This window comes from Actinoallomurus vinaceus (genome assembly GCF_039542055.1).
Lineage (GTDB): Bacteria > Actinomycetota > Actinomycetes > Streptosporangiales > Streptosporangiaceae > Actinoallomurus > Actinoallomurus vinaceus.
In genome coordinates, this window is sequence record NZ_BAABHK010000021.1 from 1 (window position 1) to 56,812 (window position 56,812).

Annotated in this window: 55 protein-coding genes and 1 tRNA gene (1 of these 56 cut by a window edge); 13 read left to right on the forward strand and 43 right to left on the reverse strand. The window is 68.4% G+C overall.

What is annotated here, in order from left to right; translation table 11 throughout:
• Positions 1 to 68: 68 nt before the first annotated feature.
• From ABEA24_RS46005 to ABEA24_RS46090, 20 genes are all read right to left on the reverse strand, one after another.
• A complete protein-coding gene (locus ABEA24_RS46005) occupies positions 69 to 416 on the reverse strand; it encodes a hypothetical protein (RefSeq protein WP_345441045.1) in 348 nt (115 codons plus the stop codon).
• Between the two features lie 489 nt (positions 417 to 905).
• Complete coding sequence (locus ABEA24_RS46010) at positions 906 to 2,204, reverse strand: hypothetical protein (RefSeq protein WP_345441048.1); 1,299 nt, start codon at positions 2,202 to 2,204, stop codon at positions 906 to 908.
• An 18-nt stretch (positions 2,205 to 2,222) separates the two neighbouring features.
• Positions 2,223 to 2,495, reverse strand: a complete 273-nt coding sequence (locus tag ABEA24_RS46015) for a hypothetical protein (RefSeq protein WP_345441051.1) — start codon at positions 2,493 to 2,495, stop codon at positions 2,223 to 2,225.
• 29 nt (positions 2,496 to 2,524) lie between these two features.
• Entirely contained in the window at positions 2,525 to 3,145 is a 621-nt protein-coding gene (locus ABEA24_RS46020; protein WP_345441054.1) for a hypothetical protein, read from the reverse strand.
• Between the two features lie 10 nt (positions 3,146 to 3,155).
• Positions 3,156 to 3,485, reverse strand: a complete 330-nt coding sequence (locus ABEA24_RS46025) for a hypothetical protein (protein ID WP_345441057.1) — start codon at positions 3,483 to 3,485, stop codon at positions 3,156 to 3,158.
• Positions 3,486 to 3,791: 306 nt separating this feature from the next.
• A complete protein-coding gene (locus ABEA24_RS53890) occupies positions 3,792 to 4,235 on the reverse strand; it encodes a WD40 repeat domain-containing protein (RefSeq protein ID WP_425551318.1) in 444 nt (147 codons plus the stop codon).
• A 1,076-nt stretch (positions 4,236 to 5,311) separates the two neighbouring features.
• Positions 5,312 to 6,175, reverse strand: coding sequence for a hypothetical protein (locus tag ABEA24_RS46030; protein ID WP_345441060.1), 864 nt, complete (start codon positions 6,173 to 6,175; stop codon positions 5,312 to 5,314).
• 14 nt (positions 6,176 to 6,189) lie between these two features.
• Positions 6,190 to 6,492 (reverse strand): DUF6317 family protein, encoded by a 303-nt coding sequence (locus ABEA24_RS46035; RefSeq protein WP_345441063.1) that lies wholly within the window; start codon positions 6,490 to 6,492, stop codon positions 6,190 to 6,192.
• The gene (locus ABEA24_RS53895) at positions 6,489 to 6,905 is read right to left on the reverse strand and encodes an SseB family protein (RefSeq protein WP_425551319.1); all 417 of its coding nucleotides are present in this window, start codon (positions 6,903 to 6,905) and stop codon (positions 6,489 to 6,491) included. The genes ABEA24_RS46035 and ABEA24_RS53895 overlap by 4 nt, the downstream gene beginning before the upstream one ends.
• A 9-nt stretch (positions 6,906 to 6,914) precedes the next feature.
• A complete protein-coding gene (locus ABEA24_RS46040; RefSeq protein WP_345441066.1) occupies positions 6,915 to 8,186 on the reverse strand; it encodes a S8 family serine peptidase in 1,272 nt (423 codons plus the stop codon).
• Positions 8,183 to 8,719 (reverse strand): bZIP transcription factor, encoded by a 537-nt coding sequence (locus tag ABEA24_RS46045; RefSeq protein WP_345441069.1) that lies wholly within the window; start codon positions 8,717 to 8,719, stop codon positions 8,183 to 8,185. Before ABEA24_RS46045 ends, ABEA24_RS46040 begins: the two co-directional genes overlap by 4 nt.
• 799 nt (positions 8,720 to 9,518) lie before the next feature.
• Positions 9,519 to 9,989, reverse strand: a complete 471-nt coding sequence (locus tag ABEA24_RS46050) for a hypothetical protein (protein WP_345441072.1) — start codon at positions 9,987 to 9,989, stop codon at positions 9,519 to 9,521.
• A gap of 251 nt (positions 9,990 to 10,240) precedes the next feature.
• Positions 10,241 to 11,128, reverse strand: a complete 888-nt coding sequence (locus tag ABEA24_RS46055) for a 4-(cytidine 5'-diphospho)-2-C-methyl-D-erythritol kinase (protein WP_345441542.1) — start codon at positions 11,126 to 11,128, stop codon at positions 10,241 to 10,243.
• 11 nt (positions 11,129 to 11,139) lie between these two features.
• Positions 11,140 to 12,003 carry a 16S rRNA (adenine(1518)-N(6)/adenine(1519)-N(6))-dimethyltransferase RsmA gene (gene rsmA, locus ABEA24_RS46060; RefSeq protein WP_345441075.1) on the reverse strand — a complete coding sequence of 288 codons (864 nt, stop codon included), beginning with the start codon at positions 12,001 to 12,003 and terminating at the stop codon, positions 11,140 to 11,142.
• A 74-nt stretch (positions 12,004 to 12,077) separates the two neighbouring features.
• Positions 12,078 to 12,911, reverse strand: a complete 834-nt coding sequence (locus ABEA24_RS46065; protein WP_345441078.1) for a TatD family hydrolase — start codon at positions 12,909 to 12,911, stop codon at positions 12,078 to 12,080.
• A gap of 35 nt (positions 12,912 to 12,946) precedes the next feature.
• On the reverse strand, positions 12,947 to 14,737 hold the full coding sequence (metG, locus tag ABEA24_RS46070) for a methionine--tRNA ligase (RefSeq protein ID WP_345441081.1): 1,791 nt from the start codon (positions 14,735 to 14,737) through the stop codon (positions 12,947 to 12,949).
• A gap of 117 nt (positions 14,738 to 14,854) precedes the next feature.
• The gene (locus tag ABEA24_RS46075; RefSeq protein WP_345441084.1) at positions 14,855 to 16,027 is read right to left on the reverse strand and encodes a CU044_5270 family protein; all 1,173 of its coding nucleotides are present in this window, start codon (positions 16,025 to 16,027) and stop codon (positions 14,855 to 14,857) included.
• Positions 16,024 to 16,578 (reverse strand): RNA polymerase sigma factor, encoded by a 555-nt coding sequence (locus tag ABEA24_RS46080; protein WP_345441087.1) that lies wholly within the window; start codon positions 16,576 to 16,578, stop codon positions 16,024 to 16,026. The genes ABEA24_RS46075 and ABEA24_RS46080 overlap by 4 nt, the downstream gene beginning before the upstream one ends.
• A gap of 82 nt (positions 16,579 to 16,660) precedes the next feature.
• Positions 16,661 to 18,079: a hypothetical protein gene (locus tag ABEA24_RS46085; RefSeq protein ID WP_345441090.1), complete on the reverse strand. Its 1,419-nt coding sequence runs from the start codon at positions 18,077 to 18,079 to the stop codon at positions 16,661 to 16,663.
• 148 nt (positions 18,080 to 18,227) lie between these two features.
• Entirely contained in the window at positions 18,228 to 19,607 is a 1,380-nt protein-coding gene (locus ABEA24_RS46090; RefSeq protein WP_345441093.1) for a glycosyltransferase family 2 protein, read from the reverse strand.
• 304 nt (positions 19,608 to 19,911) lie between these two features.
• Here ABEA24_RS46090 and ABEA24_RS46095 point away from each other — a divergent pair, with 304 nt between their 5' ends.
• A complete protein-coding gene (locus tag ABEA24_RS46095) occupies positions 19,912 to 21,420 on the forward strand; it encodes a hypothetical protein (RefSeq protein ID WP_345441096.1) in 1,509 nt (502 codons plus the stop codon).
• Positions 21,421 to 21,492: 72 nt separating this feature from the next.
• On the opposite strand, the gene ABEA24_RS46100 is transcribed toward ABEA24_RS46095, so the two are convergent.
• Positions 21,493 to 21,792 carry a hypothetical protein gene (locus ABEA24_RS46100; protein WP_345441098.1) on the reverse strand — a complete coding sequence of 100 codons (300 nt, stop codon included), beginning with the start codon at positions 21,790 to 21,792 and terminating at the stop codon, positions 21,493 to 21,495.
• Positions 21,793 to 21,908: 116 nt separating this feature from the next.
• Positions 21,909 to 22,757: a 16S rRNA (cytidine(1402)-2'-O)-methyltransferase gene (gene rsmI / locus ABEA24_RS46105; RefSeq protein ID WP_345441101.1), complete on the reverse strand. Its 849-nt coding sequence runs from the start codon at positions 22,755 to 22,757 to the stop codon at positions 21,909 to 21,911.
• A gap of 118 nt (positions 22,758 to 22,875) precedes the next feature.
• Here rsmI and ABEA24_RS46110 point away from each other — a divergent pair, with 118 nt between their 5' ends.
• Together ABEA24_RS46110 and ABEA24_RS46115 are read left to right on the forward strand one after the other, a co-directional pair.
• Positions 22,876 to 24,435, forward strand: coding sequence for a dolichyl-phosphate-mannose--protein mannosyltransferase (locus ABEA24_RS46110; protein ID WP_345441104.1), 1,560 nt, complete (start codon positions 22,876 to 22,878; stop codon positions 24,433 to 24,435).
• Positions 24,426 to 25,406 carry a magnesium transporter CorA family protein gene (locus ABEA24_RS46115; RefSeq protein WP_345441106.1) on the forward strand — a complete coding sequence of 327 codons (981 nt, stop codon included), beginning with the start codon at positions 24,426 to 24,428 and terminating at the stop codon, positions 25,404 to 25,406. Before ABEA24_RS46110 ends, ABEA24_RS46115 begins: the two co-directional genes overlap by 10 nt.
• Before the next feature lie 43 nt (positions 25,407 to 25,449).
• Here the strand turns inward: ABEA24_RS46115 and ABEA24_RS46120 are convergent, their stop codons facing one another.
• On the reverse strand, positions 25,450 to 25,908 hold the full coding sequence (locus tag ABEA24_RS46120) for a DUF6069 family protein (RefSeq protein ID WP_345441109.1): 459 nt from the start codon (positions 25,906 to 25,908) through the stop codon (positions 25,450 to 25,452).
• 210 nt (positions 25,909 to 26,118) lie between these two features.
• Here ABEA24_RS46120 and ABEA24_RS46125 point away from each other — a divergent pair, with 210 nt between their 5' ends.
• On the forward strand, positions 26,119 to 26,481 hold the full coding sequence (locus tag ABEA24_RS46125; RefSeq protein ID WP_345441112.1) for a YciI family protein: 363 nt from the start codon (positions 26,119 to 26,121) through the stop codon (positions 26,479 to 26,481).
• A 16-nt stretch (positions 26,482 to 26,497) separates the two neighbouring features.
• Positions 26,498 to 27,790, forward strand: a complete 1,293-nt coding sequence (locus ABEA24_RS46130; RefSeq protein WP_345441115.1) for an RNA polymerase sigma factor — start codon at positions 26,498 to 26,500, stop codon at positions 27,788 to 27,790.
• A gap of 215 nt (positions 27,791 to 28,005) precedes the next feature.
• On the opposite strand, the gene ABEA24_RS46135 is transcribed toward ABEA24_RS46130, so the two are convergent.
• Positions 28,006 to 28,611: a Uma2 family endonuclease gene (locus ABEA24_RS46135; RefSeq protein ID WP_345441118.1), complete on the reverse strand. Its 606-nt coding sequence runs from the start codon at positions 28,609 to 28,611 to the stop codon at positions 28,006 to 28,008.
• A 60-nt stretch (positions 28,612 to 28,671) separates the two neighbouring features.
• Entirely contained in the window at positions 28,672 to 29,613 is a 942-nt protein-coding gene (locus ABEA24_RS46140; RefSeq protein ID WP_345441121.1) for a threonine/serine dehydratase, read from the reverse strand.
• 213 nt (positions 29,614 to 29,826) lie between these two features.
• Here ABEA24_RS46140 and ABEA24_RS46145 point away from each other — a divergent pair, with 213 nt between their 5' ends.
• Positions 29,827 to 30,363 carry a luciferase domain-containing protein gene (locus ABEA24_RS46145; protein WP_345441124.1) on the forward strand — a complete coding sequence of 179 codons (537 nt, stop codon included), beginning with the start codon at positions 29,827 to 29,829 and terminating at the stop codon, positions 30,361 to 30,363.
• Here the strand turns inward: ABEA24_RS46145 and ABEA24_RS46150 are convergent.
• Positions 30,354 to 31,490 (reverse strand): glycosyltransferase, encoded by a 1,137-nt coding sequence (locus ABEA24_RS46150; RefSeq protein WP_345441127.1) that lies wholly within the window; start codon positions 31,488 to 31,490, stop codon positions 30,354 to 30,356. The genes ABEA24_RS46145 and ABEA24_RS46150 overlap by 10 nt on opposite strands.
• Positions 31,483 to 34,299, reverse strand: a complete 2,817-nt coding sequence (locus ABEA24_RS46155) for a bifunctional glycosyltransferase/CDP-glycerol:glycerophosphate glycerophosphotransferase (RefSeq protein ID WP_345441130.1) — start codon at positions 34,297 to 34,299, stop codon at positions 31,483 to 31,485. Before ABEA24_RS46155 ends, ABEA24_RS46150 begins: the two co-directional genes overlap by 8 nt.
• A 91-nt stretch (positions 34,300 to 34,390) precedes the next feature.
• Here ABEA24_RS46155 and ABEA24_RS46160 point away from each other — a divergent pair, with 91 nt between their 5' ends.
• Complete coding sequence (locus tag ABEA24_RS46160) at positions 34,391 to 35,080, forward strand: response regulator transcription factor (RefSeq protein WP_345441132.1); 690 nt, start codon at positions 34,391 to 34,393, stop codon at positions 35,078 to 35,080.
• Positions 35,081 to 35,097: 17 nt separating this feature from the next.
• Here ABEA24_RS46160 and ABEA24_RS46165 read toward each other — a convergent pair whose 3' ends face one another.
• The 8 genes from ABEA24_RS46165 to ABEA24_RS46200 form a co-directional block, all read right to left on the reverse strand.
• Positions 35,098 to 36,369 carry a sensor histidine kinase gene (locus ABEA24_RS46165; RefSeq protein ID WP_345441135.1) on the reverse strand — a complete coding sequence of 424 codons (1,272 nt, stop codon included), beginning with the start codon at positions 36,367 to 36,369 and terminating at the stop codon, positions 35,098 to 35,100.
• Between the two features lie 100 nt (positions 36,370 to 36,469).
• Positions 36,470 to 37,966: an LCP family glycopolymer transferase gene (locus ABEA24_RS46170; RefSeq protein ID WP_345441138.1), complete on the reverse strand. Its 1,497-nt coding sequence runs from the start codon at positions 37,964 to 37,966 to the stop codon at positions 36,470 to 36,472.
• Positions 37,967 to 38,079: 113 nt separating this feature from the next.
• A complete protein-coding gene (locus tag ABEA24_RS46175) occupies positions 38,080 to 39,573 on the reverse strand; it encodes an LCP family protein (protein WP_345441141.1) in 1,494 nt (497 codons plus the stop codon).
• A gap of 254 nt (positions 39,574 to 39,827) precedes the next feature.
• Entirely contained in the window at positions 39,828 to 42,137 is a 2,310-nt protein-coding gene (locus tag ABEA24_RS46180) for an LCP family glycopolymer transferase (protein WP_345441144.1), read from the reverse strand.
• A 535-nt stretch (positions 42,138 to 42,672) separates the two neighbouring features.
• Positions 42,673 to 43,032: a hypothetical protein gene (locus ABEA24_RS46185; RefSeq protein WP_345441147.1), complete on the reverse strand. Its 360-nt coding sequence runs from the start codon at positions 43,030 to 43,032 to the stop codon at positions 42,673 to 42,675.
• Positions 43,033 to 43,197: 165 nt separating this feature from the next.
• Positions 43,198 to 43,404, reverse strand: coding sequence for an EF-hand domain-containing protein (locus ABEA24_RS46190; RefSeq protein WP_345441150.1), 207 nt, complete (start codon positions 43,402 to 43,404; stop codon positions 43,198 to 43,200).
• Between the two features lie 107 nt (positions 43,405 to 43,511).
• Positions 43,512 to 43,784: a DUF1905 domain-containing protein gene (locus ABEA24_RS46195; protein WP_345441153.1), complete on the reverse strand. Its 273-nt coding sequence runs from the start codon at positions 43,782 to 43,784 to the stop codon at positions 43,512 to 43,514.
• Positions 43,785 to 43,813: 29 nt separating this feature from the next.
• Positions 43,814 to 44,185, reverse strand: a complete 372-nt coding sequence (locus ABEA24_RS46200) for a VOC family protein (protein WP_345441156.1) — start codon at positions 44,183 to 44,185, stop codon at positions 43,814 to 43,816.
• A 195-nt stretch (positions 44,186 to 44,380) separates the two neighbouring features.
• Between ABEA24_RS46200 and ABEA24_RS46205 the strand changes: the two genes are divergently transcribed.
• Positions 44,381 to 46,465: an ATP-binding protein gene (locus ABEA24_RS46205; protein ID WP_345441159.1), complete on the forward strand. Its 2,085-nt coding sequence runs from the start codon at positions 44,381 to 44,383 to the stop codon at positions 46,463 to 46,465.
• Between the two features lie 225 nt (positions 46,466 to 46,690).
• Positions 46,691 to 47,221 carry a hypothetical protein gene (locus ABEA24_RS46210; protein WP_345441162.1) on the forward strand — a complete coding sequence of 177 codons (531 nt, stop codon included), beginning with the start codon at positions 46,691 to 46,693 and terminating at the stop codon, positions 47,219 to 47,221.
• Positions 47,222 to 47,263: 42 nt separating this feature from the next.
• On the opposite strand, the gene ABEA24_RS46215 is transcribed toward ABEA24_RS46210, so the two are convergent.
• Complete coding sequence (locus ABEA24_RS46215; RefSeq protein WP_345441165.1) at positions 47,264 to 47,641, reverse strand: VOC family protein; 378 nt, start codon at positions 47,639 to 47,641, stop codon at positions 47,264 to 47,266.
• Positions 47,642 to 48,085: 444 nt separating this feature from the next.
• On the opposite strand from ABEA24_RS46215, the gene ABEA24_RS46220 reads away from it, so the two are divergent.
• Both ABEA24_RS46220 and ABEA24_RS46225 read left to right on the forward strand, forming a co-directional pair.
• On the forward strand, positions 48,086 to 49,300 hold the full coding sequence (locus tag ABEA24_RS46220) for an SMI1/KNR4 family protein (protein ID WP_345441168.1): 1,215 nt from the start codon (positions 48,086 to 48,088) through the stop codon (positions 49,298 to 49,300).
• A gap of 789 nt (positions 49,301 to 50,089) precedes the next feature.
• Positions 50,090 to 50,650: a hypothetical protein gene (locus tag ABEA24_RS46225; RefSeq protein WP_345441171.1), complete on the forward strand. Its 561-nt coding sequence runs from the start codon at positions 50,090 to 50,092 to the stop codon at positions 50,648 to 50,650.
• Between the two features lie 76 nt (positions 50,651 to 50,726).
• Here ABEA24_RS46225 and ABEA24_RS46230 read toward each other — a convergent pair.
• From ABEA24_RS46230 to galU, 7 genes are all read right to left on the reverse strand, one after another.
• A tRNA-Ala gene (locus tag ABEA24_RS46230) sits at positions 50,727 to 50,800 on the reverse strand.
• A 75-nt stretch (positions 50,801 to 50,875) separates the two neighbouring features.
• The gene (sepX, locus tag ABEA24_RS46235) at positions 50,876 to 51,463 is read right to left on the reverse strand and encodes a divisome protein SepX/GlpR (RefSeq protein WP_345441174.1); all 588 of its coding nucleotides are present in this window, start codon (positions 51,461 to 51,463) and stop codon (positions 50,876 to 50,878) included.
• 264 nt (positions 51,464 to 51,727) lie between these two features.
• Complete coding sequence (locus tag ABEA24_RS46240; protein ID WP_345441545.1) at positions 51,728 to 52,342, reverse strand: GNAT family N-acetyltransferase; 615 nt, start codon at positions 52,340 to 52,342, stop codon at positions 51,728 to 51,730.
• A gap of 51 nt (positions 52,343 to 52,393) precedes the next feature.
• A complete protein-coding gene (locus ABEA24_RS46245) occupies positions 52,394 to 52,882 on the reverse strand; it encodes a MogA/MoaB family molybdenum cofactor biosynthesis protein (protein WP_345441177.1) in 489 nt (162 codons plus the stop codon).
• Between the two features lie 148 nt (positions 52,883 to 53,030).
• Positions 53,031 to 53,501, reverse strand: a complete 471-nt coding sequence (gene moaC, locus ABEA24_RS46250; RefSeq protein WP_345441180.1) for a cyclic pyranopterin monophosphate synthase MoaC — start codon at positions 53,499 to 53,501, stop codon at positions 53,031 to 53,033.
• Positions 53,502 to 53,701: 200 nt separating this feature from the next.
• Positions 53,702 to 54,910 carry a molybdotransferase-like divisome protein Glp gene (gene glp, locus ABEA24_RS46255; protein WP_345441183.1) on the reverse strand — a complete coding sequence of 403 codons (1,209 nt, stop codon included), beginning with the start codon at positions 54,908 to 54,910 and terminating at the stop codon, positions 53,702 to 53,704.
• Entirely contained in the window at positions 54,894 to 55,808 is a 915-nt protein-coding gene (galU, locus tag ABEA24_RS46260) for a UTP--glucose-1-phosphate uridylyltransferase GalU (RefSeq protein ID WP_345441186.1), read from the reverse strand. Before galU ends, glp begins: the two co-directional genes overlap by 17 nt.
• Positions 55,809 to 55,920: 112 nt before the next feature.
• Here galU and ABEA24_RS46265 point away from each other — a divergent pair, with 112 nt between their 5' ends.
• Positions 55,921 to 56,514: a 5-formyltetrahydrofolate cyclo-ligase gene (locus tag ABEA24_RS46265; RefSeq protein WP_345441548.1), complete on the forward strand. Its 594-nt coding sequence runs from the start codon at positions 55,921 to 55,923 to the stop codon at positions 56,512 to 56,514.
• Positions 56,511 to 56,812, forward strand: partial view of an NAD(P)-dependent oxidoreductase gene (locus ABEA24_RS46270; protein WP_345441189.1) — the beginning only. Its footprint extends 676 nt past the window's final position; the window shows 302 of its 978 coding nt (coding positions 1–302); the start codon lies at positions 56,511 to 56,513; its stop codon lies off the right edge, out of view. Before ABEA24_RS46265 ends, ABEA24_RS46270 begins: the two co-directional genes overlap by 4 nt.

Below are 56,812 nucleotides of genomic sequence, written 5' to 3' on the forward strand. Positions count from 1 at the left end.
GCATGAGGGCCTTTCTGGTCGCCGGTGCAGATGTCGCAATCCACACCGAGCCAGAAGGCCCTCACCCATTACAAGATCATCGACCTCGTGTCGCCGTCACCAACCTCCATGGTCAGTACACCTAGGGACCGCAGTTCCGGCGGCCAAACGCCGAGCCCGCCGAGCTCCGGGCAGTCGGGGTAGCACCGCCGGACCTCGGCCGCCCCGCATCCGTCCCACAGGATCGCCCCCGACCCGACCGGCGTGTCCTCCAACCAGGCCACCAGGTACGTGCTCAGGCCCTGCTCCTGACGCGCGAACCGGCGTGCGTGGAACCGATTCCGCCCCGGCGACGGCACGTGCCGCTCGAGCAGCTCGACGTCCTGCTCCCGGCAGACAGTGATCGTCACCGGCCCGATCGAAGCCCCTTCTGCCATCGGCGCCACCTCCACGTCGCGACTCCTGCCCGCAGTCTGCCCTGCGATGTCCTGGCCCGTGCCGGGCACGACGCGCCTTGCCGCCGGCACCGGACCCGCCCGCACACAAACCGACTACACGATCTTCGTTCATCTGCGGAAACGCGAGCCCGAGCTGAAGTTTGTGTGCGTACGGGCTCGGGACCGATCACCGGATGGCCGGTTGATCAAAGAGGACAGCGTCCGCCTCCCGCGCGGTTCCGCAGCAGACGACGCAGGACGGCGACCTCATGTCGCAACACCAAAATCTCCACCTCTTTGGAGACATCGCTTCGCGTGAGGAGTGTCAACCAGCCGAACAACCTTCAGCAGATACAGGAGGCGCAGGAACACGAGCGCCGAGCATAGGACCAGATCAGATGCCGTGGGCGAGTTATGGCACCGCACACGCTGCTGATCGACACCGCCGCGTACAGGCCTGGACGGTTCCCGGAAGTGGCTGATTCCTCGTCAGGATTGTTTCCAATGGCTCGAGTCGTCGTACGGTGCCGCGCCAGCCTCGCTCGGGAACGACTGCGGCCGATGCGTGCCATCGCCAAGGTTGGGGGCCGTGTCGCTCGCCTTTTGGTCGATCTTCAGGATCTCGCCGGCGTCCGCGTTCGCCTGCTGCCATTTCGCAAAGAAGGCGTTCGCCATCGCGCTCAGCGCGTCTACGAGAAGCGCGAGCGGCTCCTGGGTCGAGCCCTTGGTGAAGCCGGCGGCGGCGTCCTTGTAGGCCCTGAGCGCCGTGATGAGGTTGCCGACCTTCGCGTTACCGGCCTGGGCGTAGGCGTACTGCAGGCTGTCGACCGTGTGGGCCGCCTTGCAACCCTCGCTACCCACCCACGCCGCCTGCTCCTTCAGCGTGTCGAAGTACTTGATGCATCGGTCAGCGTGGAGGCCGTATGCCTCGGCACCCGGCCCCTGCCAGGAGCTCTTCAACCCGTTCGTTTGAGTTGTCATCTCCGTGCTGAGTTCGCCGTACTCGTTGCTGAGCGCGTTGAACAGCTCCGCACGGTTTTGGATGGCACCGGGGAGGGCGAAGCGCACATCCTGGATGAAGTCGTCCAGTGGCATCTTACTCGTCGCGGCACCATTGGTCCTGACAATGTTTTGGGCGTCCTGGATGTAGTGCTCGTTGGCATTCAGGAATAGGTTAAGGGCTGCCCGTCCGGCCGTGTTGCCGAGCACCATCAATGCCCGGTCCGCCAGCACAATGTGTCCCTGTTCCTTGGTGAATGGATGATCGAAGTCGTGGTCCGCGCTGGCGAACATAATCCGGTTTTTCGGTTCGTTGGGGTTGACATCCGGACCTGGATCGCCTGGGGGTATCTGATAGGGCAGATCAGGGGTGTTCGCGTAATTCGGTCCACGTGGGGTGTGTCCGGGTGCTGTCGATATGGATCCTTGGCCTTTCTCGGACGCCTGGATCCACGGGAGAAGGAAGCTGTTCTCCTTGGACAGCAGCCTCTCAGCGGAAAGCTTGGTGCTGATTTCCGTATGAGAATAGTTTGCCGCCACCTTGGACAGTTTCGATCCCGTTTCACTCTGAAGGTCGCTCGCCGTCTGAGCTTCCCGTACACGTGCGGACGTGGCGCTTTCCCAGTCCTGTGCCCACCGCCGCGACCACGGCATCTGTCCCCAGGCGGAATCCGGAACGTTCGCGGCGAACCTGGCGAAGTGCCGGAGGCCGTCGCAGATCAGGCTGTCGTCATAACGATACGACGCATGGCTGACGAGAGCCTGCACCTCGACCGAAAGCGTTACCACGTTTGAGTCCCTCCGCGCCTACACGCTGCTGGCATTCTGAATGTCGTCATAGTCAGGGCCGAAGATCTGTTGGCGGAGTTTCCGTCCCTGCTCTCGGTAGGCGCGGTACGCCCCGTTCAAAACGACCTGGAGTTCCGCTGCGAGTCGCTGCTCGTCGAGCTGGCGCAGCGTGTCGCGCTTCAATTCCACAGTGACCGCGCCGGTGCGACTCCGGCGCAGCGTCGCCCATCGCCCTGGCGACCTGACAGTGAGCGAAAGTTCGTCAAGGGCCCGCTCATACCTGTCACGCATTGAATCCATATTTCATCCCTCCGTCGCGATCAGGACATGCGGGCGACCGCGTCCACGACCGCCTGCGCGGCGCTTTCGAGCAGTCGGCGCTCCTGCCCGGCATCCCTATCCGCCGACCGCTCCCCACCAACCCCCACGACGATCGCCAGGTCGCCCTGTACGACCGCCCGGCCGGCGAACGGTGCGGCGTAGCAGCTTGCGGCGACCGGAGGATCGCCTCGGACGTCCACGTCCATTCGTTCGACGAGGCAAATGTTGTTCTGCAACTTGCTCTTAATGAGATTTCCGAGATATTTCGCCCGCGGCGTGCCGTCGAGTGAGGGCACAGTCATGCGAGTGAGCAGAACTTCCGCGGTTCCGTTGCCGCCGTCCGAAAGATGACCGAACGCGGTGGGACAGTCGAGGTCGAAACGGGGTTGAGGAACGGACGCACCGGATGGCTGCTCCGTCGGGTACCTCTTGATGTCCTGTACGGCGAAGGCAGTGTGCGGAATATGCCGGACGACGTCGATGCACGTCGGCAATGCGCCCCGCTGGCTTGTCTTTGGAGAGGGCTTTGGGAGGTCTGGCGAGCCGGATCCGCTGCAGCCGGCCAACCCGGCCCCCAACAGCGCGAAACCGGCAACGAGCCGGAGAGCGGGAATCACCATATCCCGAAGCCTATTCCTCGATGAACAGGCGTCGGCGTTCACCCGCGTCACTGCCCCGGCGCCGACGCTCCAGCGATGATCCGGCCGCCGACTCCGGTTCGGGAACCCTGGCCGCCTTGCGCCAGGCCCTCATCGCCACCTGCTGGTAGCCGACCATGGCCACCCTGATAGCGGCATTCACCTGCTGCTCGAAGGAACGTTCGGTGTGCCGGGCATGTGCGCCGGGAGCGATTTCCACCTTGATATTGGCGGGCATTCCGGAGACGATGATGGTGAGTGACTTGTCCGGCGATGACGCGCGAATCCTTGTCCGGCGCATGATATCCAGCATCTCACCCACGTGAGCCCCCATGCTCATAAAGAGAACGTCGCATGTGAACGACGGAACGACCGGGACGTGAGCCTCCGGCCGGATGTGTCCGTAACTTTCCCCTGAACGCTCGCGAACTTAACAAGCTCGATACACAAAGTCAAGGGATGTGACAATAGGTGTATACCGGCGTGGATGGGTCCGGAGCTCAAAGACGTGACATACCACGCAGGCTTATAACGACCGCGCGAGGCCGAACGACGCTGATGGTGCGGTGATCATTGAAACCGGCCGTACCACGATCATTCGTAAGAGCAAGGGCGACCTGCCAACCGCTTAGTAGTTTATTTCGCCTCCGCCGCAGGCCAGGGTCTTGCCGTATGGGCTGAAGGCGACGAAGTCGGTGCGGTCGGCGACATGGAGCATGGCGCGCCTGCGGCGATGGGGTAGTTCCCACGGCCAGAGTTGATTGCCTCCGCTAGCGACGGCCAAAAACCGCCCGCCGGGGCTAAAGGTGACCCAGCCACTCCCAGGTAGGTCGCTTCGATGCCCGGTCGTCAGGTCCCAAAGGTGTGTGAGCGGACTAGTGTTGTCGCCGCTGCCGCAGGCGTGGGTGCGGCCGTCCGGGCTGAACGCCACATACACGATCACCCGGCTGCCCATCATCGTCCGGACCAGACGACGACTCGCGATATCCCATAGGCGAACGGTTCCGGAGTCGTGCCCGACGGCGAGGGCACGGCCGTCCGGGCTTGAAGGCGACCGCCTCCGCCCTGTCATCACCGTCCATAACACCAGGAGCAATGACGGCGGGAGGGACCAGCGCTGCTACGAAGCTCACCAGCGATGGGGCCGGGTGCGGCATGGTACCGACCCCGAAGAAGGAACGCCGTGCTTGATGCCCCGGCGGCGACAATAACCGCCGATCAACCGGCGACCAGAGCAGTTCGTCGAGTAGGCGAACAGCAGATCCGTTCAGTCCTTTGCCCCCGCCTCGGACTGCTGCCCCTTTCTGAAGAAATAAGCAACGAAGATCGTTGCAGTAGCGCCCGGGGCCGGCGCAAAATGAAGGATTGAGTGGACCGTGATGCCGGCTACGAAGCCGCAGATCATTGTTCCCCATAGGGCACCAATAACTAGCCGCCACGAAGTTGACGTGGTTCGCCGGACCAGATTCCAGCCTCCAGTACCAAAAAGCGCGATTACAGGGCCGACCGAGAGGAAAATGCCAATAATCGAATATAGGATACCGAGAAGTATATGTCCGGCAAGGAAGTCCTGCGATGCAATGCTATGGGAACTCATCGCATAACCTCAGTCAAAGATCGCTCCTACGAGTGGGGCGACTGCCGCACCGACGGCAGCTCCTACGATGGGGCGCCAGAAAAGCCTCTTACGCCACCTACGTCACCATCTGCGGCGGCGATAGGTAAATCCAGTGGTACGAAATCGCTGCTGTCTGGGCCAGTGGCCACAACCCGTCGATCAATCTGCAGAGCTATACAGAAATTATGTAAGCACGCACCTGTAGCGGGTGAACTAAATCGCAACCAGTCAAGGCTGATCTCGAAAAGATTCGTAGGCAGCTCGCCTGATGCGTGACTGCACTATGAAGAGGAGGATCGCAAGTGGGATGCATAGCACGCCGACAACTTTCCAGATCACACCCACTGCGAAGACAAGTGAATAGACGATCAATATACCACCCATGGCACGCTTAAGGACTACAGGCGTATTCCGAGTACCTGTCACCTTCCGCGATCGTCTAACGTTGAAAATCAGGCTAATTCCGCCAATGAAGGCCAGTATCGAAGCGGCGATATAAAACACGTCTAGGGAGGTTTTGAGAGCGCCCATCACCATGCCCACCCAACAATGCCGCCCACCAATCCTCCGACACTAGCGCCAATAGCATTGCCCGCAGCAGCTCCTGCCACAGCCGTTGCCGGGACCGTCACTTCCGCGGCCGGACCGCCAAGCAGTCCGATAGCTCCACCCACGCCCCCGCCAATCACTGCACCAACAGTGGCACCGATTCCCGCACCGGCTGCCGCATGCACAAGGTGCTCCTTGGTTCCCGTCTTAGGGTTGAAGTAACCAGACTGGGAGTCTAGTTTGGAAACCCAAGACCCGAGCGCCGAAATCTCATTCTTTGAAAGCAAGTCTTTGTGGTTGTCGCGATAGTTTTTCATTCCTGCGGACAGCGCTCGATATTCGGCTGAAAGTTGCTGCGCCGCCGCCCGCCGAGCCTTCTTGGCAAGAGCCAAAGCCTCTTCTCGCCTTTGATTGAAGTCCTGGATGAACTTCTGAACTTCAGGATTCGATGTGCCCTTCGGGAAGCTCATATTTCCCGACTGGTCTATAGCTACATAGCGGGCAGCGACACCTCTTTCTGCGATTTTCTCCAGCCAGGCCTCCAGCTTTGCAAGAGCGAGTGCGAGGTGGTCGACGATGTCACCGATCGAGGTGGCACGCTGCGAGAGCCAATTTATATCGGTCATATCTTGACTGAATTTATCTTTAAATTCGCCTGCCGCCGCCCCCTTATATGAGGGCTGATTGCCCACCAAACGATTTACCGCATGATTCAAATCAGTGACAGGCCCGTTGCTGGATTCGGCAAAGTTGAATAGAACTTGAGCCAGACCAGAAAGACCTTGAATGTCTCCGCCGATCCAGTTGGTATGCAACGCCGGCAAGGGCGATGGACTCTTCGTCATCCCATCTCCTTATATCAATAGGTCGGCGTTGGGGTCTGCCGTACGAGATAATCGAACACGTTACCTTCCGTCTTCTGATAGTTTCGTCGCGCATAATCGAGCTTGTAAGCATGCGCGCTTACTGCTTGAGCGAGCACGACATGCATCTCATAAAGGCCGTTTAGAGTCACATCGAGCGCCTTGTCGAACGCGGCGTCCCCTCCTGACGGACAGGCCAGCTTTTGAGTCATCAGGTTGGCGTAGGCATCCCCTTGTCGAGAAAACTCGGCGGACGCCTTCGCCAGGTCACTAAAAGAAACTTCGTATCCGTCACTCACCGGTTACCCATCCTCCAGGCCGCGATTCGGTCAGCACTCCATCTTTCGGCGTCTTCTCGCACAACAGGGTTTACGGCGACGCGCACCTGGGCCTCCGATAGCTGGACCAGGAGTTCTAGTACGGGCATCCTTTCGAAAGGCTGATATTCGCCGAGCTGCTGAACTAGATGCTCCTGCTCAGTGAATACGGGAAGCACCCCGGTACCATCGGCGAGCGCGCGAAGCTCGAATTGAACCTGCCGAGGTCCGCCACCTGCGTCTGGTTTACTTGGAAGGGTAGGAACGTAGACCCAAGCGACGCCTTCGGACACCTTCTTCAGAGCACTGTATTCACGTGCCGACGAATCGCCCCTTGGTGAATCGCTCGACCCGTCGGTAGACGCCGAGGAAAGGGCAGGGTCAGGGAAGCTCATCTTCGGCCTTCACTGGTTTCGCACATTAAATGATCTATCGTGTGCCTGCATCTCAGCGGCGGAGGCGATCTTGTCGGCGTTGGTCCGGCGCCGCCATAGGATTCCGCCGATCAGAAGCGCAGCTGCAGCGGCCGCAGCTATAGCGACGAAAATGGCGACAATACGACTACTCGCATGAGTCGACTTTCGAGATCGCTGTGACACTGAGGAACTCGGCGTCGGAGCGGCAGTCTTCGCTGCTCCTGAATGGGATGCTTGCCACTTCTCAAACGCCTCGTATACAGGATTCGACGCGTTGGATGAAACAGGATAGCGATCAGGGTTCATCGCGGCGGTGATCTGGATGGCGCCGTACCCCGTTTGGTCGTTCCATTTTGAAGAGCCCAACGGGCGGGCTGTCGCGATCAGCCGCTGAACTACAGTCCGTGCCGGCATATCTGGGTTGCGCGATCGGATGAGAGCGATGGCGCCCGACGTCAGCGCTGTGGCCATACTTGTTCCCCAGCTCTTAGCGAAGTATCGCCCAGCCTTTCCGATGGTTCCCCCAACTCCCGGGGCAGCTACCGCGACATACGGCTGTCTCTCGGTATTCGCCCATGGCTGCAAAGTCTTGTCGATAGCCCCTACAGCCAGGACTCCTGCGCACGAAGCAGGAAGCACCGGATAGTTTGTGCCATCCCCCCAGTTGCCCGCACCTGCAACAACGACGACATCGTGTTGGATCGCATAGGACACGGCATCCTGGAGATCTGGATCACAGTGGTTGGGTAGACTTGCCGAATTCGCCGCCTGAGAAATGCTGATTACTTTGGCACCGTGGTCTACGCCGTATCTAATGCCGTTCGCGTAAGTTTTGTACTGGCCTACCGGATCGCCCGCCTGTAGCGTGACGTGGACAGGTAGAATTTTGGCCCCTGGCGCGATACCCGCAAAATTAGTGGCCCCTCCGCCGTGGGCAGCGATAAGCGCTGCCATGGCAGTGCCGTGCCCATAATCCTCTTCATCGAGGTCTTGACGGCCATCGGTTTTGTGTCCTGTTGTGTCACTACCCGGCAGCACCGCTCCAGCCAACTCTGGGAGCTTAGCGTTCACACCGGTGTCAAGAACAGCGACGGTGACGCCAGCGCCAGTCGTCGTCGGCCACACGTCGCTCTGGATACCCCATGCGGAGAACCACCACTCTTCCTGGCGTGGTTGAGGTAGCGCACTGGCCGTCGCAGTCGGCACCACCGCCGAAGCGACGGCGATGATGCCTGCGGCGAAACGCCAAACAATCTTCACGCATCTTCCTCGGAGGGCCAGCGGGGTTCCTGAGCGCTGATCCCCGTTCCGCTCTGATCAAAGCTCGCCTGTTGCTCCAGTTGCTCAATCTTTTCGCGGAGCCTAGCGATCTCCTCTTGCGGATCTTCGACGCTGTCTTCGAGATCTAGCTCCTTGAGAAGCTCGGCAAGATCATCGCTATCACTGGATAGATCGAGCTGAACATCTTCCGCTGACGCATCACTCTCGCTTGAGGAATCGTTTTTGGCGGCTCCGTCGCCGATGAGCTGGGGACCTGCCTCGATACCGTCGTTCCACACATCCTCGTCTTCGACGAGCCATGTCGCGCGTTCGCGTTCGCGCTCACCGCGATCAGCTCCCGCACCGACCCCAGGACCCATCATCCCGGCTCGGCTGGCAGCGCTCGCCTCTGCGGCTTGTGCCTCTTCGGCCGCAGCGCTCGCCGCACCGCCTGTACCCCAGCCGGTTCCAGCCTGGCCCCAGCGGCTACTCCAGGGGTTGTTGATGCCGCCGACACCACCTGGTGGCACCATGCCACCCAAGCCCGACGTTGGCGATCCGCTGCCCGCTCCCGGAATACCGGGGGCGCTCGGAAGAGGACCTGTCCCACCGCCGGATCCTCCGAGCCCTGGGCTGGATGGCGTCGGCGTCCAGCCCGCGAGATTCGTATTCGAGCCGCCAGTCCCCGGCAAATGGCCAGCACCGCCTGGGACGTGTCCAGAGGAACCAGTTCCGCCGCCACCGAGTCCTGGCACGTGTCCACCGCTACCTGACACTCCGCCCGCAGCAGGGCCTCCTGTGGGGCCGCCACCTGTGGGTCCGGCCCCAGCGTCCGGAGAATAACCACCGATATCGCCCCTGGCCGGGAGGCTAGTGCTGACCTCCGAGGGCATCGCCATCCACGCCTGAGAGATGCGCTCGTTCGCACCAGCCATCCAGCTCCGGGCTTCGGCCAGGTTCTTGGACGGCGACTTGGACGACCTCTTCTGGTGCCAGGCGAGGTTCTGGCCGTGGTCTTCGAGCGCCGTTCCGAATTCATGGGCGGCCTGGTCGAGGTCCGCTGAGGAAGCCCAGATCTCCCGCAGCGCCGACTGCGCGGCGGCGGCGTCTTCTCCTCCCCAAGCTTCATGAAGGATGTCGCGGACAGTGACCATGTCACCAGCGAACTTCCCGTGCGCCGAAGCGAACGTCTGGTAATCCTTTCCAGCCTTCTTGACGTGGCCGGGAGCTGTCTGCCTCAGAAGCTTGTCGATGTCTGCTGGATCGTTGTAGCCACCAGGCGTTCCGGAAGGAGCGCCAGCGCGCATGGGCAACGAGTCGGAGTCGGCCACGTCAGTTTCTCCCGTCCGGGTTCAACGAATTGGGCACCGCCGGCACCTGCCTGGACGGTGCCGAGGACGGGTCGTGGCCTCCCAGGTCGGCCGTGGGCTGGACGCTCAGACGCTTGTCCACGGCGGCGATCCGCCGCTCGAGGTCCACCTCGTTCGCGTCGTACACGTTCGCCGCACGATGCAGCTTCTTGATCGTGCTCATCAGGGCGTGCAGGACCCGGCTGTGCTGGTCGGCGAGGGACTGGTGGCCGGCCTCGACACTCGGCTGGAACGACAGTGCGGCGTCCCACTGGCCGAACGCCACCGGCTCGGGGCGGTTCAGCTTCTCAGTCGCCGCGAGGAGATCTTCAAGGTGAGCCTCGAGTCGCTTGGCCGCCACCCTGATCTGTGGTGTGTTCACCCTCAGCTTGCCCGGGTCGTCGATGCCCGGCCAACTGTTGTACGTCTGGAACGGGACGGAATTCGCGTTCACCGGTGGCAACAGCCATCGCCTCCTCGTGCGAGCACCCCCGTGCACCGCACTGTCTCAGCAGGGACGCCGACGCTCGTATGATGCGTCATCTCGCCGACCCCTGCACACCCCGTCATATCCCAAAAACGTCCTAGACTTTACGGATTCTGACAGGTGACGTCCAGGCTACTTGCCGTGTGCTTTGCCAAGCCGTGACCGTGCGGCCGGGGGATCGACCGTTTCACGGCTTGTGCCCCCGCCGATACGCCGATTCAGAGCAGAGTGACGCCCGGGACCGGGCCGACGGCCGGGCGTACGGCGGCGAACCGGCCCGACTCGTTCAGGGCGGCGGCCAGCTCGGCCGAGTGATCCAGAGAGGCGGCGAGGAAGGCGCAGGTCGGCCCGGAGCCTGACACGAGGAAACCCACGGCACCCGCGTCACGGCCGGCCGCCAGCGCCTCACCCAACGACGGGCGCAGGCTGAGCGCCGCCGGCTGCAGGTCGTTGTACAGAGCACGGCCGAGCGCCTCGGCGTCACCGGTCTTCAGCGCGGCCATCAGATCATCCGACACCCGCGGCCACACACTGTCCTGCTCCCCTGCCGCGCGCAGCCGATCGCATTCTGCGTACACCGCAGGCGTGGAAAGACCGCCGTCGGCATACCCGAACACCCAGTGGAACTCCCCCATCACCTCGACAGGAGTGAGCCGCTCTCCCCTACCGAGCCCGACGGCAGTACCACCGAGCAGCGCGAACGGGACGTCACTGCCGAGCCGGGCGCCGAGTTCGAGTAGCGTCTCCCGGTCGAGCCGAGCCCCCCACAGCACGTCGCAGGCCAGCAGAGCAGCCGCCGCGTCGGCGCTACCACCGGCCATGCCTCCGGCGACCGGGATGTCCTTACGAATGTGCAAGGCAACGTCCGGCCGCCGGCCGATGTGCTCGGCGAGCAGGGTCGCGGCGCGCGCCGCGAGGTTGTCAGGACCGGTCGGCACGCCCGCCGGTCCCTCGACCGTGACGCTGAGCGCGTCGGCCGGGGAAGCGGTCACCTCATCGAACAACGAGACGGCGTGGAAGACATTGACGAGGTCGTGGTAGCCGTCGTCGCGGACAGGGCCGACGCTCAGCTGGAGGTTCACCTTGGCGGGCACGCGCACGGTCACAGTGGTCACGATCAACCGATCGTAGGCGACGGGGGCCGGTGCTCGGCGATGCGGGTGAAGGCTTCTACGTCGAGGGACTCGCCGCGGGCGGTCGGGTCGACTCCGGCGGCGCGCAGGGCGGCCTCCGCCGCTGCGGCCGAACCGGCCCAGCCGGCCAGGGCCGCGCGGAGGGTCTTGCGGCGCTGCGCGAACGCGGCGTCGATCGCGGCGAAGACCTCCTTACGGGAGGCCGAGGTGGACGGCGGCTCGCGGCGGGTGAAGGCGACGAGGCCGGAGTCGACGTTCGGCGCCGGCCAGAAGACCGCGCGGCCGACGTTGCCGGCGCGGCGGGCGTGCGCGTACCAGGCCATCTTGACCGACGGCACGCCGTACACCTTGCCACCGGGGCCCGCGGTGAGCCGGTCGGCGACCTCGGCCTGCACCATGACGAGCCCGTGGCGGATCGATGGGAACGCCCCGAGCAGGTGCAGCACGACGGGCACCGCGACGTTGTACGGGAGGTTGGCGACGAGCGCGGTGGGCGGCGGGCCGGGCAGTTCGGCGACTCGCAAGGCGTTGTCGGGGACGACCTCTAGGCGGTCGGCGAGGTCCGGGGCGCGTTCGGCGACGGTCGCGGGCAGTCGCTGTGCCAGCGCCGGGTCGACCTCGACGGCCACGACGCGGCTCGCGGCCGGGAGTAGGGCCAAGGTCAAAGAGCCGAGGCCCGGTCCCACCTCCAGGACCACGTCCTCCGGCGCGACCTCGGCGTCGCGGACGATGCGGCGCACGGTGTTCGCGTCGATCACGAAGTTCTGGCCGAGGGTCTTGGTCGGACGCAGCCCCAGCCCGCTCGCCAGTTCGCGTACGTCGGCCGGCCCGAGAAGTCGTTCACCCACGGATCCAGTGTCCCGTACGCGCGGGGTCGTCCCGTCATCGTCCCCTGATCCTCCGCGGTCCGTCAGAGGTCGTGTCACCAGGGGCCGAAGACGCGTTCGCCGTTGGTGGCGATGGCGGTGCAGAGCTCGGCCAGGTCGACGTTCTTGGTCTCGGCGAGGCAGCGGACGGTGAGTGGGACGAGGTACGGGGCGTTCGGCTTGCCGCGGTGGGGCACCGGTGTGAGGTACGGGGCGTCGGTCTCCACGAGCAGCAGGTCCAGCGGTGCGACGGCGGCCGCCTCGCGGAGGTCGGCGGCGTTCTTGAACGTGATGTTGCCGGCGAAGCTCATGTAGTAGCCGCGGTCGGCGCAGACCTTGGCCATCTCCCGGTCGCCGGAGTAGCAGTGGAAGACGACCTTCTCTGGCGGGCCCTCCTCGGCCAGGATGCGCAGGACGTCGTCGTGCGCGTCGCGGTCGTGGATGACGAGGGCCTTGCCGCTGCGCTTGGCGATGTCGATGTGGGCGCGGAACGACCGCTGCTGGTCCTCGACGGCGGCCCAGTCGCGGTAGTAGTCGAGTCCGGTCTCGCCGACGGCGCGGACGTACGGCAGGGCGGCGAGCTTGGCGATGTCGGCGAGGACGTCGGCGGTGGCGTCACCCGCGTCGTTCGGGTGGATCGCCACCGCCGCGTACACGTCGTCGTACGTCGACGCCGCGTCGGCGGCGTGCTGTGACGAGGCCAGGTCGTAGCCCACGGTCACGGCCCGCCGGATGCCGACCGAGTGGGCGGCGGCGAGCACCTCCGTGATCGGCACCTCGAGGATGTCCAGGTGACAGTGGCTGTCGAACACCTCGACCGGCAACGGCTCGGGCAGCGGCGGGAAGGCCGCCCCCCGGAACCCGTTGGACGTCTCCATCTCCGCCCCCATCGTGAGCACCCTGCCCAGTGACGCTACGCCGTGTGTCAGGACTGTTCGAGCCGCGCGAGCTCCTCGTCCACGACCGAGGAGTCGAGCTTGGCGAACAGCGGCTTGGGCGGCGCCAGCGGCGTGCCGGCCGTGATCGGGCGCGACTCCCAGCGGGCTTCGGTGTCGTACGACCCGGTCAGGACCGGGTAGTCCGGGCCGCCTTCCTCGGAGACCTCGCGGATCTCTGGGGTGCCGCTCCACTCGCCCTGTCCGCCGAGCATCCGGTGGACCTTCTCCGAGGACCCCGGCAGGAACGGCGTGAGCAGCGACTTGGCGTCGTCGACGAGCTGCAGCGCGACGTGCAGGATCGTCTTCATCCGCTCCGGGTCGTCGTTCTTCAGCTTCCACGGCGCCTGCTCGGACAGGTACTTGTTCGCCTCCGCGACGGTGCGCATCGCCTCGTTCGCGGCGTTCTTGAACCGCGAGCGCGCCAGCTCCGCGCCGACCGCGTCGAACGCCTTGCGCGACCTCTCCAGGATGTCCCGGTCGAGGTCGGTGAGCTCGCCGGCGGCCGGGATCTCCCCGATGTTCTTGGCCGCGAACGAGACCGAGCGGTTCACCAGGTTGCCCCAGGTGGCGACGAGCTCGTCGTTGTTGCGGCGGACGAACTCCGACCAGGTGAAGTCGGTGTCCTGGTTCTCCGGCCCGGCGACCGCGATGTAGTAGCGCAGCGCGTCGACGTCGTACCGCTCCAGGAAGTCACGGACGTAGATCACGACCTGGCGCGAGGAGGAGAACTTCCTGCCCTCCATGGTCAGGAACTCCGAGGACACCACCTCGGTGGGCAGGTTGAGCTTGCCCAGGGAGCCGGGCGTGCCGCCCTTGTCGCCGTCGCCGTTGTAGCCGAGCAGCATGGCCGGCCAGATCTCGGCGTGGAAGACGATGTTGTCCTTGCCCATGAAGTAGTACGTCTCGGCGTCGGGGCTCTGCCACCAGGCGCGCCAGGCATCGGGGTCGCCGCTGCGCCGGGCCCACTCCACGGACGCCGACAGGTAGCCGATGACCGCGTCGAACCAGACGTACAGCCGCTTGTCCGGCCGGTCGACCCAGCCCGGCAGCGGCACGGGCACGCCCCAGTCGAGGTCGCGGCTGATCGGCCGGGGCTGCATGTCGTCGAGGAGGTTGCGGGTGAACTTGTAGACGTTCGGCCGCCAGAGCCCCTCCTTGCCCTGCAGCCACGACCCGAGGGACTCGGAGAACGCGGGCAGGTCGAGGAAGAAGTGCTCGGTCTCGACGAACTTCGGCGTCTCGCCGTTGATGCGGCTCCGCGGGTTGATCAGGTCGATCGGGTCGAGCTGGTTGCCGCAGTTGTCGCACTGGTCGCCGCGTGCCCCGTCGTACCCGCAGATCGGGCAGGTGCCCTCGATGTAGCGGTCGGGCAGGGTGCGGCCCGTGGACGGGGAGATCGCGCCCATGGTCTTCTTCTCGAAGATGTAGCCGTTGTCGTGGAGGCCCTTGAAGATCTCCTGGGCGACGGCGTAGTGGTTGCGCGTCGTCGTCCGGGTGAACAGGTCGTACGACATGCCGAGGCCGTGGAGGTCCTGGGCGATCACCCCGTTGTAGCGGTCGGCCAGCTCACGGGCTGACACGCCCTCCTTGTCGGCCTGCACCTGGATCGGCGTGCCGTGCTCGTCCGTGCCGCTGACCATCAGGACCTTGTTGCCCGCCATCCGCTGGTAGCGGCTGAACATGTCGGCGGGCAGCGCGAAGCCGGAGACGTGCCCGATGTGGCGGGGCCCGTTGGCGTACGGCCAAGCGGGCGCGGTCAGGATGTGACGGCTGGACATGTGCTAAGCCTACGGGGCACTCGTCGATGACTCATTCCGATATCGACTTTCCGGTATACGGGCCCTGGGCGTGCGGCGCCGGCCCTCGATCGACGCCGCACGCCCCTCCTTCATGCGTCAGCCGCGGGCCGGCGTGCCGATCCCGTCGGTCCAGCCGGAGCCGACCAGAAGGCTGATCCTCGACGGCCGGCCGGCGACCTTGCCGCCGCTGATGTCGTACGTCTCCGACCCCAGGATCTTCGCCGTCTTCGGATCGAAGATCGTGTGGACCTCGACCTGCTGGGGCTTCCGGTCCGTGCCGAGCTCCACGCGCCGCATGGCCAGGGCGACCCCGGAGCGACCGAGCCGGTCGCGGACCTTGCCGACCATGCGGATGCCCGGCTGGGCGGCGAGCAGCCGGTACGCGGCCGCGCGGGTGGCGGGCGTGACCGGGGCGGTGATGACGTTCTGCGCCATCTCACAGATGTAGGCGGACAGCGTGTTCCGCTGCGTCGCCGGCGCCTTGTTCCAGTCCTTCTGGATCAGTGCCTTGAGCCCGTCCGGCGTGGTCGGCAGTTTCGGCAGGTCCTTGGCCAACGTGCCCTTCGGCAGCCCGATCTCCAGGAACGGGTCCTGCCCCGCACGGGAGTCCGCCGAGAAGGGCTTCATGTCCGTGAGGGAGGGCGAGCCGGCCCGCTTCCACGCCGCCTTGTCGGCCGGCGACCCGAAGCTGGTCGTGATGTCCTTGTCCACCGTGCGGCTGGTGTCGCCCTGCTGGTACGGGACCCAGTTCTCCCACGTGATGCTCACGTAGGCCGTGTACGGGTAGTAGGGGCCCGTCCTCGGGCCTCCGTTCGCGCTGACGCCCCTCGGCTTCAGCCCGTTGCCGGGCTGCCTGGCCCGCTCGATCTCGCGGCTCTGGGTGTACCAGAAGCGGCCGTGGGCCGCCGCCGGCTCCTTGGCGACGGTCTCGGCGGCGGTCAGCAGCACGGTCTTCACGTCGAGTGTCCGGGGCGCCGACCCGCCGTGCCCGGGCTTCGCCTCGTGCCCGGACACGACGCCCGGGACGACCGCGGCGCCGAGCGCCACGACCGCGGCGGCCGCGCCGGCGAGGAGGAGCACCGGCCGCCGGCTCCGTGTGGGGAGGGCCCGACGGTCGCTCCGCGCGGAGGCGAGCACCCGGGTCAGGTCGGTGCCGCGGCGCCGCCGGTAGCCGTCCTCGGCCAGGGCGTCCACGTGGGTACGGAGAGTGTCGATCGGGTCGGTGGTGTGGTTCATGGCGGTTCCTGCCGTCTCACGCGAACGTCTCATCGGGCTTCCTCGTTGATCAGCGCCATCCGGCCGGCGGCGGCCGGATGGCTGCGGGAGGACGCGGCGGAGGTCGCCTTGGCCAGCCGCTTGCGCGCGCGGTGCAGCCGCACCGTGAACGTCGCGGCCGTGCAGCCGAGGACCCGGGCGGCCTGCCGGGGGGTGAGCCCGTACCAGGTCGCCAGCACGAGGGCCTCGACGTCCTTCTCGCCCAGTTCGGCCAGGAGCGCCTTCGCGGCGTCGCGCTCCACGACCTGCTCGGCCACGTCCAGGCCGGTCAGGTCCAGTCCGCCGGCCGCCTCCGCGAGCCGGTCGGTCAGCACCTGCCGCCGGCGCACGGCGTCGTACTGCTTGAAGAGCAGGTTCCGCGCCACTCCGAGCAACCAGGGCAGCGGCGATTCGGGCAGGTCGTCGAGCCGCCTCCACGCGATCAGGAACACCTCGCTGACGACGTCCTCGGCGGCGCCCTGTTCGACGCGCAGCAACACGTAGCCCAGCACGTTCCGGTAGTACCGGTCGTACAGGGCGGTGAATCTCTCGGCGGGGTCGTTCACTCCTGCCGTCCTTCGCATCGGTTCAGGTCGGTCGCGAAGTAGTCCCGTACGGCGGACGGCCGATTACACGCGGGCGAGTGGATCAGTGGATCACACCGACGAGAGCACGCTGCGGCAGGCTCCCTCGGCGATGTCCCGTCCGTAGGTCCGCCGCCGCGAGCGCGGCCGCCATGCAGGCGATCGGCACGACCGGCAGGACGTACCGGTGGTCGAAGTCGAGGACCGCCACCGGAAGAACCAGCAGCGCGGCCGCGACCGTCCACGGCAGCAGCGCGCGGCGCCGTGCTCCGAGCGCGCCGAGGGCCAGGATCGCCGCCAGAACGGGACCGCGGAGGTAGGCGGGGTACTGGTAGGCACGGAGGAAGCCGGCGTACGGCTCCACCGACCGGTAGTCGCCGACGTCGGCGTCGTAGGAGGCGAGGGCCTTCTTGGCGTCCGGGAGGTCCGGCAGCGGCCAGCGGCCCTTCGCGAAGCCGAAGGCGGGGGTGACCCGTTTCGGATGGCGGGCCGGGGTCCAGTGGAACGCCAGCGACACGTCTCCCGCGACGTCGGCCGCGTAGTCGAGCGGCTGTGCGGCGATCGCCCGCAGCGCGAAGGAGCGTGCGGGTTCGTTGGCCGCCGCCGGTCCGCCGGGGAAGCGGTTGATCGGCGAGTCGGCCGCCCAGACGTATTCTCCCGCCGCGTCCTGGCGGGCACCGGCCGGGCAGAGCCTGGCCTCTTCCGCAGGCGGACGGATCCGCCGGCAGTTCGCGAACGTCATGGTCCGCGCCCACAGCGCGACCCCGTCGCCGCCCGCGAGCGTGAACCGGCCGTAGACGGACGCGTACCAGCTCGCGTACAGGGCGATCGGCAGGGCGGCGGCGGCCGCCGTCGCCAGGACGGGCCGCCAGCCGATCCGGCGGAGCGCGAGGTGGGCCAGGACCAGCAGGAGCAGCGGCAGGGCGATCGTCCGGGTCAGCGCGGCCAGTGCGAGCAGCGCACCCGCCGCGGCGCCGGCTCGGGTGGTCGGCCCCGGCGACCACATCAGAACCGTGATCGCGGCGACGACGAGGAAGATGAACAGCGCGTCGGACAGCACCGCGTGTTCGAGCTGCAGGAACGACGCGTCGAACAGCTGCGGGACGGCGGCTGCCGACGCGGCCCAGGCGGGGAGTCCGTGGCGCCGCAGCGCCGCGTACACCAGCATGCCGGTGGCCAGGCCAAGGGCGTGCTGCACGCCCACGACGAGGGTGACGCTGTGGAACGGCCGCAGCAGCATGAGGAAGAACGGGTAGCCGCTGGGCTGGAACCCCGACGAGGGCTTGGGGTGCGCGGCCAGGGCCAGGTACGCGTAGGAGTCCCCGTAGTAGACGCGCGCCGGACGGTAGCCGAGCATCGTGGTGATCCGTAGCGCGGCTGCGAGGGTGAGCAGCGCCGCGAAGACCTCGTGTCCGCTGAGCGGCCGCCGGGGCGCCGGCATGTCGTACCGCTGAGGCGGCGCGGGAATGCGCAGGTTCGTCACGGAATGAAGTCCTAGATGATCAACGTCATTGATCATCTAGGACGCCGAACATCCCCCAAAGGTTGGGTGAACGCCGGATCTCGCGTGAGTATCCATTTTTACGACGAAAAAGGCCCCGGCGGATCGCCGGGGCCTTTCACGACGCGGGTCAGACGGTCTTGTCGGCCTTGTCCTCGCTGCTCCCAGCGGACTCGGAGGTCGCGGCGGCCACGGAGGCCTCGGCGTCGCCGGCGGCCTCCGGAGCGGCGGCCTCGTCGGCGGCGGCGCTCGCGTCGTCCCGCTGCTCCGTCGCGCGCTCGGCGTCCTGGCTCTCGCTCTGGACCTTGTGCGCCGCGGCGTCGACGACGTCGGCGGCCTCGTCCGCCGGGTCGGTCACCGGCGGGTGCGAGCGGCGGCGGATGTCGAGGATGCTGACGAACAGCGACGCGAAGATCATCTGGAAGCTCATGATGAGCGCGGTGGCGGCGGGCACGACGATGCGCAGCGAGTGCCGGGGATCGAGCTGCCCGAAGCTGTGCACCTGCCAGTGGAACAGCGAGGCGATCAGCCCGACGAGACCGGCGAGCGCGAGCAGCCCGCCGACGACGAGGCCGCGTTCGAGGCTCCAGGAGTCGATGATGCGCTGCACCCGTTTGTCATGGGGAAGGAAGCCCTCCTCCATGGCATAGACCTTGGTCAGCAGTGCGAAGATCACCGCCTGGAAGCCGATCACCAGCGCCGCCGAGGCGCCGACGAGGGTGTCGACGTCGAAGGCGACCTCGCCGAACCGGATCGGCCCGGCGGACAGGGCGACCCCCGCCACGAGACCGAGCACCATCATGATGAGGCCGGGGATCAGGAACAGCCAGCGCGGGCTGTAGAGCGCCAGGAAGCGCAGGTGGCGCCAGCCGTCACGCCAGGTGCTGAGGTGCGGCGGCCGCGACCGGCCGTCGGGCGACAGGGTGGTGGGGACCTCGCGGATGTCGTACTTGGCAAGGGTGGAGCGGACCACCATCTCGCTGGCGAACTCCATGCCGCCGGTCTGCAGCTCCAGCCGCAGGATCGAGTCGCGCCGGAAACCCCGCAGCCCGCAGTGGAAGTCACCGATCTTGCTGCGGAAGAACAGCCGGCCGATGAAGCTCAGCACCGGGTTGCCGAGGTACTTGTGCAGCGGGGGCATGGCGCCGGGGGCGATGCCGCCCTTGAACCGGTTGCCCATGACGAGGTCCGCACCGTCCCGCAGCTGCTCCAGGAACGGCATCAGGCTGGTGAAGTCGTAGGAGTCGTCGGCGTCGCCCATGACGACATACGTGCCGCGCGCGGCCCGGATGCCGCCCATCAGGGCGTTGCCGTACCCCTTGGCGGAGACAGGCACGACCCGGGCACCCGCGTCGCGGGCCAGCTGCCGGCTGCCATCGGTACTGCCGTTGTCGGCGATGATGACCTCGCCGTCGACACCGTGCTCTTCGAAGAATCCGAGGGCCTTACGAACACAGGTCTCGACGGTCTCCGCCTCATTCAAGCACGGCATCACTACGGAGAGTTCCACGTCGTGTCCTCCATCACCCCGCAGCACTGGCTTGGGGGTTTTTCGACTAACCTCGTCGTGTTCCGACAAGTGGCGCGTGTTATCCATGATGCCTGCCGACGAGCGGTCGCGTGTTGCAAAGTCGCAACCTTTAACTCCACATGGAGCGCTGGTGCAACGGCAGGCTGGGGATATCAGGATAGGGGCTGTGCGGTCCAGGAAGGTCGGTCCGGACTTGACGAACGCCGGAGAGCGGGGCACGGCTTCCGTGGTGACCGGTGCGCGATCCGATGAGGAATCGCAGGTCACCACGGTTGACGAGCATGTGACGGAAGAGGCGCCGGCCGTTCGCGGATCGGGGCTGTGGGCGCTCATGCGCCGGCACAAGATCTTTACAGTGGTGCTCGCGGCGGGTGCGCTGCTCCGAATGATCGCCACGCTGGGATACCGGCCGGCGTCCTGGTTCAACGATTCGTTCGATTATCTTCACGTTGCGATCAGCCCGTATCCACATGCGATCCGGCCGGACGGCTACTCGTTCCTGCTGTGGATCTTGAAGCCGTTCCACAGCTTCATGCTCGTCGCGACGATCCAGCACCTCATGGGCCTGGCCTCCGCGGTCATGATCTACGCGGTGCTGCGCAAGAGGTTCGGCCTGCCGGGGTGGGGGGCGAGCCTGGCGACGGCGCCGTTGCTGTTCGACGGGTACCAGATCCAGCTCGAGCACCTGATCCTGTCCGACACGATGTTCGGCTTCCTGCTCGTGTCGATCGTCACACTGCTGCTGTGGCACGGCCGGGACCTGTCGTGGAAGGTCGGGGCGGTGGCGGGGCTGCTGCTGGGGCTGGCCACGCTGACCCGTACGGTCGGCACGCCCGTCCTGGCCGCCGTGATCGTCTACTTCCTCGTCCGGCGGGTCAAGTGGCGGGTGATCGCGGCCACCGTCGTGGTGTGCGCGCTGCCGCTGGCCGCCTATGCCGGATGGTTCTGGTCGTACTACGGCAAGCCGGGCATGACCATGAGCAGCGGCGTGTTCCTGTACGCGCGGGTCTCGGCGTTCGCGGACTGCAACAAGATCAAACCGCCGGTGACCGAGTACGCCCTGTGCAAGAACAACAAGACCTCGCACACGCCGCTGGTCTTCTCACAGGACGCCATCTGGAACCGAAACTCTCCGTTCCACCGCATTCCGGCGGCGCGGTTCACCGATTATCAGAACCAGCTCGCCAGCGACTTCGCCAAGCGCGCGATCATGGCGCAGCCCGTCGACTATCTGAAGGTCGTCGGAAAGGACTTCCTTTTCACGTTCCGGTGGAAGCGGACGGTGTTCCCGGACCGGGCGACATACGAGATGTACCAGTTCGGTACGAAATCCGCCGCTCTACCGACGTGGCGAATGAGCAGGGACCGTACGGCCGCGTCGGAGGCCCGCACCTACGAGCAAGGGGACGCCCGCACCGACATCGTCGACCCGTACGCCAAGATCATCCGGACCTACCAGCAGTACGCCCACCTGCCCGGCACGCTGCTGGGCGGCATCCTCATCGTCGGCCTGGCCGGGCTGATCCCGTTGTGGCGGCGGTGGGGCGGCGCCGCGCTCCTGCCCTGGGTCACGGCGACCGGGCTGCTGCTCGTGCCGCCGGCCACCGCCGAGTTCGACTACCGCTACGTCCTGCCGACCGTGCCGCTGGCCTGCATCGCAGCGGCGATCACCTTCTCCGCCGAGCCCCGCCGGAAGCTGGCCCGGGTGGCCCGCCGCCACGGCGGCGCGTCGGACGAATCCGACGCGGCCGACGCGGGTTCCTCCTCGTCCGACGAGCCGGTGCCGGCGTAGAGCGTGCCCGGCCCCCTGCCGCGCGCGGCGGCACAGCGCCGCCGCGCGCCGGCGGGACGGACCCGCGGTCGATCAGTAGGCGTGGAGCCGGCGGAGCTTGAAGATCATCTCCAGCTCTCCGTGGCGCTGCGGCGGGACGGCCTGGCTCTGCGGCCGGCCCGGGGGGAGGATCTTGACGTCGTACGACCCGCAGGACGGGCAGAACAGCTCCGCCCACGGGGAGGTGCAGCGATGGCCGTTGCGACTGTGGTAGACGACCTCGCCGCCGTGCCCGTCGGCGCAGTACCCGACCTCGAATTCGACGTGCCATTCGTGCAAGCACGCGAGGCACTCATAGGTCCACGTCTCGGGCGAGATCATGGATTCGTGCATCAGCGTCACCCCCGGGGGAATCGGCGTACCGCTTGAAATACGCACCCGAGTCATTTTTCCCCACCAAGTGCCGCGTTGCGCACGGCGAGTTCCCCAAAAAGAACGTCAAATAACGGTCAATGATCTGCTTTGCGGGCAACGACGGCGTCATAGAGCTCCCTCTTGGGAACCCCGTGCTCCCGCGCCACATCACCGATCGCCTGCTTCCGCGGCACCCCCTCGTCCACCCGTCGCTCCACCTCCGCCGCGAGGTCGGCGACGTCGACCTGGCCCGCCCGCTCCGGCGCTCCCGCGACGACCAGGGTGATCTCCCCGCGTACGCCGTCGGCCGCCCACTCCGCCAGCTCGCCCAGCGGTCCCCGGCGCACCTCCTCGTACGTCTTCGTCAGCTCCCGGCACACCGCGCCTCGCCGGTCGGGCCCGAACGCCGCGGCCATCGCCTCCAGCGTCGCGGTGATCCGGTGCGGCGACTCGAAGAACACCATCGTGCGCGGTTCGCCGGCGAGTGCCTGCAGCCTCCCGGCGCGCTCCCCCGCCTTGCGGGGCAGGAACCCCTCGAAGCAGAACCGGTCACTGGGCAGCCCCGAGATGACCAGGGCCGTCGTCACCGCGGACGGTCCGGGAAGGACGGTGACCGGCACCTCCGCCTCGACCGCCGCCGTGACGAGGCGGTAGCCGGGGTCGGAGACCCCCGGCAGCCCCGCGTCGGTGACGACGAGCACGTCGTGCCCGGCCAGCAGGTCGTCGAGGAGCTCGGCGGCGCGGGCCCGCTCGTTGACGTCGTAGTACGACACGATCCGGCCGGTCGGGGAGACGTCCAGATCGGCGGCCAGCCGGCGCAGCCGCCGGGTGTCCTCCGCGGCGATGATGTCGGCCTCCGCGAGGGCCGTGCGCAGCCGCTGCGACGCGTCCTCCACTCGTCCGATCGGTGCGGCGGCCAGCGTCAGCGTCCCTGTGTTCTCCACGTCTCCATCTTCGAGCACAGCGGGCGCGGAGCGGTCCCCGGTCGGCTCCAGGACGTTCCATGACCGTGAAGTGCACGAATACTTCGGCTCTCGCCCGTACGATGTCGGGGTGGTGGCGATGACAGGAATCGAACCCGAGACCCGGATCGAGCAGAGAAGAAGACCACCTTCGCTGCGGCAATGGCTCATGCCGGAGGTGCCCGGCAACAGGCTGCTCGGGTGGCTGGGCCCGCTGGCCGTGACCCTGCTCGCGGGCGTGCTGCGATTCTGGAATCTCGGCAAGCCCAGAGCCGTGATCTTCGACGAGACGTACTACGCGAAGGACGCGTACGCGCTGTTGAAGTTCGGGTACGAGCACAACACGGTCAAGGACGCCGACAAGCTCCTGCTCCAGCACCCGCAGAACCTCAACATCTTCTCCGACGGCGGCAGCTTCATCGCGCACCCGCCCGCCGGTAAGTGGATCATCGCCATCGGCGAGTGGCTGTTCGGCATGACGCCGTTCGGCTGGCGTTTCTCGGCCGCGCTGATCGGCACCCTGTCGGTGCTGATCCTCGCGCGGGTCGCCCGGCGGATGACGCGGTCGACGCTGCTCGGCATGGCCGCCGGCCTGCTGCTCGCGCTGGACGGCATGCACCTGGTCACGAGCCGCACGGCGATCCTCGACGTCTTCGTGATGTTCTGGATCCTGGCCGCGTTCGCGTGCATCGTCATCGACCGGGACGTCTCCCGGGCCCGACTCGCCCGAAAGATCGCCGAACGCGGTGACCACGACGGCTTCGGCCCGTTCGTCATGCACTGGTGGCTGATCCCGGCGGGGCTCTGCCTCGGCACGGCCACCGCGACGAAATGGACCGGCCTGTACTACATCGCGGCGTTCGGCGCTCTGACGCTCATCTGGTCGATCGGCGCCCGGCGGGCCGCCGGCGTGCAGCGCCCGTACGCCGGAGCGCTCGCCCTGGAGGCACTGCCCGCGTTCCTGTCCGTGGCCGTGCTGAGCGTCATCACCTACGTCGCCTGGTGGAGCGGCTGGATCTTCAACGCCGGCGGCTGGGGCCGCGGCCGTGTCGCGTCCAACCCGGTGACCGCGTTCTTCCAGGCGATGCCCCGGCTGTGGGACTACCACAAGCAGATGTGGCACTTCCACACCACGCTCACGGTCAAGCACGACTACCAGTCCTGGCCGTGGAACTGGCTGGTCCTCAAACGGCCGGTGGCCTTCTACTACACCCAGCCGTCCGGCTGCGGCGCGTCCACCTGCTCGCGTGAGGTGCTCGACATCGGCACCCCGGCCATCTGGTGGGTGTCCATCGTCACGATGCTCGTGCTCGCCGCCTGGTGGCTGGTACACCGCGACTGGCGGGCCGGCGTCACGCTCCTCGGGTTCCTGACCGGCTGGGTGCCCTGGTTCTACTACGGCCTGAACCACCGCACGATGTTCCTGTTCTACGCCACGCCGATGCTGCCGTTCATGGTGCTGTCCATCGTGCTGGTGATCGGACTGATCATCGGCCCGGCCACCGCCCTCCCGGCACGCCGGGTGTTCGGCGCCGCGATCACCGGCGCGTACGTCCTCACCGTGCTGGCCAACTTCTACTACCTCTACCCCGTGCTGGCGGGCCAGGTCCTGACGTACGACTCCTGGCATGCCCGCATGTGGTTCGGGTCATGGATCTGAAACCGCGGACCAGGGTCTGGCGCAAGGGACGGCTGGAGGCGGAGGACTTCCCCGCCGACCTGATCAGCGACTACCTCGCCGAGCCGGACACCGTCGTCTGGCTGGACCTGTGCGCGCCGGACACCGAGGGCCTCGGTCTCATCACCGAGGAACTCGGCCTGTCCCCGCTCGCCGTCGAGGACGCGGTCAGCCACCACGAGCGGCCCAAGCTCGACCGGTACGACGGCCACCTGTTCCTGAACGCCTACTCCGTCCACCTCTCCGCCGACGGCACGCAGCTGGACAAGCACGAGATCTCCGCGTTCATCACGGGACGGGCGCTGGTGACCGTACGCGGCGACAAGGGCTTCGACCTCGACGGGCTCCTCGAGCGCTGGGACGGCTCTCCGGACCTCGCCCAGTACGGCGTGGCCTACCTCCTGCACGGGCTGCTGGACCTGATCGTCGACGGCCACTTCGAGGCGGTGCAGGCGCTCGACGACCAGGTCGACGGCCTCGAGGAGGACCTCTTCGCGGGGCGCATGCCCGACGGCGGCACCCAGCAGCGAAGCTACCGGCTGCGCAAGAGCCTCGCCCTGCTGCGCCGGGTCGTCCTGCCGATGCGGGAGGTCGTCAACACCCTGCTCCGGCGCGACCTGGAGATCGTCCCGGCCCCGATGGCGCCGTACTTCCAGGACGTCTACGACCACGTCCTGCGCGCCACCGACTGGACCGACAGCCTGCGCGACGTCGTGACGAGCCTGCAGGAGACCCGCATCGCCATGCAGGGCAACTACCTCAACCTCGTCATGAAGAAGCTCACCGGCTGGGCGGCCGTCATCGCCGTCCCCACCGCCATCACCGGCTTCTACGGCGAGAACGTCCCGTACCCCGGCTTCGGCAAGTCCTGGGGCTTCCTGTCGAGCATCGTCATCCTCGTCGTCACCGGCGTCGCCCTCTACATCGCCTTCCGCAAACGCGACTGGATCTGAGGAGCCCCGCACCCGGACGTCGGCACAGCCGTGACCGCGTTGCTCACCGTACTCGCGACAGTCGCCTCGCGACTGCCGGGATGATGATCGCACCGGCGATCAGGTGTGCGGCGGCGAGGGTGAGCTTGGTCGAGATCACCGTGTCCGCTGCCGTGAGCGGCGTGGCGAGGGAGAGGGCGAGCAGTGGCAGCGCCGTGCGGAGGTAGGTGCGCTTGGGGTTCTTCGCGAAACGGGCCATCAGGATGACGGCGAACGTGAACCAGAACGTGACGACCATCGTCCCCATCGCGAACATGCCGACGGTGATCGGCGTCGCGTGGTGCGAGCCGAGGCCGGCGGCCCTCATTGGCACGCCGGCGGCTCGGGCGGCCAGTCCCCACGTCTCGACGGCGGCGCCGGCGGCGAGGCCGGACAGGTAGCTGACCTGCCAGACGGGGCGGCGCGCCAGGAATGACGCGGACAGCGCGGCGGACGTGCGCGTGGAGGCGGGCGTGATGGACATGGTGTCCCTCCTGGGTTCTGCGGTGGTGCCTTCTCAGGGGGAACGGGGCCCACCCGCGTTTCTCGACACGGGCCCCGGCGGATCGGTAGGAAGAAGTCCGGCGGGGGCATGTCGAGAACGTGGAGGCAGCTTCGTTCCTCCGGTGAGAGCGTGGCGGGGCGTGCCGACGGCGGCCTGCCGGGCTGTGATCCATCGGAGAGAGGAACCGCGATGAAGTACCTGCTCATGATCTACGGCAACCAGGAGAAGTGGTCCAGCATCCCGGCGGAGGACTGGCCGCGCGAGATCGCCAAGCAGGACGCCTACAACAAGAAGTACACGGCGACCGGGGAACTGCTCGGCGGATACGGGCTGGCCGATGCCGCCGCCGCGAAACTGGTGACGCGCAAGGACGGGGTCCCGGCCGTCAGCGACGGCCCCTACCTGGAGACGAAGGAGTACATGGCCTCCTTCTACCTCGTCGACGTCGAGACCGAGGAGCGGGCTTACGAGCTCGCCGCGGCGATGCCGTGGGCGGACCAGAACCCGACAGAGGTCTGGCCGATCCTGCACGAGTCCGCGAACGACGCCTGAGGTCAAGGCCGAACCGGTGACGGACGGAGTCCAGCGACGCGTCGAGGACCTGCTGCGCGAACTGGCGCCGCAGGTCCTCGGCACGCTCACCGGCCGCTACGGCCAGTTCGGCGCCTGTGAGGACGCCACCCAGGAGGCGCTGCTCAAGGCCGTGCGGCACTGGCCCCGGGACGGGATCCCGCAGAGCCCACGCGGCTGGCTGCTGACGGTCGCGACCCGCGTCCTGATAGACGAGTCCCGCAGCGACAGTTCGCGACGCCGGCGTGAGGACGCGATCTTCGCCGCGACGCCGCAGTCTGAGCTGCTCGCCCGTCCCGCGGACTCGACCGCCGACCCCGGCGAGGCGGCGGCCGGCCGCGAGGATTCGCTGAAACTGCTGTTCCTGTGCTGCCACCCGTCGCTGTCTGTGCCCAGTCAGATCGCTTTGACGCTGCGCGCCGTGGGCGGACTGACGACGGCGCAGATCGCCGCGGCCTTCCTTGTCCCCGAGGCGACGATGGCGCAGCGCATCAGCCGCGCGAAGGCGACGATCAAATCCGCTGGGATACGGTTCGAGATGCCGCGGGGCGAGGCCCGCGAACGTCTGGGCGCGGTGCAGCACGTCCTCTACCTGATCTTCAATGAGGGGTACACCGCCTCCTCGGGCGAGGACCTGACCGCGGCGAGCCTGTCGGACGAGGCCATCCGCCTCACACGCCTGCTGCGTCGGCTACTGCCCGAGGACGGCGAGACGGCCGGCCTCCTGGCCCTGATGCTGCTGACCGACGCCCGGCGCCCCGCCCGCACACTGCCCGACGGCGCCCTGGTCCCGCTGGCCGAGCAGGACCGGACACGCTGGACACGGGCCTCGATCGCCGAGGGCGTCGCACTGATCTCGGAGGTGCTGCCCCGCGGCGCGGTCGGGCCTTACCAACTGCAGGCGGCGATCGCGGCGGTGCACGACGAGGCGCCCACGATGGACGACACCGACTGGCCGCAGATCCTCGGCCTGTACGACCTGCTGGAGAAGGCCGCCCCGAATCCGATGACGACGCTGAACCGGGCCATCGCGGTCGCGATGGTGCACGGACCGAGGGCAGGGCTGGAGCTGGTCGCCTCCCTGGAGTCCGACAGCCGGATGGCGCGCCACCACCGGCTCCTGGCCACCCGGGCACATCTCAGGGAACTCGCCGGCGATCACGACGGCGCCGCGTCCGACTACCTGGATGCCGCACGGCGCACGGCCAGCATCCCCGAACGGCGGTATCTCACCGGCCGCGCCCTCGCCCAGCCGGACACCCGGCAGCGGACCGATGGGCCGGCGAAGTGAGCTCAATGAAATTCATGTACGGGGCGAGTTGGAGGCAGACGGTAAAGATCCCTGGTCCGCGCTTCCGCCATGCTGCCCGTCGAATCTCAAGGGCCCGCGTTCGGGTCTCACTCTACGGTGGCCGACATTCTACGTTCTGTGAGATCCGCGGGATCCGTGTTGCCGCCGCAGCAGATGACAGCGACGCGCTCACCTGGGCCGGCGGCAGGCACCTGTCAAAGCCGGTCGGTCTCGGTGAGGTCGATGTCGATGTCGAACGGCACCGTGAGCTTGAGCCGATCGTGGTGGATCCCGGTCAGCGCGTAACTCTTCGTCGCTACGTCGAGCTCGTACACGCAGACTGTCGGCCGCCCAGAAGTGTCCTCCACTCGCCAGAAGTGTGGAATCCCCGCCTCCGCGTACAACTGCGGCTTCCGTTTCCGGTCGCGCACCTCGGATTCGAGAGAGACCACCTCCACCGCCAGGATGACGTCGGCCGCTCGAAAATTGGTCTGGCGCATTCCCGTTACGGCGTCGGCACGAACGACCACCACGTCAGGCTCGGGCCGCTGCCGCGGGTCTAGCGTGACCGTCATTTCACGACGCACCCGAACGCTGGAAGGAGCGGTTTTCCGGAGCCCGCTCACAAGGACGTCCATCGTAGATGTGCGGAAGTTGGTCTGGGGGCTCACGAAGACCAGACTGCCATCGATTAGCTCAGTGTGAGGAGGCAGCTCCGGAATGTGATCGAGGTCTTCTGCTCTGAACCCTTGCTCCGGAGGGGTGTACCACGGGCGCTTCTGTGACGTTTCAGGTGTATCGGGCATCGGCGCCGCCGTCATCTGATCTCCTCTGCGGAGACGGCCTCCAAGAAACCTTCGTGGTGGCCACGCTATCAAGGTTCACTCTGTGGTGGTCGAAGCTCCACGCTCTGTCAGATCGGACGGGTCCGTGTTGGCACCGCAGCAGATGATGGCGAGGCGTTCGCCTGGGGCGGGGTGGTAGGCGCCGGTCAGGAGGGCGGCGTACGCCGCGGCGGTGCCGTGTTCCAGGACGAGGTGGTAGCGGCGCCACAGGTCGCGGCGGGCGGCGATCACGTCCTCGTCGCTCACCAGGAGGGACGTCACCTCGGTGCGGCGGGCGACGGCGAAGGCGATCTCGCCGATGCGGCGGGCGCCGAGGGAGTCGGCCGCCACGCCTGAGACCTCGACGTCGACCGGTTCGCCGGCCGCCAGTGCGGCGTTCAGGGAGGCGCAGCCGTGCGGCTCGACGGCGATGACGCGGGACCGGCCCTCCAGGGCGGCGGCGATCCCGGCCATGAGCCCGCCGCCGCCGACCGCGACGAGGACCGTGTCCACTCCGCCGGTCTGCTCCTCCAGTTCGAGCGCGAGGGTGCCCTGCCCGGCGCAGATCTCCGGCTGGTCGTAGGCGTGGCAGAACAGCGCGCCGGTGTCGGCGACGCGCTTGGTGGCGGCGTCGTACGCCTCGGCGTACTCGCGGCCCACCTGGACGACGGCGGCGCCGAGCGCCCTGAGCCCGGCGACCTTGACGGCGGGCGCGGTCTCGGGGACGTAGACCTCGGCGGGGACGCCGAGCTCGCGGGCGGCGTACGCGACGGCCAGCCCGGCGTTGCCGCCGGAGGCGGCGACCACGCCCGCGTCCGGCAGGCCGCCCTTCTCGGCGGCGGCGAGGATGCGGTTGAACGCCCCCCGCGCCTTGAACGAGCCGGTGTGCTGGAGCTGCTCCAGCTTCAGCACGCGGTCGCCGTCCGCGAAGACCGGTGTGGTGCGTACCCGGGAGCCGATCCGGGCTCTGGCCGCTTCGACGTCGCTGCGAGAGATCACTCGTCCACCGTACGACCCTCCTGGAAGATCGAGACGGGCGATCCTCCCCTTCCCCGGGAATGGGCCGCCGAGCGTCACGATGGTGGCGGGAAGGCAAAGAGAGCGATAAATCGCTTGGTAACGATTAAGGCGCGAGCCCTTATGGGAACGCGTGTGGCACGGGATGCTGGGTCCGTGACAGGCCCTCCGAAAAGCCGGAGCACAGCCGAACGAGTGGCCGCACAACTGACGGCGTGGCCCGGGTTGGACACCGGTCGTCCATCGTGCGGCGTCGGCCGGGGATTCGCGTTCCACGGCACCCAGATTCTTCATCTGCACACCGGTGACGAGGCCGATCTGCGGCTCACCCGGCCGTTCATCGACCGGCTCGACCAGGTGCTCACCGAGTCCGGTCAGATCGTCATCCGGTCGGGCGACGACTGGGTGACCGTGCGCCTCGACACCGACACCGCGGGCTCGCTGCTGATCAGCCTGGTGAGCCTGGCGATCCAGGCGGTGGAGGAGCGGGGGGCGCCCGCACGGCCGTGCACCCGGGAGCGAGCCCGACGCAGCGAGCGGAGTGGGCGGCTGAGCAGCGTCCTTGGGCGCGCCTCCGGCACGACGGAGGCCGCCCGCGGAGCGAGTGAGGACGGCGAGTCCCCCGAGGACACGGAGAGGTCGCAGGGCGCCGGGCGGACTTTAGCGGCCGGTGCGGAGGAACGCTCCCTGCCCCGGCCGCTGCGCCGGCTGCGTCCGCTCCGTCAGCGGTAGACGAGGGAGAACAGGCGCTCCCAGCGGTCGACGACCACGTCGGCCGAGAACCGCTGGACCGACTGCCGGCCCGCCTCCCCCATCTTGGCGCGCAGGTCCGGGTCGTCCATAAGGCGTTCGAGCCCCTCGGCGAACTCCGTGACGTTGCCCGGGGTGACGAGGATGCCGTCGACCTCGTGCGTGATGAGCTCGCGGACGCCGGGTGCGCTGTCGAACGCGACGACGGGCAGGCCGTACGCCATGGCCTCCAGGATGCCCATCGGGAAGCCCTCGCTCCGCGACGGCAGCGCGTAGATCGAGGCGTTGGTCAGAGCGCCCTGGATGTCGGAGGTCGTGCCGGGCATCTCGACGGTGACGCCGAGCTCGTCGGCCTTGCGGCGCAGCGCCTCCTCCTCCGGTCCGGAGCCGTACAGCCGTAGCCGCCACGTCGGCGGGCGGTTCGGTGAGGGGCTGGTCCGCGCGCGTTCGGTGATCTTGGCCCAGGACTCCAGGAGCATGTCCTGGCCCTTCTCGAACGACAGCCGGCCGAGGCCGACGACGACGGGCGCGGTGAGGTCCGGGAAGGCCGTGGGCGTGACGTGCAGCGGGTTGGGCATCACGTCGGCGTTGGACATCCCGGCGCGAGCCCACGCGTCGGCGTCCTCGGTGGTGAGCACGCAGAGCCGGTCGACGTCGGCGAAGTAGCGCTGCACACGGGGGAACCGCGAGGAGCCCTTCGTCGCGGCGTACGACTCGTGGCTCATGCCGATGACCGCCATCCCGGCGGTGTCGGCGAGGGCGACCCACTCCATGGCCCAGACCTGGGCGGCGATGACGATCCCGCCGGGCCGGGCGGTGCGGAACAGCGCACTGAGCTTCGCGGCGCCCTGGCGCTGGGCCGCGACACGCCGCGCTTCGCGGATGCGGCCGCCCTTGCGGGGCGGCGGCGGGGTCTCGTGCAGGGTGTGCAGCCCGTACGGCAGGTCGCGGCCGTAGTCGTAGGCCTCCTCGGCGTGCGTGATGCCGATGATATGCACCCGGTGGCCGCGCTCGGTGAAGAGCCGGCCGACGTGGTGGGCCCAGCGCTGGAGGCCGCCGAGCTCCTCGTGGTTGTTGCAGACGATGAAGATGTCGCGCGATTCAGCCATTGCCGTTCCCCGTGAAGAAGCGCTCGACGACCTGCTTGGCGGCCGTTCCCTGGTCGTATTCGCCGAACCTCTCGACGAAGGCGCGGCGCTGCTTGGCGTACGTGTCGCGGTCGAGGTCGCGCAGCGCCGCGAACAGCTCGTCGGGCTCGGCGACCACGGGGCCGGGCGCGTGCTCCTTGAGGTCGAAGTACGCGCCGCGGGAGCGTACGTAGTCGTCGAGGTCCGGCGCGAAGAACACCATCGGCCGGTCGAGCAGCGCGTAGTCGAACATGATCGACGAATAGTCCGTGATCAGCGTGTCCGTGAGCAGCAGCAGCGAGGTGACGTCGTCGACGTCCATGACGTTGCGGACGGTGCCGCTCAGGCTGGGCGGCACGACGACGGTGTTCAGGTAGTGCGGCCGGACGAGGAGGATGTGGGTCTCGCCGAGCTCGTGGGCGAAGCGTTCGAGGTCGAACGGCATCTCCAGGCGCTTCTCGGGCCTGCCCTTGTCGTCGGTGCGGAAGGTCGGGGCGTACAGGACGACCTTGCGTCCGTCCGTGAGCTTGAGCTTCTTGCGCAGCGCGGTGGCGTCTCCGCGGTTGACGAGGGCGTCGTTGCGGGGGTAGCCGCTGCGGATGAGCTCGGCGCGGACCCCGAGGCCCTTGACGAGGGTGTGGGCGTCCTGCTCGGTGCGGACCAGGAAGTGGTCGAAACGGTCCACCATCTCCTGCAGGCGGGCCCGCTGCGCGCGGGTGCCGCGCTTGGTCTCCGGCGCGTCGACGCCCATGAGCTTGTACGCCGAGCCGTGCCAGGTCTGGATGTATGTGGTCTGCGGGCGTTTGACGGCCTCGCGCGGGAAGCCTTGGTTGTCGACCCAGTAGCGGGCCCGGGCCAGGGCGAGGTAGTACGACCAGGAGCCGCGGCGCACGAGCTTGGCGTCCTTCGGGTAGCCGGCCGAGCTGCCGGCGTACGACCAGATCGCGGTGTACTTGGCGCCGGACTTGCGCAGCTCCTCGTAGATGTACTTCGGGTTGTCGGAGTACTGCTTGCCAAGGTGGCTCTCGAAGACGACGGTGTTCCGGCGGATCGGCAGGCGGACGAAGACCTTGTTGTAGACCGACATCTTGGTGCTGCGGCGGGTGAAGACGTCGCGCAGCGCCTTCTCGCTCCGCAGCAGGCCGACCCACCAGCGCCGCCCGCGCCCGCTGGAGGTGAACCCGCGCAGGGCGGTGAGGAACGCGCGGGCGATCCGTCCGTGGGCGACGAGCCGGAACGACATCTCGCCGTTCTCCGGGACGTACGCCTCGAGGTGGTCGCCGGCCAGGCGCGTCAGGCGCGGCCGTACGGGAAGGGCGATGTCGTCCATGGCGTGGTCGGCGAAGAGCCGGATGATGAGCTCCTCGTCGCCGGCGGTGAGCCGCAGCCGCAGGCCCCAGCTCTGGTCGACGAAGCCGAGCGGCCGGATGTCGCGCTGGGGCCGGACGTCGGCGTCCCAGTGGATGCGGCCGCCGGTGTGGGTGACCGACGCGGGCACGGAGAAGAACCGGCCCTTGCGGCTGCGGTCGCGGATCTCCAGGCGGGCCGTGAGCTTCGCGTCGGCGGCGATCCGGCCGAGCGGGTTCACGATGTCGCCGGTCAGCCGGTACGTCGCACCGGTGCGCTCGATGCCGGTGAGGGAGCCGCCGGGGTTGAGGCTCTTGAGCGGCAGGGAGTGGATGCCGAGGTCGGTGACGTCGAGGACACGGCGGCCGTCCTCGGTGTCGAGGTGGTCGGCCGACCAGTAGATGCGGCCGTCCTGCTCGACGAGCGGGGCGGTCAGCCGGGGCTTGGCGCCCTTGCGGGGCACGTAGTCGGCCGCCGAGACGGCGCCCTCGATGTCCCCGTTCATGATCATGAAGCCGATGATGGCCTGCAGCTCGTGGGCCTCCTCGAACGCGCGGGGGTCGAGGCTGCTCATGTAGTCGCGGGCCAGGTCGACGAACGCCTCGCGGTACTCCGTGCTGCGGCTGCGCAGGCCGCGGATGTACAGCAGCAGGTCGTGGTTGAGGAACTTGATGTCCTTGCGGAGCTTCAGGTCGTCGGCGCCGTACCGGGCGTACACCGCGTCGATACGACGGAAGATCTGCAGCCGGTCGGCGAAGTTGCGGACCTCGGAGCGCTGGTTGGTGATGGAGAGGGTGACGGCGTTCTCGTAGGTCATCCAGTTGTAGACCCGGTGCGGGATGATCGCGATCTTCCGCGCGGCGAGGTACGCCTGCGTGCTGAACAGCAGGTCCTCGTAGTGCAGCCGCTCGACGAACCGCAGGCCCTCGCGGTCGAGGAAGTCCCGCCGGTACAGCTTGTTCGTGGACAGCGTGTCGTACAGCAGCTCCGGCCGCTCCCGCACGGAGGAGTAGACGGCCCGGTCGCGGTACACGCCGCGGTACCAGGCGCGCTCCTCGCCCTTGTCGGGGAACACCCGCCAGCAGCATCCCGACACCAGCTCCGCGCCGGTCTGCTCCGCCGTGGCGACCATGTTCCGGCAGGCGTGCCGATCGAGGGTGTCGTCGCTGTCGAGGAACATCAGGTACGTGCCGCGCGCCACCTCGATGCCGTCGTTGCGCGGCTGCCCGCAGCCTCCGGAGTTGTCCTTCCGATGCACGACGCGGACCCGATGCGGGTTCGCCGCCACCAGCGAATCGGCGACCTGGGCGGTCGCGTCGGTGCTGGCGTCATTGACGATCACACACTCGACGTCGCGATGCGATTGGTCGAGCACGGACCGCACGGCGGTTGGCAGGCGATCGGCGTCGTTGTAGACGATCACGATCACACTGACGTCTGTCATGCTGCAGAACCCCTCGGCTGCTTTCGGGTGAAACGAACACTTCTTTGCGTCAACCCTCGACCACCTTGGAGGGTTCCTTAGGATCAGGGGTGTGACGCGGGAACGCATCCTGGTGGTTGAGGACGACGCCATCATCGGGTCCGAATTGCTGAAGGCATTGTCCGCCAGTGGATACGAGGCAGGCCTCGCCACGACCGGAGCAGCGGCGTTGGCCGACGTACGCGCGCATCCGCCGGATCTTATCCTGCTCGATCTCGGCCTGCCGGACATCGAGGGCGTGGAGTTGTGCCGGCGGCTGCGGGCGGAGCTCCCCCTCACCGTCATCGTCGTGCTGACGGCGCGGACCGAGGAGTTCGAGGTGGTCGTCGCGCTGGACGCCGGCGCCGACGACTACCTGACGAAGCCGTTCCGGCTGACCGAGCTCGTCGCACGGATCCGCGCCCACCTGCGCCGCCGGGCCGCCGAGCCGGGCGACCGGGTGATCACGGTGGGCCGGCTGCGCCTGGACCTGCCGGCGCGCCGGGTGCAGATCGACGACACCGAGGTGCCGCTGCGCCCGAAGGAGTTCGACCTGCTGGCCGCGCTCGTGACCCGGGCCGGCGAGGTCGTGAGCCGCGAGCAGCTCATGGACGAGGTCTGGGACGAGAACTGGTTCGGCCCGACCAAGACCCTCGACGTGCACGTGTCGACGCTGCGCCGCAAGCTGGGCCCGTACGGGCAGATCACGACGCTGCGCGGGCGCGGGTACCGGTACGAGCGCGACGCGGTGGCGGAGGTGTGAGTGACAGGGCATCGAGATCAACCGGCGCCACGATAGTCGCTCGTCGGCAGTAGCAGGCTGAAGACCGGGGGTGAGGGGCGCCGCAGCACCAGGCGTCCGCCCTCGGCCTCGGCGAGCGAGCGCGCCAGGGCGAGGCCGAGGCCGTGCCCGTCCGACGGGCCGCGGAAGACGTCGTAGCCGTCGAGGACCCCCGGGCCCTCGTCGCCGACCTCGATCGCGAGGCCCTGGCCGACGTCGACCGCGGACACGGTGATGGGCGGCTTGCCGTGGGTGACCGCGTTGTCGACGAGGACGTTCAGGATCTGGCGCACGCCCGACAGCGACGCCCGTACCTCGGGCAGGCCGTCCTCGATCCGCACGGTGACGTCCGTGCGGGCGCGGACCTCTGCCAGCAGCGTCGGGACGTCGAGCACTCCCCGGTCGGCCGAGCTGCCCCGGGAGAGGCGCACGAGGTCGTCGATGATCTCCTGGAGGTGCTCGCCGCGCTCCAGGGCGGTACGGATGACCGCGCGCGGGTCGCCCCCCGCCAGGCCGGATTCCAGCCCCAGGAGGAGCCCCGTCAGCGGGGTGCGGAGCTGGTGGGACACGTGCGCACTGAACGCGCGCTCGCGCTCGAGCAGGTCGCCGAGGCGCCGGGCGGTCGCCTCCAGCGCGCGGCTCGCGGCGTCCGCCTCGCGGACGCCGACGGACCGCGCGCGGATGCTGAAGTCGCCGCTGCCGAGCGCCTGCGCGTCCCGGGTGAGCCGTTCGAGCGGCGCGGCGAGCCGGCCCGCCTGCCGCCGCGCCACCACGGCGGCGAGCCCGATGACGAGGACCGCGAGTGCAACCATGAGCAGCCAGGCCTTCTCGACGCGCCCGGTGATGTGCTTGTACGGCGTCGCGACCCGGATCACCGCCACGATGGTCTCGTCGGAGGGCACGGGGGCGGAGACGGCCAGGAAGCCGTTCTCCACGGCCTCGTGCACCCGCCCGTCCCCGGCGGCGCCCGCGACCGGTGAGTTCCGGGGGCCGCGGCCGGTGACCCGGTCGCCGTTGAGGTCGTAGATGCCCACGCTCAGGTGCCGCGACATGCCCGTGGGCAGCGGCACCGGCTTCGGGTGGCGCGCGATGTTGTCGGGCACCGCCGCCGAGATCCGGGTCGCGTCGCGTTCGAGCGACACGATCGCGTCGTCCCGATACAACCGCTGCAACGCGATCGCCAGCGGGATCGCGAAGAGCACGACCGCGAGGGCGGCCACGCCGACGATCGCCACGAGCACGCGCCGGCGCAGCGGAGGGATACCGGTCATCAGCACATTCTGCCTCCCGGATCGTCGTGCCCCGGACCGCCGCGCCTGGACCGCCGTGCCCCGGCCGCCAGGCGGCCGGGGCTCCGCTGCGAGGAGCGGCTCAGCCGCAGACGTTCTTCAGCGAGACCGATCCGCCGGAACCACTGGAAGCGGTGGGGCTCGCCGTCACGCCGGTCTTGACCTTCTTCTTGTGCTTCTTGACGGTCGTGGTCGGGCTCGGGCTTGGCTTGTGCGGGTTCTCGCTGTCGGCGATGCTCTTGGTGGTCAGCTGGCGCATGAGCGCGACGTTCGGGGAGACCGGGTCGAAGCCCTGCATCTTCCACGGGTTGAAGGCGAGGCTGGTGATGTCGCTACCGCCCTTGACGGTGCCGGACAGCTTGATCAGCGGGGGCAGGAGCGTCGAGGGCAGGTTGGTGTAGATGGTGTTCGTCGCGGCCTTCGCGAGCTTCTCGAAGTGCGTGACGACCTTCTGCGGGTCGGCCTGGTCGGCGATGTCCTTCATCAGGCACTTCTGCCGGTCCATCCGGTGGAAGTCGTCGTCGGCGTCGCGGGACCGGCCGTACCAGAGGGCCTTCTCGCCGTTCAGATGCTGGGTGCCGGCATGGAGCCAGCCGGTCGGCGGCTTGGTGTAGTGGCCGTTGACCATCTCACCGCCGATGGGCAGCGCCTTCTCGATGTGAACCTTGACGCCGCCCATGGCGTTGACGATGTCCTTGAAGCCGTCGAGGTTGACCAGCACGTAGTAGTTGATCTTCATGCCGATGAGGTTGCCGATCACCTCTTCGAGCAGGTGCGAGCCCCGCTGCCCCTGCTTGAATCCGGGGACGAGGCTGGGGTTCTTCTCGCCGCTCAGGTAGACCGAGTTGAGCATCCCGTCGTACCCGAGGGTGGCGTTGACCGGCCGGTAGCCGTTGGGCCAGATGGAGCGCAACCTGGCAGGCATCTGGAAGTACTGCAGGTTGCGGGGCAGGCTGATCAGCACGGTGTTGCCGGTCTTGGTGTCGATGCTGGCGACCGTCATGCTGTCGGTACGGATGCCCTTGCGGTCCTTACCCCCGTCACCGCCCATCAGCAGGACGTTGAACCGCGGCATGTTCTTCCACGGATCGGCCGCGTCGATCTTCGGGCCGGTGTGGTCGTCGCCGGGGAAGATCTTCGACAGGGTGTCCCGCAGCACGTACGTCGTGTTGGCCGCGTACACGAACGGCGTGCAGATCAACACCGACAACACCACGACCAGCGTCGTCGACGCCACCCGCATCGCCGCCGGCAGCCCCGGCGGCCGCACCACCTGGTACGACCAGATCACGATCGCGGCCCAGGTCACCGCCAGCGCGAGAATCGCGGCGATGATGACGTTCAGCCACGTGTTCTGGACGACGAGCTGTTTCATCGTGTCCTGGAACGCCAGCACGAGCGTCGCCGAACCGGCCACGAGCAGTGCGAGCACAGCCATCAGGGTGAACCCGACGGCCCTGCGACCCGCCGCCACATGAGCCACGCCCCACACGACCGCGGACGCGAGCGTCAACCCCAGTGCCCGCCATAGACCGACGATCGGAATGGGCCGACGCCCCGCCGCCTGACCACCTGCCATGCGCTCTCCTGATCCTCTGGTCGCGGGCGTCGCTCATCACGACGCCCGCTCCGCGTCAACCGCCCGGCGGACCGGTGATTCCGGTCGGCCGGACGTCCGCGGTGAGGACCGGCTCAGCCGCAGACGTTCTTCAGCGAGACCGCGCCGCCCGAACTCGGGGAGGCGGTCGTCGACCCGCTGGGTTTGACGCTCGGCGACTTCTTTTTGTTCTTCTTTTTCGCAGTCGCGCTTGCCGTCGGGCTGGACGGGGTCTGCTGCGGGTTGTCGCTTTCGGCGATCGCCTTGGCCGCCGCGGCCCGCATGATCGGCACGTTCGGCTGGTAGACGTGGAAGCCGACGATCTTGTCCGGGTTGTAGGCGAGGCTGTGGATGTCGGCGCCGTGTTTCACGGTGCCGGACAGCTTCACGAGCGCCGGGAGCAACGCCGACGGGATGTTCGTCGAGATCGTGTTGGTCGCGGCCTTGGCCAGCTTCTCGAAGTGCGTGACGACCTTCTGCGGGTCGGCCTGGTCGGCGATGTCCTTCATCAGGCACTTCTGCCGGTCCATGCGGTGGAAGTCGTCGTCGGCGTGGCGGCTGCGGCCGTACCAGAGTGCCTGCTCGCCGCTGAGGTGATGGGTGCCGGGGTAGAGGTAGCCGGACGGCGGGATGCCCCGCTCCGGCTCGCCGCCGATCGGCAGCTTCTTCTCGATGTGGACCGTTACACCGCCCATGGCGTTGACGATGTCCTTGAACCCGCCGAGGTTGACCAGCACGTAGTAGTTGATCTTGATGTTGAGGAGGTAGCCGATCACCTCTTCGAGGAGGTGCGGTCCGCGCTGGGTCGCCTTCTTGTACTTCGGCAGCAGGTCCGGGTGCCGCTGCGCCTCGATGTACAGCTCGTTGAGCAGGCCCTGGTCGCCGGGGTCGCCGGTGTAGCCCTGCGGCCACCGCGACCGCAGCCGGGGCGGAAGCTGGAACTTCTGCAACTGCCGCGGCAGGCTCATCAGGACCGTGTCCCCGGTCTTGGTGTTGATGCTGGCGACCGTCATGCTGTCGGTGCGGATGCCGGTGCGGTCCTTTCCGCCGTCACCGCCCAGCAGCAGCACGTTGACGCGCGGCATGTTCTTCCACGGGTTGGCCGCGTCGACCTGCTGGCCCGAGTTGTCGTCGCCAGGGAAGATCTTCGACAGGGTGTCCCGCAGCACGTAGGTGGTGTTCGCCGCGTACACGAACGGCGTGCAGATCAACAGCGACATCACCACGACCAGCGTCGTCGACGCGATGCGCATCGCCGTCGGCAGCCCCGGCGGCCGCACCACCTGGTACGACCGGATGACGATGGACGCCCACGCGAGCGCCAGCGCCAGGATCGCCACCGTGATGACGTTCAGCCAGACGCCCTGGACGGCGATCTGCTTCAGCTTCTCCTGGAACGCCAGCGCCGCCGTCGCGGACCCGCCCAGCAGCAGCACCAGCACGCCCATCAAGGTGAAACCCGTGGCCCGGCGGCCCGCCGCCACGTGCGCCACACCCCACACGACCGCCGAGGCGAGCGTCAGCCCCAGCGCGCGCCACAGACCGGCGACCGGAATCGGCTCACGCTCCCAACCCTGACGCCGTGCCATGAAGTCTCCTGATCCTCTGCTCGCGAGCGCAGCTCACTGCGGCCGCATCCCCCTCGGGGACGTGCGGCCCCGTCGATCGGTTTGCAAAGTGATTGAATATACGCGGTAAGTGACCATTGGCGTTGACTGGTGGATCCTACCCGACGCATGACCCCCACCTGGCCCGATAGCAAGGTAAGGCACGCTGGCCCCGCTTATCGCGCCAATCGGTAAAAATTCACGAAGGCCCGCGCGAATGGCTGTATATGCGGCCTCTAACCTCCGCAGGCGGCCGTCAGCGAGACGGCTTTGTCCTTGGTGTGGGCATGGGGCGTCGCGCCGGCGGACGGCTGGTCACCGGCGCTCGGAGACGCTGCGGCGGAACCCGCGGTACTGCCCGAGCCGGCCGGAGACGCGGTCTCGGTCGACGACGGACCACTGGACGCACCCGGCGCCGCGGAGACACCCGAGGGCTGGGACGCGCCGGACGTCTCGGGATTCGGCGAGGCCGCGGCCGAGCGCTGCTCGCTGGCCGTGATCGTGTTCGTGACCGCGCGCCGCATGACGTCGACGTCCGGCCGGACGACGTGGAACTCCGGCGGCACGAACATCAGGCTCCTGACCTGCGCGCCGTGCTTCATCGTGCTCGACAGCTTGATGAGGGCGGGCAGCAGCTCGGCCGGGATGTTCGCCGAGATCGTCTTCTTCGCGGCGGCTGCGAGCTGCTGGAACCGGGTCAGCACCCGCTGCGGGTCGGCCTGCTCGGCGATCGCCTTCATCAGGCACTTCTGGCGGCCCATGCGGACGAAGTCGCTGCTGGCGGTGCGCGAGCGCCCGAACCAGAGCGCCTCCTTGCCGCTCAGCTCGCGGTCGCCGGCCTTCAGGACTCCGGTCGGCGCGCTGCCGTCCTCCGGGCCGCCGAACGGGATGTCCTGGGCGATGTGCACCTTGACCCCGCCGATCGCGTCGACGATGTCGGCGAAGCCGAACAGGTTCACGAGGATGTAGTAGTCGATGGGCTGGCCGATGAGGTAGGAGATCTCCTCCCGGACCAGCTCCGGTCCCCGGCGGCCCTTGTCGAAGCCGGGCACGAGCGAGGGGTCGTCCTCGGCGTCCTGGAACAGCTCGTTCAGCAGGCCTTCGTCACCCGGCGCGCCGACCCCGGTGAACCCGTCGGGCCAGCGGGAGCGCAGCCTCGGGATCACCGGGAAGTGCTGGAGGTTCCGGGGCAGGCTGAACAGCACCGTGTCCCCGGTCTTGGTGTCGACGCTCGCGACCGTCATGCTGTCCGTACGGACGCCGACGCGGTCGCCGGCCCCGTCGCCGCCGAGGAGCAGGATGTTGACCCGCGGCCTGTCCTTCCACGGGTCGTCCACGTTGATGACGGGCTGTGGCCGCGCCTTGTCGCCGTGGAAGATCGTGCCGATCGTGTCCCGCAGGGTGTACGTGCTGCGCGCGGCCCAGACGAGCGGCGAGCACACGCCGACGGCGAGCACGACGACCAGTGCGCCGGCGAGGATCCGCGCGGTCCGGGCCATGCCCCGGGGTCGTACGACCTGGTACGAGCGGACGACGATGCCGGCCCAGACGAGCGCGAGGGCCAGGATGCCGCCGGTGATACCGGCCAGCCAGTCGCGCTGGACCGCGATCTGCTTGAGATCCTGCTGGTAGAGCAGGGCGACCGTGACCGCCCCGCCGACGAGGATGGCGAACAGGCCCATCAGGAGGAATCCGGCCAGACGGCGCCCGGCCCAGACGTGCGCCACGCCCCAGACCACGGCCGAGGCGACCGTCAGCCCCAGCGCGGACCCGAGACCCCGGCGGGACCGGGGCCTCCCTCCGGCGTCCGTCTGGGCAGCGCCTTGGGACACCGGCTCGGCGTCGTCGGCGACGGCCTCCGAACCCGGCTCCGCCGCGGCAGCGTCCGGGCCGTCCTCGGCCGAAGCCGCGTCCTCGTCGGCCGCAGAAGCCTCACCGTTCTCAACGCCGCCATCGGCCACCGGGGCCTCATCGCCGTCGGCGTCGCCTTCAGGCGCCGGGGCGTCACCGCCGTCCGCGACCGCGTCGTCGGCGGACGCACCTTCACCGGCCGCCTCGCCACCGTCAGCCGCGCTCGCGGCCGGCTCACCGCCGCCGACGGCCAGGGCGGCCTCGTCCTCGGCCGCTTCGGGGGCACGCGCGCCGTCGTCGGCGACCGCGTCAACGTTCTCACCGGCCGGGGCCGCGACCCGCGCACCGTCACCGGCGGCCGCGTCGGCATCCGCCGCGGCAGGGGTGCGTTTCGGCGCCGCAGCGGCCATCACAACGGACATGCCGTCACCGGCGAGCGCGCCGCGGCGACCGCCGGCGGCGGCCGACCCGCGTTTCGCCGTCGTCGCCGTCTCGGCGGAGGCACCGTTCTTCCCTACCGTGCCGCCGATCTCGTCTCCCTCGGCGGCCGGCCCGTCACCGGAGCCACCTGCGGCGGAGCCGTCCTCGCCGTCCCGGCCCGTGGCGTCGCCCTCGGCCGGGGCGTCGCCCCCCGTTTCACCGGCGGCGGTGTCCTCACCGCCATCGGAGACGGCATCGACCGCGTGTTGTCCCATATGCACTCCTGTGTCCCAGCCTGACAGCCTAGATCCTTTACCAAGGGAGACCCGCTGGGCACCCGCTCGGTTCGCCGTACGACCGGAGGAACACGAACGGCCGCACGACCGCGGTGTGGCGCGGTCGCCGTTTCGGCAACGAACAACACCGCAGGAAGAATCCCTTAATGCCCGAAATATCCCCAATAAAGCAACTAAGGCCTCGTCGGGGGGGTTCCGGAGGTTGCGGGTCATGCGACGAAAGCCCAAGGATCCCAGCGCCGAAGACCCCCGGCGAGCGTCGTGGGATGGCGGTGGGTCAGTGTCGCGCCAAGAGTTCGGCCCAGGGTCCGCCTGCGAAAACCGGGGAACGCACGGCCGAGCCGGGACGTCGAGGTCGCGGGCGCTCGGCGGAGCGACGCGGCATTGCGAGGTCCACAACGACGATCGGCCGACCCCGTGACACGGGAATCGGACCGTCGGCGCCCCCAAGGTCGAGCGGGGCGAGCCGATCCTGCGCCGTCCGGTGCGCGGGATCAACCTCAGGTCATGCCGCTCAGCAGTGCTTGACCAGGTTGACGTCGGAGAAGTCGGTGCCGTTCACCCGGAAGACGTGATTGCTCTTCTTGTGCGCCGGCGCCGTGAAGCAGGCGAACTGCTCGATCGTCCCGTGGCTGGTCTGCTTGTCGCCGGCGATGTGCATCGCCTTCGAGCAGTGGTTGTTGTAGTACACGGTCACCGTCACGTAACCGCGTTTGTAGGAGTAGTTGAGCGTCTGTTTTGAACCCTTGCCGCACGAGAAGCTCCCGTGCACCGTCGCCGCCTGGTACGTCCCCGCGCCCGCGGGGAGGGCGAGACCACCGACGGCGGTGGCCGCGGTCGCCACGACCAGAGCGGCCTTGATGCGTGCGTTCATCCGACCTCCTTCAAGATCGTTCCTGACGCGGCATCGTAACGATCGCGACGGTGGAGGAGGCGCGGTCTTACCAGTCGTTAAACCACGGCGCCCATGGCCCCACCGACCGTTGGCGATCGCCGGCTCCGGAGAGGCGCCGCGATCGCCAACGATCAGTACGCGGCATCAGGCGTTCCAGGCCTTGGTGAACTCCGCGAGGTTGATGCGCCCGTCATTGTCGTCATCGGCGTGGGCGAAGATCGAGTTGATCTCGTCACCGCTGACCGCCTCATGGCGCTTGGTCATGGCGAGCTTGAACTCCATCGCCGTGATGTACCCGTCGCCGTCGTAATCGATCTCCTTGAAGGTCCGTGCGACCTCGTCGTCCGCCACCCTGACCACCTCCTGTAGAGCCGTACGCCTTCGGTATCGGCAGCGGTCACGTTACGGCCGGGCCCGCGTTCACGCGAAGCGCCCCGTCCGGAAGAGCGAATCCGGGCTCAGCCCCTGATCCGCTCCTCGAGGCGGACCGTCACGACGTCTCCGGCCTCTTTACCGATCGCCTTGCGCACGTCCGCCGCGACGGGCAGCTTGTGCGTGCCATCGCCCATCGCCATGAAAGAGCTGCGGAACGGGTGGCCGTCGACCGTACCCCGGACCTTGACCAGGCCTCGCGTCCCGAAGAACTCGACCGAGTCGGGCCAGACGACAAAGGTCCAGCCGCCTTTGTTCGGGCTCTTCTCCAGCTTCGCCGTGAATTCCGTGTCGAGCATTGATTCCTCCACGACAGGCGGGTGAGGGCTCAGGCCGAACCAATGACGACGAGGGTGTTCCCGTCCGGGTCCCGCAGGGTGAACATCGGCGGCACCGCGCTTCCCATGCGGATGACCTCCGGATCCGTGTCGACGCCGTGTTCCCGGAGGTTCGCGTGGTCGGCGTCGGCGTCGCGGGTCGTGAGGCGGATGCCGATCGGCACCCCCGAATCCGCGGGAACGAGCGCGATGGTCGTGGCCGCTCCCGGCGGCGCCACCTCGATCCAGCGGGCGGCCCCGAACGGGACGTCCCGTCGCTTCTCAAAGCCGAGCGTGCCGACGTAGAAGTCGAGGGCTCGTTCCTGGTCCGTGACGGGGATCGCGACGGTCCCCACCTCGACGATGCGCGTCGTGTCGCTCATGGTGTCTCCTCCTCGCGGGCTCACCAGGTATGACCGCGAGTTCCGGCGAAACTCATCGCCGCCGAAGGACCCGAATCAAGATCTTCGGCCGGACGGACCACGTCGACGATCCGCGGACCAAGCCATGAGCAGGGGCAACCCTGTCGTGCTCCCGGAGATGGGGATTAGATTGACTGCTGGGGGGAGGGGGCTGCCATGGCAGGTTCCCATTCGGCGCACCCGGCGGGGAACCTTCCCGTTGATCTGACCAGTTTCGTGGGCCGCGGGCACGAGATCAGCATGGTGAAGCGGCTCATCCGGCATCATCGGCTGGTGACCGTGACCGGTGGGCCAGGGGTCGGCAAGACCCGGCTGGCCGAGCGGGTGGCGCGGCAGTCGGCGGGCTCGTTCGCCGACGGTGTACGGCTGGTGGAGCTGGCCGCGCTGAAGGACGCACGGTTCTTGACCCAGACGGTCGGGGACGCGGTCGGCGTGCCGGGTGAGTCGGGCTCTGCCGCGCGGGACGTCCTGGCGCGGTTCCTGGCGGAGAAGAATCTTCTGCTGGTGCTGGACAACTGCGAGCACCTGGTGGACTCCTGCGCGCTCCTGGCGGCCGACCTGCTGCAGGCCGCGCCCGGACTGCGGATCCTGGCGACCAGCCGGCAGCCGCTGCACGTGGGCGGGGAGTGGCTGATGGAGCTGCCGCCGTTGCCGGTGCCGCAGGAAGAGGATGGCCCGCCGGGGCGCAACGACGCGGTGCGGTTGTTCACCGAGCGTGCGACCGCCGCGCTCCCGGGCTTCGCCGTCACCGCGGCGAGCCGTGCGGAGGTGGCCGAGATCTGCCGCCGCCTGGACGGTATCCCCCTGGCGATCGAGCTGGCCGCCGTACGGGTGCGAGCCATGCCCGTCGAGGCGATCCTGGCTCGGCTCGGAGAACACTCTTTGCAGGCCCTTGGTGCGGGGGCGCAGATGACGACGCCGCGGCTCCAGACGATGCGGGCGGCGATCGACTGGAGCTTCCACCTGTGTTCGAAGGCGGAGCAGCGGTTGTGGATGCGGGCGTCGGTGTTCAGCGGCGGCTTCGACATCGGCGACGCCGAGCAGGTCTGTTCAGGCGACGGGATCGACGACGTGGAGGTCCTCACGCTCCTGGACGGCCTGGTCGACAAGTCCGTACTGACCTCTTCGCCGGCCGGGCCGGTCGCCCGGTACCGGATGCTGGAGCCGATCCGTGAGTACGGCGCCGAGCGCCTGACTCGTTCCGGTCAGGCCAGGGCGGTGCGGACGCGTCACCGGGATCACTTCGCGGAGGTCGCCCGGCAGTCGGAACGCTGGTTCCTGAGCTCAGAGGAACTCGAGGGGTTCGACCGGCTGGGACTCGATTACTCCAACGTACGGTCCGCATTGGAATTCTGCGTCAGCGAGCCCGGTCAGGCAGGCGACGGGCTGCGGATCGCCTGCTCCCTGTGGCAGTACTGGACCACGGCGGTCGGCCATCGGGAGGGGCGGTACTGGCTCGATCGGACCCTGTCCCTCGCCCCTGAGCCGAGCCCGGCACGGGCCAATGCCCTCTGGGTGAACGCATGGCTGGCTCTCCTGATGGCCGAATGGGACACGGCGCGGTCACTGACCGACCAGTGCCTCGCCCTGGCCGAACGCCTCGGCGACGAGTCGGCCTGGGCCCACGCCACGATGCTCCGCGGCATGCACACGTTCTTCTGCGACGATCTGCATCGCGCCGTGGCCTTCTTCGAGGACGCCCTCACCCGCCTGCGAGCGCTCGATGACCGCGCGGGCGTGTGGATGACCCTGCGTTTCCTGACGTACGGCACCGCGCTCCTCGGTGAGACCGAGCGCTCCCGGGTCTTCGGCGAGGAATGCCTGGACATGTCGGCTCGGGCCGGCGCACCGGTGACGTACGCCCGGTCCCTGGGGTTGTGCGGTGTCGCCCACTGGCTGATCGGCGACCGCGAGCGGGCGACCTGGCTCGCCCGGGAGAGGCTCCGGGTCTCCCCCCACATCGACGGATGGGGGATCGCCCACTGCCTGGAAGTCCTCGCCTGGGACGCCGCCGCCCGCCATGACTTCGAAGGCGCCGCCCGGCTGCTCGGCTGCGCCCACTCGATCTGGCGGTTCACCGCAGCACCCCTGACCCAGCGGCACCTGGCCGCCGACCACCGGCTCTGTGAGCAACGCACCCGGGCGGCGCTGGGCGAGGAGACCTTCGGCAAGCTCTTCGACGAGGGCGTCAGACTCTCCATCGACCAAGCCCTCACCTACGCCCTCGCCGAGAGCACCTGAACACGTACGAGATCGGAAAAGGCCGGCTCCGTGATCGGAGCCGGCCTTCCCTGTAAAGCCCAGCGTCCGCGATCCGAGCATCCGCCCGGCACTCTGATAGACACTTCTGTTCATTTGGGCGGCGAGCGCGCTACGGTGCACCGAGGCGACTGTCGGGCGGCCGGAGAGGTGCACGCGATGGCAACAGTGATCTCTTACCGAGGGCATGGCTGGCTGAGTTTCCTGATGCTGTTCGCCGCCCCGCTCCCCCTGACCGTGGTGCTCACGCTGACCGGCATGCCGGGCGTCGTGGCGGCGGTGGCGAGCTTCCTCGCGGGTGCGGCCGTCAACTATCTGGTGGGCACTCATTTGAACTCGAAAGTCACGCCGCAGGGCCGGGTGTTTCACAACCGGCACGAGTTCATGGGCGCACCGATGCAGAACACGTCGTGGTTCGTCGGCGGGCTGCTCTTCCTCGTTGTGGGGGCCACGGTGGCCCGTATGGGCGGCAAGACGGCCGGGCACGTCTTCTTCTACATCGTGGCGGGGGGAGGGCTGGCGGCGACAGTGATCGTCAGGATCCGGCGCGGCCGGATCCACCTTGTCTACCTGACGGGGGAATCGGCGCTCCACGGTGGCAAGATGACGACCACGCTCGACGGTCGTACGATCAAGTTCGAGGTGCCGGCCGGGATCAAGTCGGGGGCCTGGGTACGGGCGCCAGGGCAGGGCCCGGACGGCAAGGACCTGCATCTGCGTGTAAAGGTGCGTGGGTGATCCGCCACACCCGGGCGCGGCCCTCGTTGCCGCCGAGGGCCGTCAGAGTGGGTCGAGGCGGGCCCTGAGCAGGCAGAACTCGTTTCCTTCGGGGTCGACGAGGACGTGCCAGGACTCCTCCCCGGTCTGACCGATGTCGGCCGGGCGCGCCCCGAGCTTCAGGAGGCGTTCGAGTTCGGCGTCCTGATCGCGGTCGGTGGCGTTGACGTCGATGTGCAGCCGGACTTTCCCGTTCTTCGGCTCGTCGTTGCGGCTGAGGATGATCGTCGGCTGCGGGCCGCCGAACCCTTCGCGCGGCCCTATCTCGATGCAGTCCTCCTCGCGATCGAGCACGATGAAGTCCAGGACCTCGCACCAGAACCGCGCCAGCACCTCGGGGTCGTGGCACTTGAGCACAAGCTCACTGATACGACATGCCATTGACGAAACCTAACTCTCAGCGTGGGAACTGCCGGGGTGGCCGCGCACGGATCTCATGGGTCCCCGCAGCGAGAACACTCCCGCGACCGTACCGGCCGAGGCAAAGCCCCTACAACCGAGACCCGAGCCCACCCAACCCCAGCCCGCACAGGGGGCGTGGGGGGCGAAGCCCCCACATCGGGGGCCCGGGGGTCGCCCCCGGAAGAAATGACGAAGGACCAGCGGGGAAGCGGCTCAGCGGTGGACGTATGCCGGTAGCTGCCCACGGTTGCCGTCGTTGCCGTCACTGTTGCCGTCAAGACGCGCGGTGTCGGCGTACGGCTTCCAGTGCACAGGGACGTACAAGTAAACGTGCAGAGATGATCAGTATGGCGGTGTCGTCGGGGACGGGTGCTAGGTTGCGGCGGCATGGCGTCCCCCCGGCAGAAACCACCGATCCTTCACGTGATCGATGAAGAGTTCGTACCGCCCGATCGGGGTGACGAGCAGCAAGGGGCGGAGTCTGCGGTTCCCGCCGGTGATCCGGACGAGGCGGTGCGGCTCTTCCACCACTACCGGCGGCTGATGGCGCAGATCCTCGGGTACGAGGAGGAGCTCCCCGGGCCCGCGAGCGAGGAGGACCTCGCGGCGGTGGAGGAGGAACTCGGCGTCGCGCTGCCCGCGGACCTGCGCGCGCTGTACGGCATCGCCGACGGTGACGGTGACCTCGTCAACCCGCTGTTCGACCGGCAGGAGTGGCTCCCCCTTGCCGAGATCGGCGGCCTGGATGACGAGTGGCTCGACATCTCGCGGGAGTGGCACTACGAGCACTGGCGCCGGCCGGTGTTGGATGCCACACCGCCGAACACCGTCCGGAGGTCGCCGCTGCGTCCGGGCTGGATCCGGTTCGCGTTCGACACCGGCGGCAACTGGCTCGCCGTGGACACCGATCCCGGGCCGAACGGCCGTCCCAGGCAGGTCATCGCGGTCGGAGTCGACTACACGCGGGGGCCGGCATACGTCGCCGACTCGGTGACCACATTCCTGCGCCGCCTGGTGGAGGCGCTGGAACGCGGTGACTACATCCATCACGACAAGAACCTGTGGATCGAGGCGGATCTGGAGCCGTCCGAGCACACCGTGTACTACGACGGCACGCCCTCCCGCGAGCGGGCCGGGCAGGCCGGTCCGCGCGTGCAGGACGTCCGGGTGACCGAGGTGGAGGATTGCGCGTTCCTGGACGCGGTGCCCGAAGTGCGCTCGCTGGCGCTGTCGAGCACGGGTTCGCCCGACCTGACCCCGCTCGGCGGCCGTCCGGTGGAGTATCTGGAACTCGATGTGGAGTCGGCCGACCTGTCGGCACCGGCCCGGAACCGAGAGCTGCGTTCGCTGTCGATCACCTGCGCGCGGCCCGTCGAGCTGGCTCCGCTCCGTACGGTGCCGAACCTGTGGGCGCTGGACATCGCGGCGGCACCCGTCGCCGACCTCGCCACGGTGACCGAGCTGAAGGGATTGCGGTACCTGGAGGTGACTCGGGACCAATGGCGGGAGCTGTTGGAACTCGACGACCTGCCGCCGCTGGCCGTTGTCGGCGTCCACCCCCACCGCCCTGAACGCGACTGGCCGGCCCGGACTGCCTGGGTCACCACCTACGGCGAGCCGCCTTCGCCAACAGCCTGACTCGGTGCCTGGGCGAGGCCTGAGGGACCCGCTCGGCTCGCCGGACAGGAGATCGTCACGCTCACGGACGGCTCAACACCGACCGCATGCCCCCGGGACGCGAATCAATCTCGACCAGCAATGCGACCAGAACGGACGCAACCGCACCCCACGCGTGATCGACAACTCCCGCAAGTAGCTTCGGAACGACCAGTCCCGCCAAGTCCCGATATCGGGCACGGCCTGGCGGGAGTTTCCGTAGCGCTGCCACATCACCCCCTGCACGTTTACCCGTACCTCGCTCCGAGGCGCCCCGTGGAGAGCTGGGCGGCCACTCTGCGAAAGCCACACAAGGCAAGGCCGCACAAGCCACACCCAGCCCTCCCGGGCCGGCCAACAACTTACGGAGGCCGCACGCCCGGCCCGAGGGCCGGGCGGCTGCCCCGGCGGCCCGTGGAAGATCCCGGTTCACGCGACACGCAAGACGTGCGCCTCGATCCTCGTCGCGATGGACGTTCACCCGAGGTGGCGATGCAGATCCTGCGGCACAGCCAGATCTCGGTCACGATGAACGTCTACAGTGAGGTCTCCTCGGACGCCACGCGGAAAGCGCTCAAGCGGCTCGGCAAGCGCTTGGACTCGTAGCCGTGATCAGCTACAGCGAGCTCCAAGGGGCCGGTTCCATGAGTGAACCGGCCCCTTGCGGCGGTCGACGGTGGTTCCGTTACGGCCTTGTCCCGACCAGGACAGACGGTCGGTGCCGGCTTAATGCCCTCGACGGCGACGCAGCCGGGCGAGAGGATGCGACTGATGTGCGTGCATGATCGCGCGGCTAAAGAGGCCGCAGTAGCCAGGTTCCTTCGCGACTATCCGCAAGCTGGGCAAGTCGAAAATGGTCACCCGGCACTTCGGGGAATCACTGACATCGCCTGGTCGGAGATTCCAGACTGCCCCGCCGCAGTACCAGCCCTCTTCAACGGTCTCCTCGATGAAGTCGCCAGCGAAGAGGCATCGCGTGTCCTGGGGATCGTGTTGATCGATGACGTCTTCCACCTGAGTGCGGCGATGCCCTCCGCGTTGCCGTTCTTGATCCGGCTGGCGCTTGACAGGCACGTTCCCGGCCGTGCCGGGCTGGTGGACCTGTTGGTCTTCGCCGCCGAGACATCTCGGCATGCCGGCGTTGAGGGTGATGAGCGCTTCGCGCTCCTCGTCGGCACCGACGCTGATCGTCCCGAGAGGGCCGCATGTCGGAAGGTGTTCGCCGAACACGCGGCCTCTGTGCGTGTGTTGCTCGACGATGACGCGCTCTCCGATGGACTTCTCAGTGCCGAGGAGCGTGATTCGCTGATGGCGGCGGACGGAAGCGGCTGAGGGCGTTGCTGTACTTCGCTGCTGTACAAGATCGAAAAAGGCCGGTTCCGTGATCGGGACCGGCCTTTGACCTGGGTGGAGCTGAGGGGATTTGAACCCCTGACCCCCTCGATGCGAACGAGGTGCGCTACCGGACTGCGCTACAGCCCCAAGGACGAGGTAAGGCTAGCAAACATTGGGCACTGCTCGCGCATCGGTTATCCGGTGTCCTGGATCACGCCGGGCTCAGTCGCCGACGGCGCGCTGGTCGGTGTACTGGTCGTAGACCTCTTCCTGTGGCCGCTCGGGCATGGTGATGACCTCGGCGGTGCGCTGGGCCTCGCGGGCGAGGCGGGCCTGTTCCTCCGCGCGGCGGCGTTCGGCCTCCATCGCGCGGAGGCGGGCGAGGTGGCGGGCGCGGCGGCGTTCGGCGTCGACCTTGAAGGCAATGCGCAGCAGCGTCAGGTGGCCGACGAGGAGGACGGCCGGGGGCGCGATGAACCACCCCGGTGTGACGCCGGCGACGACGGTGGCGACGGCGGTGAGCACCAGCAGGAGGAGACCGACGGTGCGGCGTCGGCGGCGGGCGATGACGGCGGCGCGGCTCGCCCGCCTGCGGGCGGCCTGGCGGGCCTGCGGGGCCGGGACGGGGTGGTCCTCGGGCAGGGCCTCGTCGACGTTGTCGGCGACCTCGGCGGGCGACTCCGTCAGGGTGTCGGTGTCCTCGTCGAAGCGGCGCTGCCGGGTCCGGGAACCGTCACGGCGAAGCCACATGGGGACCAGGACGATGCCCCACACGGCTACGATCGCGAGATAGAGGAGTGCGCTGCTCATCAGCCCTCCTCATAGACGCGTCCAGGCCGCAGGCTGACCTCGCAGACGCGCACGCTCACGTCCCGCACGCTAAGACCCACCGTCAGTGGTTGACGAGCATTAGGGGCGGTGTGTCGCGAGATCGGATCGTTCCTGAAGCTTTCCTGACCGAAAGTTTCCGGGCGACATGATCACGACGTGCGGTGCCCGCCTCCATGGTCGCCGGAGTACGGCTTCGTGAACATCACATTCCAGTATCCGCCGCGACTCCGAGCGATCACGGCGTCAGCTGGGGAACGCCTGGCGGGTGCTGGCGCGCCAGCGGGCCATGAGGCCGCCCGGGACGTCCTCGGTCGTCAGCGCGTAGCAGATGTGGTCGCGCCAGGCCCCGTCGATGTGCAGGTGACGCCGGCGCACGCCCTCTTCGCGGAAGCCGAGTTTTTCGACGACGCGACGGCTGGCGGTGTTCTCGGGGCGGATGTTGGCCTCGACGCGGTGCAGGCCGACGTTGAAGAAGGCGTGGTCGACGGCGAGGGCGACGGCGGTGGGCATGACGCCGCGGCCGGCGACGGCCTTGTCGACCCAGTAGCCGATCTGCGCCGAGCGAGCGGAGCCCCAGACGATGGCGCCGATGGTGAGCTGCCCCGCGAACGCCCCTTCGTACGTGACGACCCAGGGCAGGGCCAGGCCGTGCCGCGCCTCGCGACGCATGGTCTGCACCATGCTGAGGTACGGGCCCAGGCCGCTGCGGAACAGCGGGGTCTCAGGGTTGGTGGGCTCCCAGGGCCGCAGCCATTCGGCGTTGCGGATCCGCACCTCTCGCCAGGTCGACGCGTCGCGTAGCCGCAAGGGCCGCAGCCCGACCGGCCCCTCGTTCAGGTTGGCCGGCCAACCCCGCATGCGTTCCACACTCCCATGATTCCCCGGGGACGGGCCTGACGCCATCCTCGTTCAGGGTGTGCGTGGATGGTCGCCGCCACCGACCTGGTCGACGGCGTGTCTCAGCACCTCGCCGAGCACGGCCATGCCGTCGCGCACCCCGCCCGTCGAACCGGGCAGGTTGACGATCAGGGTACGTCCGGCGACGCCCGCGAGGCCACGGGAGAGGATCGCGGACGGGACCTTCTCGCGGCCGGTGAGCCGGATTGCCTCCGCGATGCCGGGGATCTCGCGTTCGATGACGCGCCGCGTCATCTCGGGGGTCAGGTCGGTCGGGGTGAGGCCGGTGCCGCCGCTGGTGACGACGGCGTCGTAGCCCTGGGCGACGGCGTCGCGCAGGGCCTTCTCCACCGGCTCGCCGTCGGGGACGACGACGGGTCCGTCGACCTCGCAGCCCAGGTCCCGCAAGAGACCGGCGAGGACGGGCCCGGAGCGGTCCTCGTAGACGCCGGCGGACGCGCGGTTGGACACGGTGACCGCGAGGGCCCTGATCGCCGTCACGGACGCCCCCGGACGCCGGCATTCTCGGCGGTCTCCGCCAAGGCCCCGATCACCCGCCCCCGGACGCCGGTCACCGCCAAAGCCCCGATTGCCGTCACGGCCGCCGCACCGGTCTTGTCGCCGGTCACCGCCGAGGCCCCGATCACCGTCACGGCCGCCGCCAGACGCCGGTCTTGCCGCCGGTCTTCTCCTCGACGCGGACGTCGGTGATCACGGCGGCGGGGTCGACCGCCTTGACCATGTCGATGAGGGCGAGGCCGGCGACGGACACGCAGGTCAGCGCCTCCATCTCCACGCCCGTACGGTCGGCGGTGCGCACCTGCGCGGAGATCGCCACGCCGTCGTCCTGGACGGCCAGGTCGACGGTGACGCCGTGGATGGCGATCGGGTGGCAGAGCGGGACGAGGTCGGGGGTGCGCTTGGCCGCCTGGATGCCCGCGATGCGGGCGACGGCGAGAGCGTCGCCCTTGGGGACGTTCCCGGCGCGCAGGGCGGCGACGCACTCCGCGGACAGGCGGACGAAGCCGGTGGCCGTGGCCGTACGGGCCGAGACCTCCTTGGCGGAGACGTCGACCATGCGGGCGGCCCCGGACTCGTCCAGGTGAGAGAAGCCGGTCATGTGGCCTCCTTCGTCGGAGGAGTGACCAGGCGGGCCATGCTTACGATTCGCTCGCTCCGCTCGCTCATGCGGCCTCCTTCATCAGAGGAGCGACCAGGCGGGCCATGCTCACGATTCGCTCGCTCCGCTCGCTCATGCGGCCTCCTTCATCAGAGGAGTGACCAGGCACGCTGTGCTGACGATTCGCTCGCTCCGCTCGCTCATGAGAGCTCCAGGACGTCGACGAGGTCGCCGGCCGCGCGTTCGGTCACATCTTCGGGCACCACGATGAGCGCGTTCGACGAGGCGAGCGCGAACACCTGGTGGGATCCCTGCCCCTCCGCCGGCGTCACGCGGGGCTCCCCCTCGCCGTACGCGACGGCGGCGCGCAGGTAGTGCCGCAGCCCGTCCGGCGAGATGATCGGCGCGGTGAGCCGGGCCCGTACGGTCCTGGGCGGTGCGGGCGGCAGGCCCTGCAGCGCGCGCAGGGCCGGCCGGACGAACACCTGGAAGGAGACGTACGCGCTGACCGGGTTGCCGGGCAGGGTGAAGACGGGGACGTGGTCGTCGAGCAGGCCGAAGCCCTGCGGCTTGCCGGGCCGCATCGCGACCTTCTCGAACCGCATGGTCCCCAGCCCCGACAGCACCTCCTTGACGACGTCGCGGGCGCCCATGCTGACCCCGCCCGAGGTGATGATCAGGTCGGCGTACGCGAGCTGCTCCTCGATCGTGGCGAGCACCTCGCGCGGGTCGTCGCCGACCGTGCCCTGCCGGAAGCCCACGCCGCCCGCCTCGGTGACGGCGGCGGTCAGCGCGAAGCTGTTGGAGTCCCAGATCTGGCCGGGTCCGACGGGGCGGCCGGGCTCGATCAGCTCGCTGCCGGTGGACAACACGGCGACGCGGGGCCGGGGCCGTACGAGGACGCGGGCCCGGCCGACGGCGGCGAGCATGCCGATCTGCGCGGGCCCGAGCCGGGTGCCCGCCGGGAGGACGGTCTGCCCGGCGGTGACGTCCTCCCCGGCGCGCCGGATGTAGTGGCCGGGTGTGGCGGACCGCCGGATCGTCACCTTGGCGGTGCCGCCGTCGGTCCATTCGACCGGGACGATGGCGTCCGCGCCCCCGGGCAGGGGCGCGCCGGTCATGATCCGGGCGCACAGGCCCGGGCCGATGCCGTACGCGCCCTGGTCGCCGGCGGCGATGTCGCCGACGACCGACAGGGTCACGGGTGACGTCTCGGCCGCGGACGCGACGTCCGAGGCCAGCACCGCGTAGCCGTCCATGGCGGAGTTGTCGAACGGTGGCAGGTCGACGGGCGCGGTGACGGGCTCGGCGAGGACGCCTCCGTATGACTCCGGCAGGGCCAGTTCCAGGGGCGGAAGTTCCCGTATCGCCCCCAGGATGTCCGCCAGATGTTCATCTACCCGCTTCATCGTGTTTCGCCACGAACTCGCGGAGCCACGGCAGGAACTCGTCCGCCAGCTCGGGCCGGTCGGCTGCGAACTGCACCACCGTGCGCAGGTAGTCGAGCTTGTTGCCGGTGTCGTAGCGGCGGCCGCGGAACAGCACGCCGTGCACCGGGCCGCCCTCGGAGGAGTCCCGCTGGGCGAGCGTGAGCAGCGCGTCGGTGAGCTGGATCTCGCCGCCCCGGCCGGGCGGGGTCTTCTCCAGCACATCGAAGATCGCCGGGTCGCAGACGTAGCGGCCGATGACGATCCACCGGCTGGGGGCCTCCCCCGGCACCGGCTTCTCGACGAGGTCGGTGACACGGACCACGTCGTCCTCGTCGGTCGGCTGGATCGCGGCGCAGCCGTACAGCGACACCTGCTCGGGCTCGACCTCCATCAGCGCCACGACGCTGCCGCCGTGCCGCTCCCGGACCTCGATCATGCGTTGCAGGAGCGGGTCGCGCTCGTCGATGAGGTCGTCGCCGAGCAGCACGGCGAACGGCTCGTTCCCCACGTGCCGGCGGGCGCAGTGGACCGCGTGCCCGAGCCCCTTCGGCTCGCCCTGGCGCACGTAGTGCACGTCGGCGAGCTCGCTGGACTCCCGCACGGAGGCGAGCCGCTCGGGGTCGTCCTTGGCGCGCAGCGCCTCTTCCAGCTCGTACGCCCGGTCGAAGTGGTCCTCGATCGGCCGCTTCCCCCGGCCGGTGACCAGCAGGATGTCGTCGAGCCCGGCGGCGACGGCCTCCTCGACGACGTACTGGATCGCCGGCTTGTCGACGATCGGAAGCATCTCCTTGGGAGTCGCCTTGGTGGCGGGCAGGAACCGCGTGCCAAGGCCGGCAGCGGGAACGACCGCCTTGGTGACGGATACGTGGTCGGCCATGAGACGACCCTAACCGTCGATGGCGGTGGTTCAGCGGACGGTCCCCCTTTGCGGCGCGCATCTTCAGGGGAATCTCACTCTGTTTTCACGGGACAATGGAGACGTGCGCGACATGACCGAGGACAAGACGGCCCTGCGTTCGGACCTTCTGGCGGCCCGCGCCCGCCTCACCCCGGACGAACGCACCGCCGCCGGGCGGCTGTTGCGCGACACCGTACTGACGCTGCCGGAGGCGGAGATGGCCGGCACCGTCGCCGCGTACGTCTCGGTCGACACCGAACCGGCCACCCAGAGCCTGCTGTTCGCGCTGTGGAAGCGCGGCACATACGTCCTCGTCCCCCGGCTGCTGCCGGACCACGACCTCGACTGGGCCTCCTACGAGGGCCCGGAGTCGCTGAAACCGGGGCGGTTCGGCCTGCTGGAGCCCACCGAGCCCGCACGGGGCCCGGAGGCGATCCGCAGCGCCGACCTGGTGATCGTGCCCGCGCTGGCGGTCTCGTCGACGGGCGTGCGCCTCGGGCGCGGCGGCGGCTCGTACGACCGGGCGCTGGCCCGCGTCGCCCCGAGCATCCTCACGATCGCGCCGGTGTACGACACCGAGCTGGTCGACGCCCTGCCCGCCGAACCGCACGACCGGCCCGTACGGGCCGCGGTCACGCCGTCGGGCGGCCTCGTCCGGTTCGCCGTCGCGGGGGCCGGCCAATGAGCGACCGCTGGCGGCTGCTCGCCCTCCCGCCCCTCGGCGCCGAGCTGATCCATCACGTCTTCGACCCGCTCGGCGCCGACGTCGCCGTGCCCGCCGAGCGGACCCGCGACGCCCTGCACGCGGAGCTGGCCGACGCGGAGCTGGTCGTCGGCGACTTCACCGGCGAGCTCACGATCGACGCCACCGCCGTGGCGGCCGCCCCGCACCTGGCGTTCGTGCAGATGCCGTCCGTCGGGGTGGACGCCATCGACGTCGACGCGCTGACCGCCGCCGGGGTACCCGTGGCCAACACGGCCGG

Coding starts and splice junctions, on each gene's coding strand:
- ABEA24_RS46155 (WP_345441130.1), bottom strand. CDS start 34,299: ATGACAGACGTCAGTGTGATCGTGATCGTCTACAACGACGCCGATCGC.
- ABEA24_RS46165 (WP_345441135.1), bottom strand. CDS start 36,369: ATGACCGGTATCCCTCCGCTGCGCCGGCGCGTGCTCGTGGCGATCGTC.
- ABEA24_RS46125 (WP_345441112.1), top strand. CDS start 26,119: ATGAAGTACCTGCTCATGATCTACGGCAACCAGGAGAAGTGGTCCAGC.
- ABEA24_RS46015 (WP_345441051.1), bottom strand. CDS start 2,495: ATGCGTGACAGGTATGAGCGGGCCCTTGACGAACTTTCGCTCACTGTC.
- sepX (WP_345441174.1), bottom strand. CDS start 51,463: ATGAGCAGCGCACTCCTCTATCTCGCGATCGTAGCCGTGTGGGGCATC.
- ABEA24_RS46185 (WP_345441147.1), bottom strand. CDS start 43,032: ATGAACGCACGCATCAAGGCCGCTCTGGTCGTGGCGACCGCGGCCACC.
- ABEA24_RS46075 (WP_345441084.1), bottom strand. CDS start 16,027: ATGAGACGTTCGCGTGAGACGGCAGGAACCGCCATGAACCACACCACC.
- ABEA24_RS46030 (WP_345441060.1), bottom strand. CDS start 6,175: ATGACGAAGAGTCCATCGCCCTTGCCGGCGTTGCATACCAACTGGATC.
- ABEA24_RS46210 (WP_345441162.1), top strand. CDS start 46,691: ATGCTGTTCGCCGCCCCGCTCCCCCTGACCGTGGTGCTCACGCTGACC.
- ABEA24_RS46120 (WP_345441109.1), bottom strand. CDS start 25,908: ATGTCCATCACGCCCGCCTCCACGCGCACGTCCGCCGCGCTGTCCGCG.
- ABEA24_RS46200 (WP_345441156.1), bottom strand. CDS start 44,185: ATGAGCGACACGACGCGCATCGTCGAGGTGGGGACCGTCGCGATCCCC.
- ABEA24_RS46195 (WP_345441153.1), bottom strand. CDS start 43,784: ATGCTCGACACGGAATTCACGGCGAAGCTGGAGAAGAGCCCGAACAAA.
- ABEA24_RS46170 (WP_345441138.1), bottom strand. CDS start 37,966: ATGGCAGGTGGTCAGGCGGCGGGGCGTCGGCCCATTCCGATCGTCGGT.
- ABEA24_RS46225 (WP_345441171.1), top strand. CDS start 50,090: ATGTGCGTGCATGATCGCGCGGCTAAAGAGGCCGCAGTAGCCAGGTTC.
- ABEA24_RS46045 (WP_345441069.1), bottom strand. CDS start 8,719: ATGGTGCCACCAGGTGGTGTCGGCGGCATCAACAACCCCTGGAGTAGC.
- galU (WP_345441186.1), bottom strand. CDS start 55,808: ATGGCCGACCACGTATCCGTCACCAAGGCGGTCGTTCCCGCTGCCGGC.
- ABEA24_RS46215 (WP_345441165.1), bottom strand. CDS start 47,641: ATGGCATGTCGTATCAGTGAGCTTGTGCTCAAGTGCCACGACCCCGAG.
- ABEA24_RS46135 (WP_345441118.1), bottom strand. CDS start 28,611: ATGACGGCGGCGCCGATGCCCGATACACCTGAAACGTCACAGAAGCGC.
- ABEA24_RS46115 (WP_345441106.1), top strand. CDS start 24,426: ATGGATCTGAAACCGCGGACCAGGGTCTGGCGCAAGGGACGGCTGGAG.
- ABEA24_RS46175 (WP_345441141.1), bottom strand. CDS start 39,573: ATGGCACGGCGTCAGGGTTGGGAGCGTGAGCCGATTCCGGTCGCCGGT.
- ABEA24_RS46205 (WP_345441159.1), top strand. CDS start 44,381: ATGGCAGGTTCCCATTCGGCGCACCCGGCGGGGAACCTTCCCGTTGAT.
- moaC (WP_345441180.1), bottom strand. CDS start 53,501: ATGACCGGCTTCTCTCACCTGGACGAGTCCGGGGCCGCCCGCATGGTC.
- ABEA24_RS46240 (WP_345441545.1), bottom strand. CDS start 52,342: ATGCGGGGTTGGCCGGCCAACCTGAACGAGGGGCCGGTCGGGCTGCGG.
- ABEA24_RS46150 (WP_345441127.1), bottom strand. CDS start 31,490: ATGGCTGAATCGCGCGACATCTTCATCGTCTGCAACAACCACGAGGAG.
- metG (WP_345441081.1), bottom strand. CDS start 14,737: ATGTCCAGCCGTCACATCCTGACCGCGCCCGCTTGGCCGTACGCCAAC.
- glp (WP_345441183.1), bottom strand. CDS start 54,910: ATGAAGCGGGTAGATGAACATCTGGCGGACATCCTGGGGGCGATACGG.
- ABEA24_RS46065 (WP_345441078.1), bottom strand. CDS start 12,911: ATGGGGGCGGAGATGGAGACGTCCAACGGGTTCCGGGGGGCGGCCTTC.
- ABEA24_RS46180 (WP_345441144.1), bottom strand. CDS start 42,137: ATGGGACAACACGCGGTCGATGCCGTCTCCGATGGCGGTGAGGACACC.
- ABEA24_RS46005 (WP_345441045.1), bottom strand. CDS start 416: ATGGCAGAAGGGGCTTCGATCGGGCCGGTGACGATCACTGTCTGCCGG.
- ABEA24_RS53895 (WP_425551319.1), bottom strand. CDS start 6,905: ATGAGCTTCCCTGACCCTGCCCTTTCCTCGGCGTCTACCGACGGGTCG.
- ABEA24_RS46020 (WP_345441054.1), bottom strand. CDS start 3,145: ATGGTGATTCCCGCTCTCCGGCTCGTTGCCGGTTTCGCGCTGTTGGGG.
- ABEA24_RS46100 (WP_345441098.1), bottom strand. CDS start 21,792: ATGCACGAATCCATGATCTCGCCCGAGACGTGGACCTATGAGTGCCTC.
- ABEA24_RS46110 (WP_345441104.1), top strand. CDS start 22,876: ATGACAGGAATCGAACCCGAGACCCGGATCGAGCAGAGAAGAAGACCA.
- ABEA24_RS46265 (WP_345441548.1), top strand. CDS start 55,921: ATGACCGAGGACAAGACGGCCCTGCGTTCGGACCTTCTGGCGGCCCGC.
- ABEA24_RS53890 (WP_425551318.1), bottom strand. CDS start 4,235: ATGACAGGGCGGAGGCGGTCGCCTTCAAGCCCGGACGGCCGTGCCCTC.